At 59.1% G+C, this 48,413-nt stretch carries 45 protein-coding genes and 4 pseudogenes; 30 read left to right on the top strand and 19 right to left on the bottom strand.

Annotation, left to right across the window (positions count from 1 at the left end; genetic code table 11):
• Positions 1 to 25: 25 nt before the first annotated feature.
• The 8 genes and pseudogenes from KJP28_RS19215 to KJP28_RS19180 all read right to left on the bottom strand — a co-directional run.
• Positions 26 to 634, bottom strand: a pseudogene (locus tag KJP28_RS19215) (AbiJ-NTD4 domain-containing protein); the annotation flags it as partial.
• 24 nt (positions 635 to 658) lie between these two features.
• Positions 659 to 868: a hypothetical protein gene (locus KJP28_RS19210; RefSeq protein ID WP_218394084.1), complete on the bottom strand. Its 210-nt coding sequence runs from the start codon at positions 866 to 868 to the stop codon at positions 659 to 661.
• A 12-nt stretch (positions 869 to 880) separates the two neighbouring features.
• Positions 881 to 2,098: a type II toxin-antitoxin system HipA family toxin gene (locus KJP28_RS19205; RefSeq protein ID WP_027246249.1), complete on the bottom strand. Its 1,218-nt coding sequence runs from the start codon at positions 2,096 to 2,098 to the stop codon at positions 881 to 883.
• Positions 2,091 to 2,690 (bottom strand): helix-turn-helix domain-containing protein, encoded by a 600-nt coding sequence (locus tag KJP28_RS19200; protein WP_142494393.1) that lies wholly within the window; start codon positions 2,688 to 2,690, stop codon positions 2,091 to 2,093. Before KJP28_RS19200 ends, KJP28_RS19205 begins: the two co-directional genes overlap by 8 nt.
• A 244-nt stretch (positions 2,691 to 2,934) precedes the next feature.
• Positions 2,935 to 4,410 carry an argonaute/piwi family protein gene (locus KJP28_RS19195; protein WP_142494392.1) on the bottom strand — a complete coding sequence of 492 codons (1,476 nt, stop codon included), beginning with the start codon at positions 4,408 to 4,410 and terminating at the stop codon, positions 2,935 to 2,937.
• A complete protein-coding gene (locus KJP28_RS19190) occupies positions 4,407 to 5,741 on the bottom strand; it encodes a DUF4365 domain-containing protein (RefSeq protein ID WP_142494391.1) in 1,335 nt (444 codons plus the stop codon). The genes KJP28_RS19195 and KJP28_RS19190 overlap by 4 nt, the downstream gene beginning before the upstream one ends.
• A gap of 107 nt (positions 5,742 to 5,848) precedes the next feature.
• Complete coding sequence (gene scpB, locus KJP28_RS19185; protein ID WP_142494390.1) at positions 5,849 to 6,454, bottom strand: SMC-Scp complex subunit ScpB; 606 nt, start codon at positions 6,452 to 6,454, stop codon at positions 5,849 to 5,851.
• Positions 6,451 to 7,404 (bottom strand): DUF1403 family protein, encoded by a 954-nt coding sequence (locus KJP28_RS19180; RefSeq protein ID WP_142494389.1) that lies wholly within the window; start codon positions 7,402 to 7,404, stop codon positions 6,451 to 6,453. Before KJP28_RS19180 ends, scpB begins: the two co-directional genes overlap by 4 nt.
• A gap of 113 nt (positions 7,405 to 7,517) precedes the next feature.
• On the opposite strand from KJP28_RS19180, the gene KJP28_RS19175 reads away from it, so the two are divergent.
• The gene (locus tag KJP28_RS19175; RefSeq protein ID WP_255552487.1) at positions 7,518 to 8,645 is read left to right on the top strand and encodes a tyrosine-type recombinase/integrase; all 1,128 of its coding nucleotides are present in this window, start codon (positions 7,518 to 7,520) and stop codon (positions 8,643 to 8,645) included.
• A gap of 12 nt (positions 8,646 to 8,657) precedes the next feature.
• Here the strand turns inward: KJP28_RS19175 and repC are convergent, their stop codons facing one another.
• From repC to KJP28_RS19155, 4 genes are all read right to left on the bottom strand, one after another.
• Positions 8,658 to 9,938: a plasmid replication protein RepC gene (repC, locus tag KJP28_RS19170; protein WP_218394085.1), complete on the bottom strand. Its 1,281-nt coding sequence runs from the start codon at positions 9,936 to 9,938 to the stop codon at positions 8,658 to 8,660.
• 234 nt (positions 9,939 to 10,172) lie between these two features.
• The gene (locus KJP28_RS19165) at positions 10,173 to 11,216 is read right to left on the bottom strand and encodes a ParB N-terminal domain-containing protein (protein ID WP_218394083.1); all 1,044 of its coding nucleotides are present in this window, start codon (positions 11,214 to 11,216) and stop codon (positions 10,173 to 10,175) included.
• Positions 11,213 to 12,568, bottom strand: coding sequence for a ParA family protein (locus KJP28_RS19160; RefSeq protein ID WP_218394082.1), 1,356 nt, complete (start codon positions 12,566 to 12,568; stop codon positions 11,213 to 11,215). The genes KJP28_RS19165 and KJP28_RS19160 overlap by 4 nt, the downstream gene beginning before the upstream one ends.
• 228 nt (positions 12,569 to 12,796) lie before the next feature.
• Entirely contained in the window at positions 12,797 to 13,135 is a 339-nt protein-coding gene (locus KJP28_RS19155; protein ID WP_037207756.1) for a DUF736 domain-containing protein, read from the bottom strand.
• 594 nt (positions 13,136 to 13,729) lie between these two features.
• On the opposite strand from KJP28_RS19155, the gene KJP28_RS19150 reads away from it, so the two are divergent.
• Positions 13,730 to 14,065, top strand: coding sequence for a hypothetical protein (locus KJP28_RS19150; RefSeq protein ID WP_218394081.1), 336 nt, complete (start codon positions 13,730 to 13,732; stop codon positions 14,063 to 14,065).
• Positions 14,066 to 14,186: 121 nt separating this feature from the next.
• Here KJP28_RS19150 and KJP28_RS19145 read toward each other — a convergent pair whose 3' ends face one another.
• From KJP28_RS19145 to istA, 4 genes and pseudogenes are all read right to left on the bottom strand, one after another.
• Positions 14,187 to 14,957 carry a DUF2493 domain-containing protein gene (locus KJP28_RS19145; protein WP_255552486.1) on the bottom strand — a complete coding sequence of 257 codons (771 nt, stop codon included), beginning with the start codon at positions 14,955 to 14,957 and terminating at the stop codon, positions 14,187 to 14,189.
• A 13-nt stretch (positions 14,958 to 14,970) separates the two neighbouring features.
• Positions 14,971 to 15,528, bottom strand: a complete 558-nt coding sequence (locus KJP28_RS19140; RefSeq protein ID WP_255552485.1) for a DUF7146 domain-containing protein — start codon at positions 15,526 to 15,528, stop codon at positions 14,971 to 14,973.
• 587 nt (positions 15,529 to 16,115) lie between these two features.
• A pseudogene (locus KJP28_RS19130) lies at positions 16,116 to 16,265 on the bottom strand (ATPase); the annotation flags it as partial.
• Positions 16,195 to 17,763: an IS21 family transposase gene (gene istA, locus KJP28_RS19125; RefSeq protein WP_218394080.1), complete on the bottom strand. Its 1,569-nt coding sequence runs from the start codon at positions 17,761 to 17,763 to the stop codon at positions 16,195 to 16,197. The gene istA and the pseudogene KJP28_RS19130, both read right to left, overlap by 71 nt.
• Positions 17,764 to 17,876: 113 nt before the next feature.
• Between istA and KJP28_RS19120 the strand changes: the two are divergent.
• The 17 genes and pseudogenes from KJP28_RS19120 to KJP28_RS19040 form a co-directional block, all read left to right on the top strand.
• Positions 17,877 to 18,272, top strand: a pseudogene (locus KJP28_RS19120) (efflux RND transporter permease subunit); the annotation flags it as partial.
• Between the two features lie 202 nt (positions 18,273 to 18,474).
• Positions 18,475 to 18,897, top strand: a pseudogene (locus KJP28_RS20025) (IS66 family transposase); the annotation flags it as partial.
• A gap of 54 nt (positions 18,898 to 18,951) precedes the next feature.
• Positions 18,952 to 20,232 (top strand): CaiB/BaiF CoA transferase family protein, encoded by a 1,281-nt coding sequence (locus KJP28_RS19110; RefSeq protein WP_255552484.1) that lies wholly within the window; start codon positions 18,952 to 18,954, stop codon positions 20,230 to 20,232.
• Positions 20,229 to 21,395, top strand: coding sequence for an acyl-CoA dehydrogenase family protein (locus KJP28_RS19105; protein WP_185959053.1), 1,167 nt, complete (start codon positions 20,229 to 20,231; stop codon positions 21,393 to 21,395). Before KJP28_RS19110 ends, KJP28_RS19105 begins: the two co-directional genes overlap by 4 nt.
• Positions 21,396 to 21,499: 104 nt before the next feature.
• Positions 21,500 to 22,354: an SDR family oxidoreductase gene (locus KJP28_RS19100; RefSeq protein ID WP_028284935.1), complete on the top strand. Its 855-nt coding sequence runs from the start codon at positions 21,500 to 21,502 to the stop codon at positions 22,352 to 22,354.
• Positions 22,355 to 22,391: 37 nt separating this feature from the next.
• A complete protein-coding gene (locus KJP28_RS19095; protein WP_036538081.1) occupies positions 22,392 to 23,198 on the top strand; it encodes an ABC transporter ATP-binding protein in 807 nt (268 codons plus the stop codon).
• Complete coding sequence (locus tag KJP28_RS19090) at positions 23,191 to 25,110, top strand: AMP-dependent synthetase/ligase (RefSeq protein ID WP_218394079.1); 1,920 nt, start codon at positions 23,191 to 23,193, stop codon at positions 25,108 to 25,110. Before KJP28_RS19095 ends, KJP28_RS19090 begins: the two co-directional genes overlap by 8 nt.
• Complete coding sequence (locus tag KJP28_RS19085; protein ID WP_142494382.1) at positions 25,111 to 25,998, top strand: branched-chain amino acid ABC transporter permease; 888 nt, start codon at positions 25,111 to 25,113, stop codon at positions 25,996 to 25,998. It abuts the gene before it with no gap.
• A gap of 3 nt (positions 25,999 to 26,001) precedes the next feature.
• Positions 26,002 to 27,075 carry a branched-chain amino acid ABC transporter permease gene (locus tag KJP28_RS19080; protein WP_028095207.1) on the top strand — a complete coding sequence of 358 codons (1,074 nt, stop codon included), beginning with the start codon at positions 26,002 to 26,004 and terminating at the stop codon, positions 27,073 to 27,075.
• Positions 27,076 to 27,085: 10 nt separating this feature from the next.
• Positions 27,086 to 27,895 (top strand): ABC transporter ATP-binding protein, encoded by an 810-nt coding sequence (locus KJP28_RS19075; protein WP_043753147.1) that lies wholly within the window; start codon positions 27,086 to 27,088, stop codon positions 27,893 to 27,895.
• Between the two features lie 33 nt (positions 27,896 to 27,928).
• The gene (locus KJP28_RS19070; protein WP_407496257.1) at positions 27,929 to 29,167 is read left to right on the top strand and encodes an ABC transporter substrate-binding protein; all 1,239 of its coding nucleotides are present in this window, start codon (positions 27,929 to 27,931) and stop codon (positions 29,165 to 29,167) included.
• A gap of 97 nt (positions 29,168 to 29,264) precedes the next feature.
• The gene (locus KJP28_RS19065) at positions 29,265 to 30,515 is read left to right on the top strand and encodes an ABC transporter substrate-binding protein (protein ID WP_218394078.1); all 1,251 of its coding nucleotides are present in this window, start codon (positions 29,265 to 29,267) and stop codon (positions 30,513 to 30,515) included.
• A gap of 79 nt (positions 30,516 to 30,594) precedes the next feature.
• Positions 30,595 to 31,371 carry an enoyl-CoA hydratase/isomerase family protein gene (locus KJP28_RS19060; protein WP_028284927.1) on the top strand — a complete coding sequence of 259 codons (777 nt, stop codon included), beginning with the start codon at positions 30,595 to 30,597 and terminating at the stop codon, positions 31,369 to 31,371.
• A gap of 11 nt (positions 31,372 to 31,382) precedes the next feature.
• Complete coding sequence (locus KJP28_RS19055; RefSeq protein WP_142494381.1) at positions 31,383 to 32,165, top strand: enoyl-CoA hydratase/isomerase family protein; 783 nt, start codon at positions 31,383 to 31,385, stop codon at positions 32,163 to 32,165.
• Between the two features lie 42 nt (positions 32,166 to 32,207).
• On the top strand, positions 32,208 to 32,966 hold the full coding sequence (locus KJP28_RS19050; RefSeq protein WP_028284925.1) for an electron transfer flavoprotein subunit beta/FixA family protein: 759 nt from the start codon (positions 32,208 to 32,210) through the stop codon (positions 32,964 to 32,966).
• Positions 32,966 to 33,892, top strand: coding sequence for an electron transfer flavoprotein subunit alpha/FixB family protein (locus KJP28_RS19045; protein ID WP_142494380.1), 927 nt, complete (start codon positions 32,966 to 32,968; stop codon positions 33,890 to 33,892). Before KJP28_RS19050 ends, KJP28_RS19045 begins: the two co-directional genes overlap by 1 nt.
• Before the next feature lie 207 nt (positions 33,893 to 34,099).
• Complete coding sequence (locus KJP28_RS19040; protein ID WP_081979662.1) at positions 34,100 to 35,257, top strand: acyl-CoA dehydrogenase family protein; 1,158 nt, start codon at positions 34,100 to 34,102, stop codon at positions 35,255 to 35,257.
• A gap of 21 nt (positions 35,258 to 35,278) precedes the next feature.
• Here KJP28_RS19040 and KJP28_RS19035 read toward each other — a convergent pair whose 3' ends face one another.
• A complete protein-coding gene (locus KJP28_RS19035; RefSeq protein ID WP_142494379.1) occupies positions 35,279 to 36,445 on the bottom strand; it encodes a CaiB/BaiF CoA transferase family protein in 1,167 nt (388 codons plus the stop codon).
• A gap of 30 nt (positions 36,446 to 36,475) precedes the next feature.
• Positions 36,476 to 37,621: a CaiB/BaiF CoA transferase family protein gene (locus KJP28_RS19030; protein WP_142494378.1), complete on the bottom strand. Its 1,146-nt coding sequence runs from the start codon at positions 37,619 to 37,621 to the stop codon at positions 36,476 to 36,478.
• A 104-nt stretch (positions 37,622 to 37,725) separates the two neighbouring features.
• Between KJP28_RS19030 and KJP28_RS19025 the strand changes: the two genes are divergently transcribed.
• From KJP28_RS19025 to KJP28_RS18980, 10 genes are all read left to right on the top strand, one after another.
• Complete coding sequence (locus KJP28_RS19025) at positions 37,726 to 38,103, top strand: Zn-ribbon domain-containing OB-fold protein (protein ID WP_057796766.1); 378 nt, start codon at positions 37,726 to 37,728, stop codon at positions 38,101 to 38,103.
• 3 nt (positions 38,104 to 38,106) lie between these two features.
• Positions 38,107 to 39,258, top strand: a complete 1,152-nt coding sequence (locus KJP28_RS19020) for a thiolase (protein ID WP_142494377.1) — start codon at positions 38,107 to 38,109, stop codon at positions 39,256 to 39,258.
• A 23-nt stretch (positions 39,259 to 39,281) separates the two neighbouring features.
• A complete protein-coding gene (locus tag KJP28_RS19015; RefSeq protein ID WP_185959052.1) occupies positions 39,282 to 40,139 on the top strand; it encodes a MaoC/PaaZ C-terminal domain-containing protein in 858 nt (285 codons plus the stop codon).
• A 10-nt stretch (positions 40,140 to 40,149) separates the two neighbouring features.
• The gene (locus tag KJP28_RS19010; RefSeq protein ID WP_142494376.1) at positions 40,150 to 41,286 is read left to right on the top strand and encodes a CaiB/BaiF CoA transferase family protein; all 1,137 of its coding nucleotides are present in this window, start codon (positions 40,150 to 40,152) and stop codon (positions 41,284 to 41,286) included.
• A gap of 63 nt (positions 41,287 to 41,349) precedes the next feature.
• Positions 41,350 to 42,069: a transglutaminase-like domain-containing protein gene (locus KJP28_RS19005; RefSeq protein WP_028284916.1), complete on the top strand. Its 720-nt coding sequence runs from the start codon at positions 41,350 to 41,352 to the stop codon at positions 42,067 to 42,069.
• Entirely contained in the window at positions 42,066 to 42,515 is a 450-nt protein-coding gene (locus KJP28_RS19000; protein ID WP_027264320.1) for a MaoC family dehydratase, read from the top strand. The genes KJP28_RS19005 and KJP28_RS19000 overlap by 4 nt, the downstream gene beginning before the upstream one ends.
• Positions 42,502 to 43,626, top strand: a complete 1,125-nt coding sequence (locus tag KJP28_RS18995) for an acyl-CoA dehydrogenase family protein (RefSeq protein WP_142494375.1) — start codon at positions 42,502 to 42,504, stop codon at positions 43,624 to 43,626. Before KJP28_RS19000 ends, KJP28_RS18995 begins: the two co-directional genes overlap by 14 nt.
• On the top strand, positions 43,623 to 44,774 hold the full coding sequence (locus KJP28_RS18990; RefSeq protein WP_136340186.1) for an acyl-CoA dehydrogenase family protein: 1,152 nt from the start codon (positions 43,623 to 43,625) through the stop codon (positions 44,772 to 44,774). Before KJP28_RS18995 ends, KJP28_RS18990 begins: the two co-directional genes overlap by 4 nt.
• Positions 44,713 to 45,612 carry an enoyl-CoA hydratase/isomerase family protein gene (locus tag KJP28_RS18985; protein WP_336245365.1) on the top strand — a complete coding sequence of 300 codons (900 nt, stop codon included), beginning with the start codon at positions 44,713 to 44,715 and terminating at the stop codon, positions 45,610 to 45,612. Before KJP28_RS18990 ends, KJP28_RS18985 begins: the two co-directional genes overlap by 62 nt.
• Positions 45,613 to 45,639: 27 nt before the next feature.
• The gene (locus KJP28_RS18980) at positions 45,640 to 46,836 is read left to right on the top strand and encodes a phenylacetate--CoA ligase family protein (RefSeq protein ID WP_229669281.1); all 1,197 of its coding nucleotides are present in this window, start codon (positions 45,640 to 45,642) and stop codon (positions 46,834 to 46,836) included.
• Positions 46,837 to 47,061: 225 nt separating this feature from the next.
• On the opposite strand, the gene KJP28_RS18975 is transcribed toward KJP28_RS18980, so the two are convergent.
• Positions 47,062 to 48,039, bottom strand: a complete 978-nt coding sequence (locus KJP28_RS18975; protein WP_218394077.1) for an FAD-binding oxidoreductase — start codon at positions 48,037 to 48,039, stop codon at positions 47,062 to 47,064.
• Here KJP28_RS18975 and KJP28_RS20140 point away from each other — a divergent pair.
• Positions 47,990 to 48,301, top strand: a complete 312-nt coding sequence (locus KJP28_RS20140; RefSeq protein WP_185959051.1) for an SDR family NAD(P)-dependent oxidoreductase — start codon at positions 47,990 to 47,992, stop codon at positions 48,299 to 48,301. The two genes, KJP28_RS18975 and KJP28_RS20140, sit on opposite strands and share 50 nt — an antisense overlap.
• Positions 48,302 to 48,413: the final 112 nt, after the last annotated feature.

The raw sequence follows: 48,413 nt of genomic DNA, 5'->3' as shown, positions 1-48,413 counted from the left end.
GCTAATAAAGGGTACAGTATGGCAATTAACGGTACAATATGAAAATTAAGGGTACATCGTGCCGCTGAAAACAAACGATAATTTTAAAGGCAATTCTGATTAATGAGGGTACAGTGACAGCTACACTGACAACCAGCTCGGCCTCTGGCGTATCAACCTGCTGTCCTTCCAACCCGTGACGAGCATTATTGGACGCATAGCCCCACAGTTTCTCGGCTGCGGTATCAAGAGGTTTTGGAAGGTCCAATCGCTTTACAAGCTGGCCGAATGTTGCTTTGGAATCGCCGGCCAGATCCCGCGCGGTCGCTTCCATCGCGGCGCAGGCATGCTGGATTGCCCCGGTCACATCCGGTTCCGGCCGCCGAGAAATACGGCGCAGCGCTTCGTGGATCTCGCGTGCGGCGGCACTGCGCCCGGTTTGTTCGACGATTTCGACCGCCTCCTGTGTCGCGCCGGTAAATACTTCGGAACCGCGATAGACTATCTGGCCGTCGTACATATGCCAGCCGATGCCATTTTCGACAATGAACTGGTTCAGCCGGTCATCGAACCTGCTTGCATTGTCGTTGAACCCTTGCGCGAGTGCCTTATGGAACGCTTCAGCAATGTCATAGACCTTGTACCAAGGACAGTCGGCAACAAGCCCGACGACCTCTTCTTAGATGTTAGGGTGCTCCGACCAGTTGTTTCGGTCAGGCGGGACGAGCAACACCTGACAGATGATCCGGCGCATGGCGGACGGGCTCATGCCGATGTCCTGCCCAATCAGCGGGATCGCATAGCGCAGGTTTTCGGGCGCGTCCTCGTGAACGGTTATCTCCGCGGCTGCGCTGCGGTAGCCGTGCCGGTTCGAAAAACTCTCTGCCATTCTGCCAATCCCCTACGCTATCGGCACTGTGTGCAAATGGGCTTCAATCGCCTTGATCGCATCCGCGGTCAGCGGCAGGTTTCCCTTTTCGGCCTGCCAGTGCTCATGGAAGCGCGCGACAGTCTCGCGTGCGGTTCCCAGAACCAGCTTCTCGGATAGACCGGCGTTTGCAGCCAGGTGCGACAGCTCGTCCTTCGAGAACCCAGAGAACTTCTTGGTGCGGCTAAAGGTGAGCGCCGCCTTGTCGTCGTCTATGTAGGCAATGGTCGAAACAAAATCGTAACACGGCGCGAGCGCTGCCTGCCTACGATCCGGATAGATCAGCGACCAGTTCTTGAGGTGCATGTCGGCATTGCCGATCAGCACATTGAAAGTCAGCCGCCGGATAAACTCGGCGATGTCGGCCTCTCCGCATTCAGCGGCCAGTACCTGTGCGATGTTGCGCTGGCTTGCCTTCTCGTACTTGTCCTTGGGATAAACGCGAAAGACCTGCGCGAAGTCTTCAATGTGAACAGCGCTGCCATCACTCAGACGGTCAAATCTTTCGACCGCCAGCGCCTGACCGCTGACCTTATCCATGCCCTCGGGCAGGTTGCCGATGTCGGCAACATCGATCAGCCTTATCGGCGGAACATCCATGCCGCAGAGACGCGCGAGCGTCATCATCGAGAATTCATTCTCGGGGACAGCATCGAAGCCTTGCGCTGGCAACTTGACGATCCAGGAGCCGCCGACCCCCTTGGCCGGAATCGCAAGACCGCCTTGTTTGTCTCCCAAAGCCGAGAACTTCAACTGAACGCCTGCCAGCGAGAACCTCAGCGCCTGATCTCGATGATCATCGTGATGATCTTCACCATCATCAGCGTCGGGGGGCCACGCCTCACCATCGGCGGGCCGAACAGTGACCGCACCGGGAAGGTCCTCGCCGAGAACCCAGAGCAGGAAAAATTCACGGACGGGCTTCACGCCCGCGCGCTCGGCGAGATAGTCCCGCATGTGACCTTCGGGCAGAAGATTTGAGAAGAAGGGCAGCAGGTGCATGTTCTGCGTACCGAAATCAGTGGTCAGTTCCCCAAGCTCATTCTTGAAACCGAGGCTCAGAACCGGCCTGCCCGCATCGGCGACATAGCCTTCAGAGAAAGCAAAGAGCGAGGTATCACCGCTGACCCGCGTCAACGTACCTATCGGCTCTCCGTAGAGCAGGACTTCAAGGACACTGACATCAGCCACGATCGTCACCGTCCAGACGATAGGCCGGACGCGGCAAGGATGGTGCAGATACACCCGCGCCATGGGCGAGTGCGTTGCGCAACATGCGCAACTGGCTCTGCGCCTGCTCGACCGCTTCCAAGTTGCGCGGATCGCTCAGGAACTCCTGCATGGCAGCAGAGGCTTCTTGCAACTGAACAAGATCATCGGCTGAAAGCTTGAAGTGCATCAATTCGCGCGCCCGGCGCTGCAACTCCTGAACGACAATCTCAGAGAGCGTTTCACTGGGAAGCGCTGCTATCTGGTCATCAAGGCGCTGCAATAGGTTCGTTGCCTTACGCGCGCTCTGAACGTCACGGTGACCATCATCATCACCGCGAATGATCGCCCGAACGGCAGGCAGCTTCTTGCGCGGGACCAGAGTCAATTCCAGATCAAGTACACGTGCAAGCTCGACCAGGCTGGACAGACGCAGATCGACCGCCCCGTTCTCGATCTTGGAGATGTGGCTCTGTGGAACCCCCGCCTTCGCACTAAGCGCGCGCTGAGAGAGCCCCTTGCGTTCCCGCGCGGCTTTGAGCGACTCTGCAATGTGCTCCGTTGCGTAACCCATGATCTATCTTGCTGCTTCCTCTACCATTTATGATATGCATAAACATATCACTCACTGAAGGAGACTTCAAGATTGATGTGGAGTTCTACATCAAGGCATGCGCATGATGTGCTTTTATATATCAAACGCCAGAGAAGTCACTTGCCGAAAAAAGATCCGCTGGAAACTCGGGAGCTTCGAGGAACGACGATCAGATGCTCTTAACAGCATCCATGGAGCCGACGGCGTGCTCGGTGTGCAACTTCTAAATGTACTTCCGATAGTCACTGCTGACCTTTTGCCCCGAGGGAACGTATTTCAACACGTCACCGACCTTACGCGCTGCTCGGATCGGAATCGGCAAGCGTTGGTTCATCTGGGTCGAGTTCCAGTTCACCTTCGTGAGGCTGAAAACTTCCTTCGCAATCTGTTCGATCGTGCTCTCGCTTTGCGGGTGCGGACAGAGCAACAGGGGATTCGGGACATAGAGGCCAGGATAGGTCCCATAGTAGGGAATGCTGCCGTTGGTATAGAGCAGCCCATTGCCGTCCAGTTCAACGAAGGTGCCGCGGAGGACAGGGAAGTCGCCGTCGCGCAGCACCTTGACTGAATAGCTCTCATGAATCCAAACGAGATCGCGCAGTTCCACACCTGCCTCGTCGAGCGCCTTACCAACACCCTCGGCCTCGTCCTCGCGAAAGCGCGACGTCTTCATGACGATCACGCGTGCCGGCATCGTTCTATGGACCGACTTGTAGGCGGCCAAGGCACTCTCGGTGAGCTTGTGAGCCTCATCGATAGTGAGGAACGGGTGGCGACCCCGCGACTCTGACTGCGCAGGACCGCCTCTAAGAATGAACCCTCTGCCCCGCTCGTCGAACATTTGCGCAGCACTGGTCCATATCTCGTCGGTTTCGGCATCCTTGAAGAAGCTGATGCCAATGTAACAGGCGGTGAACTCGCCTTCTTCCGGCAATCTGCGCCAGGGCACCTTGCCGCTGCCCTTGTAGTAGAGCGTTGTCATAAGGTTCCATGCGAGATCAGCTCGATCTTGGGTTTGGCGGTCAGAGTTCTCCTTGATCTTGCGAGGGATCTTGGCATCGGGGTTGATGACATCCTCCCAGACAATCTGAATTGAGAATCTGAGATTCATCGCTCTGGCCTTGAGCAAACCGCGGAAGTTCGGAGAGGTTTCCTTACCAGCTTTCGCCTCGGCCGCTTTGTCCTCTACGACCTCGTCATCGCGCGCCTGCTCGTTTCTCCAGACTCGTTCGATCAGCTTGACAGGGAGCGAAACCATGACCACGTCTGGCCGTTCATGATGCGCCTCAAGCTTTTCCAGTTGCTCCATAACTGCATCGACCGCCATCTCCACAGCACGCGCATCGCTCGGTTCCTTGGCAATCTTCTCGATCTGACCTTTCGTCAGCAGACCGACGTCGGCAGCCACCATTTCGAACCGGCACCGATAGGGGTTCTGATTTCTCAACCCGGGAAAGTCCGGGTGCAGGTTCGGGTGCTTTTCGGTCTTCCCCTCGAACCCATCTTTGATCGCATCCAGAAATTCGCCTGATTTTTCGACGGTAAGAGCGCTGCCAACAACGCCGACTTTGATGGTGTCCCCCAGGTTCGTTTGCAGTGGGCCCGCCTGTAGCAACCCTAATCGCGGATCAGGATGATGGTGTTGGTCGCCAAACTCCAGTTCGGGCTCCGGGAAGATTTTGGTCTTGAAGTCGCTCATAGGTCGAAGCTGCCTTGTTCATCGGAGTGGGGTGGCTTCTTCGACTTCTGCGCCTTCGCGCCCCACACATCCTCGGGCACGCTCTTTGGCAGTTCGACGGAAGGCGGAAGACCGAACTTGATGATGCGATCCGTCTTGGTGTCGGGCGTCAGCAGTTCGCCGGCATCTTCAAAATCCATACCCGATAGCAATCGATGCCACATGATCACCTGGCCTCGAACTGTGCTGTTCGTGTCGAGGCGTTTCTTGCCGGACAACAAGGCATCCGGATAGTTGAGCGCGCGTTCTCCATCTGAAGTGAAGTAGTAGGATGGGTTGACGATCAGGTACCATTTATCCGCCAAGCGCTCGAACCGAGGGTGGAATGAATGGTGCCGTACATAGTCGACGGGCCCCTCCCCCTTTGACTTCTGATAGACGCTGACAACGTCGGCCTGCGTCTTCTGCTTCGCGCCAAGATAGCGGAACTTGCGCGCGACGCTTCCAGGTGTTGGCAAGAAGTAGAACTGTTTTTTCTTTCGGTCCCACCCAAGCAAGTCCCGAAAGTCATGCGCCAGAGTATGTCGCAACAGGCCCGCAAATTTGTGCTGCTGATCTACGGCGTCGTGTTGCGCCAGAAAGTCGGTTTCGATCCGTTCGACCTGATCCCGTTCGACCAAGTCGCGAACGGGTGTGGTTAGTGGGTCGCAGAATGTCCAAAGCGAGGTTTCATCGATCATCCAATCGTACCGCTGGTCTTCCCGGACCTTGTTCATCCGGGCGAGCGCCTTCTGGGTGGAGAGCTGAGTCTGTGCGACGAAGATTTCCTCAGGAAGCTGCAATGGCACCATGTTGATGATCGCTTCCTCCCCTCCCCCAAGTGGCGGGACATAGTAGCCGTGTCCTTGCTTGGCGACAGTCAGGGCAGCGAGGCGATCCTTCGCACGTCCGTCCAAGACGTCGCGCTCTTTGTCGAACTGCAATGTGCGTTCGGCCTCGCCAACGAGGTTTTCGAGCGACTTCCAAAAGAACGTGTCATCCGATTGCCTGTAGAGAACGAGAATTACGGGTAGGTTGGAGCCGCGCCAATAATCAAAGTCCGAAGCGCGGACACGATAGGAGAACCCGGCATCAGTCTCTCCAGAATAGCTGCCGCTCTCGGTAGCCTTAACCTGCACGGCAATCATCTTCGCTGTCGGTTGATCATCGTCCATCACCTCAGCGATGCCGTCGATACCCGCTTCCAGACGTGACCGCCCATCGAATTGGAACCCAATTCGCAAGAATTGAAGATTTGCCGCCTTCTCCCCGATTTCGCCAATTCGCTGACTGGCAGTAATCTTCTTGTTCACGCCAATGACCCGTACCTTCCATATGACAGAGATAGCACTTCAATCAGCGTTTCGTAAGGCGCAGACTACAACATGTAGGACATGGCAGTTTGCTTGAGCGAAGCCGATTAGGCTGGGTGTTGAACCAGCTCCAATTCCGGCAGATCCCGCAGGCTCTGCAGATCGAACGTCACCATAAACGTCTCGGTTGTGACAAAAGTATGCGGCGCCCCAGGACGCGGCGACCGCGGCCCGCTGGCGATTAGATCCTTGTACCGCAGCCGGGCCAGAAGATCGCGGCTGACCTCCTTGCCGAAAATGTCGGCCAAGCCGGCGCGGTCGATCGGCTGATGATAGGCGATGGCGCAGAGCACCCCCATCTCCATCTCGGTGAAGGCGAGCGTCTGGTCGCCAATATCGGCAGCCGCCTTGATGGCATCTGCAAACTGCGTCCTGGTGCGAAACATCCAGCCGCCGGCGACCTGAACCAGTTCGTAGGGACGGCCGGTCAACTCGGCCTGGATGTCTTCGATCAGCATCTCGACCGAGGCCCCCTGCCCCACCACGCGCGCGAGATCGTCGCGGCCAACCGGCGAGGCACTGGCGAACAGCACCGCTTCGACCCGCCCCATCCATTCGCGCCAGCGCAACTCTTGCGGCAGATCATCGAGCTCCCGGTCAAAGCCGGCGCCTCCCTCGTCCACCGGTTTCCGTTTCCGGGTCGCGGTCGTCATGGCGCGATCCCATAGAGCCGGAAGGTCGGCCGTCCGGTTAGCTCCCGTGCCACGCCCAGTTCGACCAATCGATCGCAGAACCGCCGCGCGGCGCGATCGGTCATGGGGATCGTTGTTCCGCGGATACGCGGCGACAGCATCCACGCAGGCAACACCGCATCCTCGGTCAGGAACAGCTCGACCGCGGCATCCGATCCCTTCGCCCGGAGCTTCGGCGCGACGGTGCGAAGTGCCTCGGCGCGGCGGGCGAGATCCCGCGCCAGCCGGATCACAGCCTCGATGGACTCGAGGATCCGCGCCTGGACTGCCAGCTCGGCCCTTTGCCCTTCTGCTGTCAGGTCGCGCAATGCGGCCTTCGTCAGCCGCTGCGCCGTAACCGGTAACACCACCTTCCAGTTCAGGGCCCGCGCCAGGACGACATCGGACAGCAAGCAAGCGACCCGCTCTCCTCGGTCATCGGTCTCCAAAACGGCACGCAGGACGGCCACGCATCCCGCCAGAGGCCCATGAGTCCGGGCCCGATCTTGCCCGGCGTCCAACCAACCGGCCACATCCTCCGCGCGGTCGGGCCCGATCAGGTCTGCGATCTCGCCGGGTCCATTCAGCCGAAGCCGCACCGCCTCGCGCCAGAAGGCCAGCAGATCGCCATCGGGACCGCGCGCCTCGCCCGGCGGCGTCAGATGGTAGGCATCGCGGATATCGACTTCCCGCACCAGCCGTCCTTCCAGTTTCGAGGTCGCCACTGCGGCACTCAGCGCCAGTCGGTTGGCCAGTAGTTTCAGCGGCACGCCATGCCTGGGATCGCTGATCAGTTGATCGAGCACCGTCAGCGCCGCCCCCGATCGAAAGGCCACAGTTTCAAGGGTTTCCGCACGTCCGGAGGTGACCCAGCCCGGCAGCTGCGGTAGGGTGCTCAGGTCGTTGGAGATCTTGGCGGGCTGGTATGTCATGCCACAAGACTATCCCGTGGCGGCGCTTTCGTCCACAATATGATGTGCAAACCGCCCCACCCTGCGGCTCCACGCTAAGTCCAATAAGTTTGCATTATCGGACGTAAAAGAATATGCTCGGCGACATGTCAGAAAACACCGAGAAACCGACCTCAGAGCCGCCAATCGGGTCTTCGCCCAACGAGGACAGCGAGAGAGATGGTCCTGACGGCGAGGCCTTGAGCCTGCCGTCCTTTGTGGCTGGCTCGGGCACGCTCGATCGCCTGGTCGATACGGCACGCGACTATGCGCGCGCGGCGGCATCTGACAACACGCTGAAGGCTTATGCAAAGGACTGGGCGCATTTCGCGCGCTGGTGCCGGATGAAGGGCGCGGAGCCGCTGCCCCCCTCACCGGAGATGATCGGCCTGTACCTCGCGGATCTTGCGTCCGGGTCGGGCACCTCCCCTTCGCAGTCGGCGTCCCGACCCCTGTCGGTCAGCACCATCGATCGCCGCCTGTCCGGTCTCGCCTGGAATTACGCGCAGCGCGGCTTCACCCTTGATCGCAAGAACCGCCACATCGCCACCGTGCTGGCCGGGATCAAGCGTAAGCATGCGCGACCGCCGGTCCAGAAGGCCGCTATCCTCGCCGAGGACATCCTCGCGATGATAGCCACCCTGCCCTACGATCTGCGCGGGCTGCGAGATCGGGCAATCTTGCTGCTGGGCTATGCCGGAGGCCTGCGCCGCTCGGAAATCGTGAGCCTCGATGTACATAAAGATGACACGCCAGATTCCGGCGGATGGATTGAGATCATGGAGAAAGGCGCCCTCCTGACTCTCAACGCCAAGACCGGTTGGCGTGAAGTCGAGATCGGCCGCGGCTCCAAGGATCAGACCTGCCCCGTGCATGCTATTGAGCAATGGCTGCATTTCGCGAAGATCAATTTCGGCCCGGTCTTCGTCGGTACGTCGAGGGACGGCAAACGCGCTTCCGAAAACAGGCTGAACGACAAGCATGTCGCGCGCCTGATCAAGCGTACGGTATTGGACGCCGGCATCCGATCCGAGCTGACCGAAAAAGAGCGCCTGGCGCTGTTCTCCGGTCACAGCCTTCGCGCCGGGCTCGCCAGTTCGGCCGAAGTTGACGAACGCTACGTCCAGAAGCAGCTGGGGCATGCCTCGGCAGAGATGACCCGTCGCTACCAGCGCCGCCGCGATCGGTTCCGGGTGAACCTGACAAAGGCCGCCGGTCTCTGATTTTCTGCCCCATCACGCCGCCTGCCCGCTGAGCCTGCCATAGAAGCTGCGCTCGAGATGCAGCTCCCCTGCCCCGGCCTTCTCGACCATGCCGCGCAGATAGCCGCCCGGCGACGAAACTTCGCCCGCGCAATGCTTCTCGAAGACAAGCGCCAACGCCGCTGTCGCCACCTGTTTGCCCAGCCGGTCTTGCGCAACGTTCCAGGCATGCTCGGACACCCCGATCATCGGCCTGAGCTGCCCGGCAACCCTGTGCAGATCGCCCCAATCCTTTAGGAACCCGCCCATATTGCGCGCCCAGGATGCGAATTCGGGACAGGCTTGCATAACAGTAGGCAGATCCAGCGCCGCCCGCTTCTTACGCACCTCAGCAACCCATTCTTCCAGCTCCCTATCAACCTGATCTTCGGGTCGAGCATTGGGCACCACGGCCGCGACTTCCTCATTTTCTGAGGAATTACGAGTTACAGGATTAAGTTGGTTTGTAATTAGTATATGAGGGTCAGAAATGACCTCCCTGGGGTTCATTTCTTGAGTCTTCTCAGAAGCTTGTTCCTTGGTTTCAGGTGTGTTTTCCACAAGTTGGACGACATCGGTTGCTTTGAGATAGGCAGCTTCAACGCGTTCCTGAAGCTCCTTGAACCAGCCCAGCAGCCGTGCAAGCTGCTCTGAGGCTTCGTGACGGCGCGGAAGCCGGTCCAGAAGTTCCTCGAAAAGGCCTGTGAATTGCGTCCAGGGCCCGCGCAGCGCGCTGCTGACGGCCGCCTCGATCCGAGTGCGGATCATACGGCGTGCAACCGTGATCTGGCGCTTCAGGCGCTGACAGAGCTCGCGCTCGGCCTGCAAATCGGCATGGAGCTCCTCGAACTCCTCGACACGCGCCGACAGCGGCGACAAATCAAAGCCATAGGCTTCGATGATGCGCCCCTCGGCGTCCCTGCGGCCCCACCGCTTGCCGTTCGGGCTGTCCTGGAAGGAAATCACGCCGATTTCGGCCAGCCGCCGCGCATGCCGCTTGAGTGCGGAGAGCGAGAAGCCCGTCTGCTCCATCAGATAGGCGTTCGACGCCCAGACGATCGGGCGCTGCCCCTCGTCCCAGTCCTGGGCCTGCGTAAAGGCCCCGAGCGTGTCGAGGAGCATCATGTCTCCGGCCTTGAGGCCAATGTAGGCCCCCACCCGCTTCACGGCCACGAAGGCCCGCGTTTTGGGTACAGCCACCTGTTCACCGGCTTTGGCAAGCTGCTCTGCAATGCCAAGACCCGGTGTCGGCTTGCGCCAACCTGTATGTTTCATGGATAGTTCTCGCCTCCTCTGCTTGATGGAGGGCAAAAGAATCCCGTTCGCTCAGGAGCGATGCTGTTGACAGTGATTCGCCGGAGAACTATCGTGATAGCGACCAAACTAATATTGATAAGCTCTCAGGCCCTCAGCTTGGGGGCTTTTCTTTTGCCTTTATCTCAAAGCATATCCGCTCCTGTTTCTTACCTCGTTTGGATCGAAGACCACCGTCTCCGCGGCTCCTGCCTCTTACTTCGATCCGTGTTTCTCCAAATACTCAGCGATGACATCACTCAAACCTCTGAGAATGTCCTCGTCCAATGTTAACCCCGTGGCAGCGACCGAGAGCTTCCCGCCCTGCCCTGTGACACTCAATTTCCGCGAACCGATCTTTCGCTGTACCGTGAGTTTCTTTGGGCTTTGTGATTTCTTTTTTACAGGCTTGGACTGCTTCTCAGTCAGGTCACCAAGAACCTTTTCGAGGTCACGGTGGCTGAGATCGTAGACATCTTTGCACGCGTGCAAAATCTCAGCTCTAGCGGCATAGACAGCGCGACCACGTGATACCGCGCTGTTATGGACACCCACACGCTTGGCGAACTCGGTTGCGGTTATCTTCTCGTTCGGTTTGGCATCTTGTAGCCGCTCAAACATCTCGCCTATCGAAACCAGGCGCTCGAAAGCGCTGAGGTTTTCACGTTCCTCATTCTCCCGGAAGCGCATGAATAGCATCTCGAACTGCTCTTCACGGGAACCCCGAAGGGATTGTGGAACCAGAATGGCGCGGACAGGCAATCCCAAAGCTTCAAGGATCGCATGGCGTCGCCGACCCACGATCAACTGGAATGTCACGCCTTCTACGTTCTCGGGCTCACGTTCATCCGGTCGCCAATCAGGATCCGCTGGCCGAACATGAATGGGCGTATCTTGACCATTCTTCTCGATACTCTCTTTGAGCTTCTCAAATGCCTCTTGGTCGCGCCAATCTTCACGCCGGTCCGATCCAATCACGTCCACGATCTGAGACGGATCAATCTGTAACTCATGTCGACCCGCGAGAATGCGCTCCACGACCTGTGCGCGCTCAACGTGAAGCATCTGGCTGGCGTCTGAAAGCGCTCCGGCCTTCCAAGCACTGCCAGAGCCGCCCAGTCTTGGCTTAACCCCACCAACCAGTTTCGCTTCGTCTTCGTGAATCTGATCGCTTGCACCAGATCCAGGAGCCGCAGACACATCCTCATCTGGGCGCGTGGGCTTTTTCTTGAGGACCGAGCTGCTCAGTGTTCGCTTCATTCGGCTTCCTCCTCGAAATTGTAGAAGTTCTGCATCCAATCCTCGGCATAGCCACGCTCAAGACCAGGCCAGAGGCGTGAGACGATGGCGTCATTCACAGCGTCAGCATTCTCGATGAACCTGTTGATGCCTTTTCGCTTGCCTGGCGTATCTGGGTCGTACTCGTAGACGGATTGATAAACGTCCGACGCGTTCGAAATAGCATCAGAGCGAAGATAGAATACCGGCAGCACCTCATCTGGACAGTTTTCGAGCAGGTTGCCGACCTGTGTGAGATCTTGCTCATTTGTTCTCTGCACGATCGTGGGCAACAGCATATGTGCCGCACCGCCCATATCGATCCGATCCGTCGCGAAAATGTGGCGCAGCATAGTGAGGAGACCAGTCACAAAGGTGGACAAGGTCGCAATGTCGAACCCCTTCATCGTCTGCGGGATAATCAACGAAGTAGACGCCATCACATTGTTCAGCTGGAACAGTGTCAGCGCAGGCTGATAGTCGATAATGATGCAGTCCAAGGTCTCGTTGAGGGCACTTTCAAGCTTCGTTTGGTCGACCCTACCGTTGCTCACCAGTTCATTCGGACGGGTGACCGGTGGATTCCCCTCTTTCCAACGATCTATGGAGTCTCTTAGGAACCTGTAGAACCGCTTTTCCGGGGTGCCCGCTCGCAACAACCTCGCGATCTGAATTTCACCTTCTGAGGTTTCGCCATGCGCAGGTACTAGCCGCACGCCCGGCCAGGACGTTTTCTTGAAAAACCCGTCAAGCGTCTCCGCATCATAGTCAGTGTAGGGGATGGATTCGTCGGTCTGAAACAGCCCCGCGAAGTCAACCATCGTCGGAGTTTCGTCATCTGGCAAAGTTGGCATTTCTTCGCCGCCGACAAAATAGAGCGTGATCGTGCTCTGGGGGTCAGCGTCCATGACGCCGACTCGCATGCCGTAGTGCAGACTCAGGTACTGAGCGAAGTGCGCAGCACTAAGCGACTTCGCCGTTCCACCTTTCTGACTTGCAAACGAAATAACGGGCAAAGGATCGTCGGGTTTGCGCCAAGCAAGAAAATGCTCAGGCCGCTTTGCTGAGGCAGCCATCAAAGCCCGGATGTGCATCAGCTCCGTCAGGGTGAAAACACGCTCGCGCCCTACATGCTTGCCGGCAGGAAAATCCTCATTGTCCTTAGCGAACTTCGTCAGATGCTGATGGCTAATGTTCAGGAAGCGAGCACATTGGCGCATCGACCAAGAGCGCTTGATGCGCTCGCGCATCGTCAACTCCTTGTTGACCGAGACCATGGTCCGGCCAAGGCCCCGCTCGAGCTCTTGAAGGAACTGTTCTATACTGCCGCCCATTACACCGCTCTCATTTCGACTCTCTCACGGAATCGCTCCGAGTTGTAAATAGCACGGTTTTTGAGGAAATGTACAGATATTGTACGCCTACAGGATTTCCGGCGCACAATATGGGCTACACCGATTGAAAATACGGACAGCAACCTGAACCGCCGAGGTGATTTTGCACGCGTGCAAAAACCTCGGAGCCTGGTGCAGCCAGACCGCCGAAGCGGTCTGGCCCTTGGCTCAGGCGGCGTCTTTCGGGCCCCAGGGGATGACGGCCTGCAGGGACAGATCGTCCTGGTTCGCGGCCTTGCCGAGGTTGGCGTTGAAGCCGTGGTCACGGATGGTCAGCGTGTAGTAGTCGGCGCCGGTCTCCTTGTTCTGCTTCTTCCAGATGCCGCCGCACTCGACCAGCTTGCCGCGCGGGGAGCGGCCGAGGACGCGGTGCGTGGGGGCCATCGGGTTCGTACTCGCGACGGGTTCGACCGTGATGTCGAGGTCGAAGGTCAGGGTCGAGATGGAGCCTGTGCCCTTGGCGGTTTCGATGTCGGCGCTGGTGAATTTGATGCAGTTCGTGGTCATTGCTCTTCTCCTTGTTTGCGTTGCAATGATGGTCACCTTGCAGCTGGCCAAGGCCTGGCCACACCGAAGGCGAAGCGCAGCGGAGAGGGGCAGGCGCAGGTTTTTTTGGTGCGCGCGGAATGGCCCGCAGGGACAGGGGAAAAAGATCGGCGACAACCCTTGTGGGCGGGACGACAGCTGCGACCAGCATGTCATGCAACTCAGACATCGGGAGAAGTGCGGGGGGCCACGAAGGGAGATCAGACAACAGCCAACGCCAAGAACGCCGAAGGGGCCTCGCCAGACATGGCTGATCGTTCGATACAGACTACGATCCGTCGCAACGCAACACCGGCCCGCGTTCAGTTCCTCGGTCGAACAACCAGGGACCTCAAGCAGAAAGTGATCTGACAGGCTGGAGAAGTTGAAATGCCAGGGCGAGGACATGCGCATCTCTTCCCGACGGCTTCAATCCTGGCCGCGTTGCGAATTTCGAGGATGTCCCGTACGGCATCGCGAAACTGAGCAACGACGCATGCGACTCGGAAGATCAGGTAGAAGCTCCGGCCCGCTCCAATCCCGATACGTGTCGGCATAAGTGAAGAAGATAAGCAGTTGGACGGCGCAACACCGAACGTGGTCATCGAGGATGGCCTGCGCGATCTGCTCTCAGATGGCTATCTCATCGAGGTGATCTGCAACCAGACCGCCGAGAAACGCCATAACAGCTGGTATGGCTCCTGGGTCGTGCACATGGTGACGAAGGATGGTCAGGATGCGAAGATGCTTGTGACAAGCCGCAGCGTCTTCAAATTTCGCAAGTTCAAGACGAGCGTCGGATTGGTCAGTTTCCTGGCCGACATGGGTTGCCTCTCGGCGAATATCCCACTGACGGCCGGACGACGCGAGCGTCACGAGGCATCAGGAAGGCCCGCTACGGCGACCAGCTAGAAATCTCATCCGCACTCTCAGCAGTCTGACAGACCAAATCCCGCAGAACTGCGCACCTCTGCGAACTCATAGAGCGAACCGCACAAGGCGCTCCGACTGATGTCATGGGATAAACGGGGCCTCAGGCCCCGATCCTCTTGATACGGATCCCGAGCTTGCGGGCTTTGTCGACGATGTTCTCGGTGATGCCCGAACCGGGGGTGGCGATCAGACCCTGCGGCATGGTCTCGAGCATCTTGTCGTTGCGCTTGAAAGGGGCGGCCTTGCCGTGGCTTTTCCAGTCGGGCTTGAAGACCACCTGGGTGACACCGCGGGTATCTGCCCACCGAGCGGCGATCATCTCGGCGCCCTTGGGTGTGCCGCCGTGCAGGAGCACCATGTCGGGGTATTTGGCGTGGGTGGCGTCGAGGACGGACCAGATCAGATCGTAGGCTTGATAGTCCCCGCCCGAGAAAGCGATCCGCGTGCCTTCGGGGCAATGCACCTCGGTCTCTTTGCGGCGCTTGGCCGAGAGATAGGCCCGGCTGTCCACCACGGCGGAGGTCAGGCCGCGATGCGAGACCTTGGACCCGGTGCGGGGCAGCCAGGGCGAGCCGGTGGCGGCCGAGAAGTGGTCCACGGCCAGATCGCGCATCTGCTCGAAAGCGTCGCGATGGTCCCAGAGCTTGAGGCCGATCATCTGGAGGCGCTCGAGCTCGACCGAGGCGACCTCGGAGCCGTCCTGGATGGCTAGGCTTTCCCGGACCTCGAATTCGTTGTCCTCGAGAAGCTTCTGGATATGGGTCAGCCGGCGATGGAAAATCGAGGTCAGGGACCAGAGCATCTCTTCGAGATTGTCTTCCAACTGGCTGCCGGTGAGGAGGCCGATGGTGGTATCAAAGAGGGTCGCCATGGCGAGTTCGACCTCATCTGGCTGGGGCAGGGGACCTTGTTGCCAGATCAGGATCGTCCTCGCCCTGACGTAGGAAGACCCGCGGATGATAGCGGAGCGCGGGACCGAGGCGCGTGATGCCGCACCCTTGCAGATAGGTGGCGGCCAAGGTGCCAAGAACTGGCTTGCCAGCCGCAAAGAGCTTGCGCGCCCGCGCAATGCGTTTGCTGGAGGCAGTATCGTGGCGCTCAGCCCTTTGGGTTTCACGAGTTACGGCAGGGCAGGGGGCCTCGCCGAGAAAGGACCGGGCCTCCCTTAGCGTTTCCTTGAGTGTCACCGAACCAAGCCGTTCTTGCAGCAGGTCGATCAAGTCGCCAAATTCACCCGTCGCGAAATCTTGCCAGGACCCGGCCTTGCGCCCGCTTTCCGCCTGCAGTCGGATCGCGAGACTCTGTCCCTTTGCTCCCGATGTGTCACCGACCTGCCAATAATTGCCCTGCTTGCGTCCCTCGGGGAAATACTGGCGGCAGAAACTCTCGGCCTGGTCTGCAAGATCGGCCGAGAGGTCTGCGATGCTGCGCCGCGGGTTCATGCGGCAGCATCTGCGACGCTTGCGCCAACTGGATGCTCGGCGAGCACCCGCGCCAGCACGTCAGTACCGTCCACCGGGATGAACACCCGCGTCTTCCACTGGATAACCTCGGTGAAGCAGCCCATGGCTTTCAGTGCGGGCAGGGCCGCACCGGACGCGCCGATCAGCTCACACCTCGGCTGCCCCATGACGAGCGACCTGCGCAGCTGGTAACCGCCGAGGAGGTTCAGGGTCGTCCTGGCGTCCATCACGGCCGCGAGCTCCTCCTGCGGCGACATCTCGATCTGGCAGTCGAGCCCAAGGCGCGCGTAGACGTTCGAGCGCTGTTCCTGGCTGACCAGACGGCCGATGGCGCGTTCCCCGTCTTCGGTTTGCAGGCGATAGATGCGTATGTTGTCGGCAGGTAGCCGGTCCCAGATCGGCAGGAGAAGCCCGCAGATCAGCGTGATCTTCGAGGTGGTGAACTCCGGCACAGCGTCGACCTCGGTCTGCCAAAGGTGCTCGAACATCGCGTCATCGATCTCTTCCCAGTACGAGGTCAAAAACTCGCTGAGCGCGAGGATTTCGGTGGCCAGCCAGGACGTCACCTGGTCGATCTCGGCATTCAGCAGGTCGCCGACGATCTGTTGCGGCTCGTGCTGACGCTTCACCGCCGTGGTGATGATCTCATCGTAGGCGGCCTTCATGCCGTAGAGCTTCAGCTGGCTCATCGCGTCCAGCACCTGTGATCTTTCCATGGTTGGGTCTCCTGAGGCTGTCGTAGCGTTTGCAATCGGCCACGGGCTCGCAGGTCAGTCGCAACGCCTCCGGTGTATCGATGGTCAGCGGCGGTGGCGGCTCCCGATGCCGGGCCAGGATGTTGAGGACGACTGAGGCCGCGGGAACCCCTTCGTTCAGGGCTTCGGCACAGGCAGCGTCCACTGCATCCAGCCCATCGATCGGGATCATGCTGAGGATCTGGACCATCTGCCGGTCGCCGTTCGGCACCTTGCCAAGCTTGCGCTGCACGCGCCTGATCGCCGCCGGCAGGTCCCAGTCCTTGAAGGGGGCACCGTTCCGGAGGGCCCCAGGCTTGCGAGCCAGAACCGGAATGTAGTGCAGCGGGTCGTAGATGGCCTTGTCGCGCCCAAAGGCTCGGGCGTGCTGCCCCACGATCTTGCCGTCCTGCCAGAGCTCGACCCGCTCGGCATAGGCGCGGATCTCGACAGGACGACCAACCGCCCGGCCATCGACGGAGTAGCGGTTCTTGTCGAACCGGACGAGGCAGGTCTTCGAGACCGACGCCGGCACGGCATGGAAGCCGTCGAACGGACCCACGTAGGGCACGAGACTCGCGCGCTCGTCCTGGAACACATCCCAGATCGTTCGATCCCGAAGCTCCTGGTGCGGATTGGCTTTGGCCCAGGCAACGCAGCGATCCTCGAGCCAGGCGTTGAGCTCGGCGTGGCTCTTGAACCGCGGCCGGGGCACGAAGAACCGTCGCCGCACCACACCGACCTGGTTCTCGACCTGGCCCTTCTCCCAGCCCGAGGCCGGGGTGCATGCCACCGGATCGACCAGATAGTGCCCGCACATCTGCTGGAACCGGCGATTGTAGGCGCGGTCTCGGCCGACGAAGATCGTATCCACCGCCGTCTTCATGTTGTCGTAGATGCCCCGCGCGCAGGCTCCACCGAAGAAGGCAAAGGCCTTGTCGTGCGCGTCAAACACCATCTCCTGCGTCTCGCGCGGGTAGGCCCGCACGAACAGAATCCGGCTGTGGCAGAGGCGAACGTGGGCGACCTTCACGGTGATTGTCACGCCGTCGATCACCACGATCTCGTGGCTCCAGTCAAACTGGTAGGCTTCCCCCGGATCGAAGCTTAGCGGCACATAGGCCGCGGCAGATGCCACCTCTTCCTCCTTGGACCAGGAGGCCGCGTATCGCCGGACGGCATCATAGCCGCCATCATAACCTCGGGCCCGAAGTTCTTCCAAGATCCGAATGCGGGTCAGTCGCTCGCGCTTGGGCTTCCGCGCATTCACCGCCAGCATCTCGTCCAGCATGTCTTTCCAGGGCCCGATCTTCGGCTGCGGCTGAATGGTTCGCTCATAGGTGAGCTCCGTCGCACCCGACCGGATCACCTTGCGCACCGTGTTCCGAGATACCCGCAGCTCACGGCAGATCTGCTTGATCGACTTCTTGTCCTGAAAATACGCCCGCCGGATCTTCGCTATCGTCTCCACGACCAACATCCCACACTGCGCTCCCCGATGACCTCGGGGGCATCATCCACATCATTGTAAGGGGGTCATTTTTGGACGCCGATCACCCCTCTACAGGGTCAATTTTGCATGCCGGTTCACAGATGGTTCTCGGTCTGCTGTTCACTGGGCTACCGTTCACGTTCACGGCGCTTCTCGGCTTCTTGTCCCTTTCCGGGATGCTGATGAAGAATGCCATTGTGCTGGTGGAAGAAATCGATCAGCAACGCGCCGAAGGTGTCGAGGACTATCAGGCGGTGATCGATGGCTCGGTCAGCCGTTTGAGGCCCGTCGTGCTGGCTGCGGGCACAACGATTTTCGGTATGATTCCGCTCTTACCAGACGCCTTCTTCGCATCGATGGCCGCGACGATCATGGGTGGCCTCGCGTTCGCCTCGATCCTGACGCTGGTCGCGGTTCCGGTATTTTATGCACTGTTCTTCCGGATCAAGCCGCCCAAAAAAGAAAACGCTACTTCAGGTTCCCCAGCGACAGCCTGAACGCAGATGCAGTTATAAGCGCTTCTCTGAGCGCCCTCGACCCATCTTAAGGACGGTGTAGGCATATTCCGCCGCCTCAAGCGCGCCTTCGAGAAAACCGCCGAATGTCGGAGCCACTTCGGTGCCGCCAAAGACGAGCGCTTCGTCCCGCAGGCCTGAAAGAACGCACGGCTGGCCATAATTCGTGAGGGCACGAAATACAGCGGAACTGCGGCTGGCAGCAGGCCAGGCGCACTCCCGCTCCATGGTCTAGGCCTTCAAGGCATGGACCGAGGCCCAACTGCTACGCATTCCCGGCAAGGGCGATCTCGCGAAGGCCTTCCGCTATGGTCTCAGCTGCTGGCCGTCATTCGAGCTCTTCCTTGGAGATGGCCGCGTCGGCATCGACGACAACACCGCCGAGTGCGTCATGCGCCCGATCAGCATCGGGCGAAAAAACTGGCTTTTTGCAGGCTCCGACAGCGGTGGCGAAACGCTGTCCCGGGCGATGTCTCTTGTCGAGACAGCCAAGATGAACGGCCTCGATCGGCAAGCCTGGCTGGCCGAAATCCTCGACCGCATCCACAATCACATGACCAACCCGCTCAACGAACCGCTTCCATGGAACTGGACGCCAATGAACTGATCCATGGTAACAACCGGGCGGTTACGTTTTCGGGGAGGTGATTACCTTTGAATCTTGAGATCCGACTTCGCCTTTGCTAGGAATCGAACAACCATTAGAAAATTAGCAAAGTCGAAAGTGCAGATGTCTGGACCCCTTGATCAACTGAAGATTATAGAACTTGGTCACGTAATTGCCGGACCACTTGCGGCAGCTTTACTCTCGGATTTTGGTGCAGATGTCATCAAGATCGAAGCCCCCAACCGGACGGATATGATGCGCGACCTTGGACCCAAGGCAGAGGATGGGGTGGGCGTCTGGTGGAAGACTTTGGGCCGTAACAAGAAAACACTAGGTCTGGACTGGAAGTCCGACGAGGGCCGGGACATCCTGCGAAAGTTGGTCGAAGATGCCGACGTGCTGATCGAGAATTTCCGACCGGGTGTGCTGGAACGTGCCGGTGTTGGGCCAGACGTCTTGCACGATTGGAACCCGGACTTGGTTGTCTTGCGGGTTTCAGGTTACGGACAGGACGGTCCGATGCGCGACCTGCCAGCGTTTGGGCGTGCTGCGGAGGCCATGAGTGGATTAGCGCATCTGACCGGTTTTCCCGACGGGCCGCCGATGCACCCCGGCTTTCCGGCGGCTGACAGCACGACAGGGCTAATGGGCGCTTTGGGAATCATGATCGCGCTATTTGCTCGCGAAAAGGGGATAGCACGCGGTCAGGTCGTCGATATTGCAGTATTCGAGGCCCTGCTTCGGTTGATGGATTATCCTGTTCCCGCATTGACTGGCGCGAACCTCTCGCCGCGACGCAATGGGCTGCGCCAGCCGATGGACTTTGCTCCGGGGGGGATGTTCCGAACGTCCGATGGGGTGTGGCTGAGCGTTTCGGCAGGGAGCGCGGAAACCGCGCAGCGCCTGTTGCGGGCGGTCGGAGGCGATGCCCTCGCCGATGACCCGCGGTTCGCGACATTGGGCGAGATGTCGCGGCACATGACGGTGGTCTTTGACGCGATCAATGATTTCGTCACGCAGCACACGGCTAAGGAAGTGGAAGCGGTATTCGCCCGCCATGATGCGGTTGCCTCGCGTGTGTTGAGCGTCGAAGAGATCATGACGAACGAGCAGATACGCCATCGTGGGGACATCGTGTCGGTCGACGGCGAACAGACCCAGGTCATTGGTCCGGTCCCTCATCTCAGCGCGACGCCCGGTCAGCTTCGTTGGCTGGGACGACCGCCTAGCGCAGACAGCCAAAGCATTCTGCGTGATCTTGGTTTTAACGATGAGCGGATCGCTGCCCTATGTGAGGCTGGGCTCGTAAGATTGGAGGGAGGGCGCGCGCTATGACATTTCGATTGACCGCCGACCAACAAGAGATTCGCGACCAGATTCTGCGGATTTGCGCAGGGTTCGACGACGACTATTGGCTGGATCGGGATCGCAACGGTGGTTTTCCCCATGATCTGCACAGGGCAATGGCCGATGGCGGCTGGCTAGGTATCGCCATGCCAGAAGCTGTCGGCGGCGCGGGTCTGGGGATCACCGAGGCGACCATAATGATGCAGGCAATTGCCGAGTCGGGGGCCGGCGCAAGCGGAGCCTCGGCCATCCACATGAACATTTTCGGGCTCAACCCGGTGGTGAAGTTTGGGACCGATGAGCAGCGCGCGCGTATGCTTGGCCCTCTAATAGCAGGCGATGAAAAGGCCTGTTTCGCCGTAACCGAACCGACGACCGGGTTAGACACCACAAAGCTGAAGACCATGGCGGTGCGGCAGGGGGACAGATATGTCGTGCACGGACAAAAAGTCTGGATTTCTACCGCGCAGGTGGCGGACAAGATGTTGCTTCTGGCCAGAACAACGCGGCTAGAGGATGTGAGCAGCCCGACCGAAGGGCTGAGCCTGTTCTATACAGATCTCGACCGAAATTTCGTTGACGTGCGAGAGATCGAAAAGATGGGTCGAAAGGCTGTCGATTCGAACGAAGTCTTCATCGATGGATTGCCGATTCCGGCTGAGGACCTGATCGGGGAGGAGGGCAAAGGCTTTAGGCAAATTTTGCACGGGTTGAATCCCGAACGCATCCTGGTGGCCGGTGAATGCATCGGTATTGCGCGCAACGCACTGGCGCGAGCGGCGCATTATGCAAACGAACGTGTGATTTTTGACCGCCCGATCGGCCAAAATCAGGGTGTTCAGCATCCACTCGCCAAAGCCTGGGCGCGAGTGGAATCTGCCAATCTCATGGTGATGCACGCTGCAGCCCTCTACGATGCGGGAGAACCCTGCGGCGTCGAGGCGAACGCCGCCAAGCTTTTGGCCGCCGACGCCGCGGTCGAGGCGACCGAAGCCGCGCAAATTACGTTTGGCGGATTCGGATATGCTAAGGAATATCACGTGGAGCGACTGGTACGTGAAGCTCTGCTGTTCCGCATCGTACCGGTGACACCGCAGATGCTTCTGTCGTTCATAGCAGAAAAAGCCCTTGGACTTCCAAAGTCTTACTGATCGGAGATAACGGGCGGGGCTGGTGGGAAAAGTTGTCTTGACCAATTTTCTAACACCCGTTAGATTACTGGCAGCTGCCCCTAATGGGAATGGGAGGAGGCGTCATGAATAAGACGCAGTTTGGGTCTTCGAGGGAGGACCTATCAAAACGTGCAACCGTTTACGCAAGCGGTTTATTCACCGGCAAAGTCGTTGTGGTGACCGGGGCCGGAGGCGGATTGGGGCTGGCAATTGCGACCTTGTTCGCAAGGCTCGGGGCCAATCTGGCGATCAATGGACGCAACGAAGAGAAACTGGCTTTGGCCAAGGAGTTCCTTGAAAGTTTCGGGGGCGAAGTTTTCGCTGTGCCTATGACCATCCGGGAGCCTGAGCAGGTCGAGGATTTTGTCGCCAAGACGAACCAGGAGTTCGGGGCGATTGACGTATTGGTGAACAATGCTGGGGGTCAGTTTCCGCAAGCAGCGTTGGAGTTTAGTCCAAAGGGCTGGAATGCGGTCATAGACACCAACCTGAACGGCACGTGGTGGATGATGCAATCCACGGCGCGCCACTGGGTTGCCAACAAGCAATCGGGCTCCATCGTCAACATCGTGGCCGATATCTGGCGCGGCATGCCCGGCATCGCGCATACCTGTGCGGCCCGGGCAGGGGTAGTTTACCTGTCCAAGTCGGTTGCGGTGGAGTGGGCCCCGCACGGTATCCGAGTGAACTGCGTGGCGCCGGGTTGCTGCGAAAGCAACGGTTTCGGGAACTACCCTCCGGAGGGTTCTGCGACCTTTCAGGACTCCAACCCGATGCGGCACGCCGGGGACGAATGGGATGTCGCTGAAGGGGTTGTCTATATGGCGGCGAATTCAGGGAAATTCGTAACCGGAGAAGTTCTGAACATCGACGGTGGGCAGCAATTGTGGGGGGATCCATGGCCAACGGGGCGGCCGGACTACTTCCGGATTACCTGATGTTGGCCGTGAACCTTAGGGGGACAATGATATCTAGATGACGACTAAGATTAAAACAGCAATCGGAGCCGATGATGGGGCGATACTGGAGTGCAGCGGGGTCGAGCGACGGTTCGGCGGCATCGTCGCTGTCACCGGTGTGGACCTCGTCATTCGGCAGGGGGAAATCTTTGGACTTGTCGGCCCGAACGGCAGCGGCAAGACAACACTGACGAACGCAATTACCGGGTTCTACCCACCGAATGTGGGGACTGTCCGGTTGGCAGGAAAGGAAATCACGGGTACGGCACCTCACAAGGTTGCCAAGCTCGGCGTCGCCCGGACGTTCCAGAATCTTGCCTTGTTCAACGGGATGAGCGTTCTGGACAACATCCTGCTGGGGCGGCACATCCACATGAAACCGGGCGTTCTGCGCACCGCGCTTTACTGGTGGGCAGCACAGCGTGAAGAAATCGAAAACCGCAAGATCGTCGAAGAGGTGATCGAGTTTCTACAACTCGAGAGCATCCGGCATGAGTTGGTCGATGGCCTTCCGATCGGGTTGAAAAAACGGGTCGAGCTGGCGCGGGCATTGGTGGCCGAGCCACAGATGCTGATTCTCGATGAACCGATGGCCGGCATGAACCAGGAAGAGAAAGGGTATATGTCCCGTTTCATTCTGGATGCCCGTGCCGAACGCGGCGTCAGCGTTCTGCTGATCGAACACCATATGGATGTCATCACCGGCATTTGTGATCGGATGCTGGCCCTGAATTATGGTGAAATGATCGCCAGTGGCATCCCCAAGGAGGTTGTGAAGGACCCGCGGGTCATCGAGGCATATATCGGAGGGTCGCATGACTGATTTGACGAAGAAACAGTCTTCGGGCGGCGACACGATCGGCGCAATTCTGGCGCGGAACGCCTCGAAACACGGTTCGGAAATCGCGCTTCGCGAAAAAGAGCGTGGGATCTGGAAGGAAACCACATGGGCGGAATACGCCGAAGAGGTGCTGGCCTGCGCGGCCGGGCTTGAGAAAATCGGCGTAACACCGGGCAAGGCGGTGCTTATCCTGGGCGACAACCGGGCGCGGCTGTATGGCGGAATGCTGGCTATTTCGTTGCTGGGTGCCTATGCAATGCCTGCCTATCCCGGCGCGACGCTCGAAGAACTCCGGCACTTTCTTGGCGAAGTCGAAATCGTCCCGGCCATCGCCGAAGATCAGGAACAGGTTGACAAGATCCTGGAACTGAAGGACGCGGGCGCCGAGGGCATCGACCACATCATTTATGATGAAGCGCGCGGTCTTGGCTTCTACGAGGTTGAAGGACTGTTGTCCTGGGATCACCTGATCGAAGTTGGTCAGCACGATCTGAACGAAACCCCGGGCCTGCGTGAGGAACTGCTTAGTCGTGCGAAGCCGGAAGATCCGGCCATTTTTCTGCACTCCTCCGGAACGACGGGCGCGCCGAAGGGCATCGTACTGAGTCAGAAGAACGTTCTTGCTGCTGCTCGGAATGGACATGCGGCGGGTGCCTTCGACGAAAATGAGGAGATCCTCGCGTACTTGCCGATGGCCTGGGTGGGAGACTACGCCATAACCGTTGCCGCGGCACTCCTTTGGCGTTTCACCGTGAATGTGCCTGAGCGCCAGGAAACGGTCGTGCGCGACATGCGCGAGATCGCTCCGACATTCTATCTGGCGGCGCCAAGAAGCTGGGACCAGATGCTGACGACAATCCAGGTTGGTATCGAAAATTCGACCCCTTTAAAGAAGTGGCTGTACCATTTTTTCATGGATCGGGCCATCGCGGCGGAAACGCGCAAGCTGAATGGCAAAAGCGGCGGTGTTCTTGAGCCATTGGGCCGGCTTCTGGGCGAGGCGATTGTTTTCGGTCCGATCAAGGACCAGTTCGGGATGAGCCGCCTCAAGAATGCGTTCACCGGCGGTGAAGCGATCGGGGAAGACACCTTTGTGTTCTACCGCGCCCTGGGGATCAAGTTGCGTCAGCTCTACGGCCAGACCGAGAACAGCGCGATCAACGCGATTCAGGCTCCGGGCGAGGTCCGTCTTCATACGGTTGGCAAACCCGCGCCTGGCGTCGAGGTCAGCATTGCCGAAGACGGTGAGATCCTGGTGCGCTCGGACAGCGTGTTTAAAGGGTACTTCAACAAACCCGAAGCGACCGCCGAAGCCCTTGACGGCGGGTGGCTGCATACAGGTGATGCCGGCTATCTGGAGGACGACGGACACCTGGTTGTTCTGGGGCGTGTATCCGAGGTCATGCACACCGCCGACGGTGAACGTTACGTTCCAAACTACATCGAGAACCGGTTGAAATTCAGCCCGTATATCAAGGATGCGGCCGTGATTGGCGCCGGGCTGAAGGAACTGACGGCGATGGTCTGCGTGGATTTCGAGGCCGTGGGGCACTGGGCCGAAGTGAACGGCGTACCTTACGTGTCATATGCCGATCTTTCTCAGCGTGAAGAGGTCGCGACGTTGCTTCGCGAGGCCTTCCAACGGGTCAACAAGGCCGTCACCGAACCATTGCGCCTGCAACGCTTTGTCAGTCTGCCGAAAGAATTCGACCCGGACGATGGTGAAATCACGCGAACCCGAAAACTGCGGAGGAAGGTCGTTCAGGAACGCTATGCTGACGTGATCGCGGCGCTCTACGACGGTTCAAAAGAGGTCCATGTAAGCGCGCAGGTGACTTACGAGACCGGGGAAGTAGGGAAGGTCGAAAGAAGCCTTCCCATCAGGGAGGTATAAATGGACTGGGTCTTTCTATCAGAGCTTGCGATCAACGGAGCCTTGACGGGTCTGCTGTACTCGCTATTCGCCATCGGCCTCGTGCTGATTTACAAGGCATCTTCGGTGCCCAATCTGGCGCAGGGCGGGTTGACCATGGTCGGGGCCTATGTGGTCCTGGCGCTGGCACGCGACGTGGGTTTACCCTTGTGGCTGGCCATCCCTCTGGCTGCGGTTGTAATGTTAGGCCTTGGGTTCGGCATTGAGCGTGTTGCCCTGCGCCGTCTCGCAGGTCGGCCGGTTGTCATGATCTTGATGCTGACACTCGGCCTCGACATTTTCCTGCGGGGTACAACGCTTGCGATCTGGGGCGGGACGTCGCGTTCGATGGAACTGGGCGTCAGCTATGATCCGCTGTTCCTGGGCGACATCTTCATCAGCCGCATCCATCTGGTTGGTGCCGGTGTTGCGCTCGCCTTGTTTGTCGCATTCATGCTGTTTTTCCGAACCCGGACCGGGATCAAGTTGCGGGCGATCGCGGATGATTACATGGCTTCGTGGTCGGTCGGTATCGCGGTTGAGCGCGGCGTTGGGTTGTCCTGGGCATTGGCATCCGTTGTTGCCGTCGCCGCTGGCGTTATCTGGGGCGAGATTCAGGGTGTCGATCAGGCGCTGTCGCTGTTGCTTCTCAAAGGTCTGACGGTTGCCGTTCTCGGTGGTCTCGACAGTATCCTTGGCGCCGTGATCGCAGGCATCATCCTGGGCGTCGTCGAAAACGTTGGCGCTGATTTCCTCGATCCGCTTGTCGGAGGCGGAAGCCGTGAGCTTATCGTCGCTGCCGTGCTCATTCTTACCGTCATGATCCGTCCGCACGGGCTGTTCGGTCGTCACGACATCGAAAGGGTGTAAGGCATGTTTTACAGACTTTCTGGCGTCCATCACGCCAACTACGTTTCGGACAGCCGAATCTTCAAGGTGCCTGCTGACCGGAATCTGACAGCATTCATCTTCTTGATTGGCCTTGCCGCGCCATTCATCATCCCGTCGCTTTATCTGAACAGCTACATGCTTCCTTGGCTGATCTGGACGGCCGCCGCGCTTGGATTGAATCTGGTGACAGGTTGGGCAGGCCAACTTCACTTGGGTTATGCTGCAGTCATGGCCGTTGGAGCGTATTCGTCGATCCATGCCGCGCGTTTCGGGGTGCCGTGGGAATTCGCCCTTATCATCGGCGGATTGACGTCATCCGTGATCGGCAGCCTGTTCGCTTTTGCCGCTTTGCGGGTCAAGGGCCTCTATCTCGCTCTCACTACTCTCGCTATGCAATTCGTGATGGACTGGGTTCTGACCCACTCTCCGGCGATCTCGGGGGGCTCACACGCGTCGCTCCAGTCACCGACATTGGCGCTGCTCGGGCAAGAGATTACCACTGATACTGGCTTCTACTATGTCGCCTTCGGCTGGTGTGTGTTGGTGACGATCTTCATGCTTAATCTCAAGCGGACTGGACTCGGTCGCGCCTTGGTCGCTGTCCGGGAAAAAGACTTTGCGGCCGCGATCCTGGGTGTGAACAGTTTCTACTACAAAATCCTCGCATTCGCGACTTCTTCGTTCATCGCAGGCGTCAGCGGTGCGTTGCTTGTTGCCACCTTTTTCTTTCTCGCCGCACCCGAGCAATTCTCGGTTGCCGTTTCGATCCAGGTTCTTGCGATGGTGATTGTTGGCGGCCTTGGCAGCATTATCGGTTCCTATTTCGGTGTTGCCCTGATCCTTCTTGTTCCGGGTATCGTGAACGGTCTCGTCGTCACGTTGAGTGACGGGCTTGGCATGCAGATCGATGTTGAAACACTCGCTCACATCCCGAACGCAGTCTATGGCGCACTGATCGTCATTATCCTTCTGATCGAACCACTCGGTTTGGGAAAACTCTACGGCAACATCAGAGACTATCTGATGGTCTGGCCCTTCGATCAGTTCAAGAAATAGGGGAATGCCGATGCAAGAAAAAGTTGAAGCCCAGAACATTCTGTCCATGAACAGTGTCGAGGTGCTGTACGACAATGTAATGCTGGCGATCAAAGGTGTTTCGGTTCAGGTTCCAAAGGGCGAGATGATCGCACTTTTGGGTTCTAACGGAGCGGGAAAAAGCACCACGTTGAAAGCGATCAGCGGTCTTTTGAAAGCCGAGCGCGGACGCATCAGCCGAGGTGAGATAACGTTCCAGGGAACGGACATTACCGAAGCGCTCGCGCAAAAACGCGTCGAGATGGGCATCTGTCATGTCATCGAAGGGCGGCGGGTCTTCGAACACCTGACCCCCGACGAGAACCTGACCGCCGCCGCGCCACGCGGAATGTCCCGATCAACGCTGAATGCGGAAAAGGAAAAGATCTACGGATATTTTCCGCGGCTTGCCGAACGCAAAAATTCGCAAGCAGGCTATTTGTCGGGTGGTGAGCAACAGATGCTTGCCATTGGGCGGGCCCTCGTGACCCAGCCGAAGCTGTTGATGCTTGATGAACCAAGTCTCGGGCTTGCTCCGTTCCTGGTCGAGGAAATCTTCGGCATCCTGCAAAAGATCAATAAGGATGAGGGCCTGTCCGTCCTGCTGGTGGAACAGAACGCCTTGGCGGCTCTGGAAATCGTTTCGCAAGGGTACCTTATCGAAAACGGCCGCGTTGTTATGCACGGCACCGCCGAGGCGCTCAAATCTAACTCCGACATTCAGGAGTTCTATCTAGGCGGCGGAGAGACCGATTTTCACAACGTCAAGCACTACAGCCGACGCAAACGTTGGTTGAGTTGAGGTACTAATCAGAAGCTGTTCAGGGAGGAACAAATGAAGAAACTTACCAAAGCGTTGGCCGTATTATCAATGTTCGGCGGAGCAATGTTTGGCACCCAGGCGCTGGCCGAGCCATTCAAGATCGGCATCTGCTACGATCTCAGCAAAGCCTATACCTTTGCCACGCCGCAGGTTTCGCAGGCCGCGATGGACCTTGCCAAGCTCATCAACATGAAGGGCGGCATCGGTGGGGAACCGGTCGAAGTCATCGTGCGTGACCACGGGAACGAACCGCAGCGCGGAATCGAGTGCTACTCGAAACTCAGCCGCGAGGGCGTCTTTGTTTTCGATACCCTGTCCACTCCGGTGTCTCTGGCTATCCTGCCGCGGGCCATGGAAGACGGGCGTATCCTGATGCAGTCTCTTGTCGGGCGCGGCGATGCCGTTGATGGCACCGTCTTCGATTGGGTCTATCCGATCGGGCCGACCTATTGGGGACAGGCCGCCAACGATGTCGCCTACATCAAGCAATTGCATGACGGCGATCTGTCAGATGTGAAGGTCGGGTTTGTTTACTTCGATTATCCCTTCGGGCAGGAGCCGATCGAGATCCTGGAAACCCTGTCCGAGAAAGAGGGTTTCGAGCTTGAACTGTACCCCGTGCCACTGCCTGGCAGCGACCAGGCCGGCGTGTGGTCCAAGGTGCGCCGCGACAAGCCCGATCATGTGATCGTCTGGATGCTGGGCGGTGCCCATGTGGTTGCCTCGAAAGAGATGAAGCGCAATCGCATTCCGATGGACAAATACATCTCGGTCAACTGGCTGAACGAAGTCGATATCGCCAACATCGGTAAAGAGGCCGCCAAAGGTATCAAGCGCGGGACCAATGTCGTGGGCGGTCAGGATATTGCCCTGTATCAGGAAATCATGGCCGAGCTTTATGACAAGGGCGAGGGATCCGGCCCGATCGAGAAGACGCAGGACGTTTTCTACAACACCGGGCTGGCCATGTATTCGATCATGTTCGAAGCCGCGCGCAAGGCGGCGGAAGCCGAGGGGCTGCCGATCACTCCGACATCCTACAAGGCCGGACTGGAGTCGCTTGAGGGCTATGACGCGAACGGGCTGATGGCCCCCATTACGGTGACGGCCGAAGATCATGGCGGCGGGGGCAAGACCCGTATCGAAATGTGGGACGGAGAGACTTGGGTGCCGCAAACCGACTGGATCTCTGAGTACACGGACGTTGTGTGGGGTGTGGTTAAAGAGAGTTCCGCGAAATACGAGCAGTGAATGACTGATTGCAGGAAGTGTGACGCTACGCGGGGCGGCAGTGGCGCTTACGGAACGGTATCACCGCCCTACACTAAACCAACGGGAGATAGATAACATGAAAGTCAAACAGCACATTAAGGCAGTGGCCGTTGCTACTGCACTGGCAGCAAGCGCGACTGTTGCCTCAGCGCAGGACAAGGAGCCTATCCGCTTCGGACTCTGCTTCGACCTTAGTAAATCCTACACGTTCATTTCACCGCAGGTGGCCCAGGCCGCGCAGGACCTGGCGATGTACACCAACGAAAATGGCGGTATCGAAGGTCATCCGGTTGAAGTCATCATTCGCGATCACGGCAACGAACCGCAGCGCGGTGTGGAATGCTACGAGCAGCTCAAGCGCGAAGGCGTGTTCCTGTTCAACTTTCTGTCCACGCCGGTCACGAACGCGGTTTTGCCGCGTGCCATGAAGGACGGTAACGTACTGATGCAGTCTTTCGTTGGCCGCGGTGACGCGGTGGACGGCGAAGTGTTCGAATGGGTTTTCCCGGTCGGTCCGACGTACTGGCAGCAGGCGGCAAATGACGTTGCCTTCATCAAGGGTCAGATGGGCGGTGACTTGAGCAAGGCGAAGATCGGGTTCATCTATCTGGATTATCCCTTTGGCCAGGAACCGATCGAGATCCTGAAAACGCTTTCCGAAAAGGAAGGGTTCGAGTTGGAGCTGTATCCCGTACCCCTTCCCGGGTCGGATCAGGCCGGCGCATGGAGCAAAATCCGCCGCGACAAGCCTGACTACGTGATCAGCTGGCTGCTGGCGGGCGGGCATGTGGTCGCCTCGAAGGAAATGCGCCGCAACCGTTTCCCGATCGACCACTATCTGTCGGTGAACTGGCTGAACGAAGTCGATATCGCCAATATCGGCGCACAAGAGGCGAAAGGCATCCTGCGCGGGACCAACGTGGCCGGTGGCCAGGAAGTTCCGATCGTCAAGACGATGCTGGACACCTACTATGCCAATGGCAAGGGCAGCGGTCCCGAGAGCCTGGTGCGCGACGTGTACTACAACACGGGCATGGCGATCTACTCGGCCGGTTTCGAAGCCGCGCGGATCGCAATTACTGAAAACGGTTGGCCGATCACACCGGAAAGCATGAAGAATGCCTATGAATCGATCGAGAACTTCGATGGAAACGGCATCATGGCCCCGGTTACAGTGACCGACAAAGACCACGGTGGTGGCGGCAAGACCCGGGTCGAGCAGTGGAATGGCGAAACCTGGGTTCCGCTGACCGACTGGAGCGCCGACTATCTTGACGTTGTTTGGGATGTCATCAAGCACAGCTCCGCGACGTTCACCGTCGAATAAGACAGAGCTTCCCCGCGGCAGACATGTCGCGGGGAAGCTTTCCGCAGTTAGATTGTCCCGAGAAAGCGAAGCAGGTATCATGAGCCCCATTGACGTGAAGATCGAAGACGGAATTGCGACCGTCTGTATCAACCGGCCCGAACGTAAAAACGCGCTTTCCGTGGCGGCGACGAACGGGCTGACCGACGCTTGGGAGAAGATCGAGGCGGATGACAGCGTTCGTGTGGCCATTCTGACTTCTGCCGATTGCGGCGTTTTCAGCGCCGGACTGGATCTGAAGGAAGCCACACAAATCGCACGCGACGAGGGTGTCGATATTCTGACCAAGATGCGCGACCCGTTTCACGAGACCATGCGCGCCTGCAAGAAACCGATCATCGCGGCGATGACAGGGTCGCTGATGGCGGGCGGCATGATGCTGACCTTGAATTGCGATCTGCGGGTCGGTCTCAAGGGGACCAAGGTCGGTATCACCGAAGTAAAGATCGGTCGTGGATCGCCCTGGGCATCGCCGGCACTGTCCATGCTACCGCAGCCCATCCTTATGGAAATCGTTCTGACCGGCGACTTGATGCCGATCGAGCGCCTGCACGAATACGGGTTCACCAACTATATCGAAGACACTCCCGATGCTGTCCGCGCAAGGGCATTTGACCTTGCCAAACGCATTGCCAGCGCGGCCCCGCTGTCGGTTGTTGCCGCGAAAGGCGGCGTTCGCGCGACCATGGACCTGGGCTGTGCGGGTGGCCTGAAAGAGGGCAAGCGCCTTCACGAGGTGGTTTACGCCAGCAACGACGCGATTGAAGGCCCAAAGGCCTTTGCTGAAAAGCGAGCACCCGTCTGGACCGGGACCTGATGGAGACTTGAATGACTGAGCTTATTCGCCTGGACAGGGAAGGCCCTGTCGGAATCCTGCGTTTTCTTCAGCCGACAAAACGCAACCCTTACAGCATCGGGTTCGTCGAAGAACTGGTGGCGCTTCTGCGCGAAGCCGAACGGGACGCTACGATCCGTGTCGTTGTTATGACCGGTGGCAATCATTTCAGCAGCGGCGGCGATCTTGTCGGGTTTCAGTCCGAGATCGCCAAAGGCGCGCGGGCGACGTCGGAAATGGTGGACCTGGTTCACGATGGCGGACGCGCGGCCTATCTGTTTCGCAAACCTCTGATTTCCGCGGTATGCGGCGTGGCTTTTGGCGCGGGCCTCAGCCTGGCCTTGTCGGCGGACATTGTCGTTGCCGCCGAAGATGCCCGGCTGTGCGAAGTATTTGCACGCGTCGGCGGTTGTCCCGACACGGGATCAAGCTGGCTGCTTCACCAGCGCGCCGGTGCGGGCGTTGCCCGGATGCTTGTGCTCACGGGCCGTGAAATCGACGGGCGCACCGCCAGGGACCTGCGCGTTGTCGAAGAATGCGTGCCGGCCAACCAGGTCGAGGTACGGGCGCTGGAAATTGCCCGCGAGATTGCAACGCACCCGATGTTTGGCGTTCAGACCGCCAAGCGTGTGATGCGCGCCGCAGCCGAGTGCAGCTATCTCGAGGCGCTGGATATCGAGCGCGATGCCCAAAGCGTTTTGCTGTGCGCGCATGACTTTCCCGAGGCCATGAAAGCGTTTTCGGAAAAAAGAACTCCAGAATTCAAAGACCGTTAGCTCGGTTGAAACCTTATCGCAAAACTCAAGGAGACCACGCCAATGAAGGTACTCGTGCCTGTGAAACGCGTGATCGACTACAACGTGAAGGTTCGTGTCAAAGCGGACGGAAGCGGTGTCGATCTGGCCAACGTTAAGATGTCGATGAACCCTTTCGACGAAATCGCCGTCGAAGAGGCGATACGCCTGAAAGAGGCCGGCAAGGCCGAAGAGGTGGTCGCGGTATCCATCGGCGTCAAACAGGCGCAGGAAACCCTGCGCACCGCACTGGCCATGGGTGCCGACCGCGCCATCCTGGTCGTTGCAGCGGATGACGTGCACCATGATATCGAGCCGCTGGCAGTGGCCAAAATCCTTGCCAAGGTCGTGGAAGAGGAACAGCCTGGTCTGATTCTCTGCGGCAAGCAGGCGATCGACAACGACATGAATGCCACCGGCCAGATGCTGTCAGCCCTGCTGGGCTGGTCGCAGGGTACCTTTGCCTCGGAACTGGACATCGACGGTGACAGTGCCGTCGTGACCCGCGAAGTTGACGGCGGCCTGCAGACCATCAAGGTCAAGATGCCCGCGATCGTCACCGTGGACCTGCGCCTGAACGAGCCGCGCTATGCGTCGCTGCCCAACATTATGAAGGCCAAGAAAAAGCCGCTGGATGAGAAGACCGCCGATGATTACGGCGTTGATGTCACGCCGCGTCTGGAAATCGTCAAAACCTCCGAGCCCGTGGCACGCGCGGCCGGTATCATGGTCGGCTCGGTGGACGAGCTGGTCGCAAAACTCAAAGAAGCGGGGGCTGTATAATGGCTGTTCTTCTTCTCGCAGAAGTGACCGATGGTGAACTGGCAATCGACGCAACCGCCAAGGCCGTGACCGCGGCCAAGGCCCTAGGCGATGTGACCGTTCTGTGCGCGGGCGCCTCTGCTGCTGCCGCAGGCGACGCCGCCGCCAAGATCGACGGTGTGACCAAGGTTCTGGTCGCCGAAGACGCATCGCTGGGTCACCGCCTGGCCGAACCGACCGCCGCGCTGATCGCATCGCTGGCCGGTGATTATGAACATATCGTCGCCCCGGCCACCACGGACGCCAAGAACGTCATGCCGCGCGTTGCCGCGCTGCTGGACGTGATGGTCCTGTCGGACGTGTCCGGCGTTGTCGATGGCAAAACGTTCGAGCGCCCGATCTATGCCGGGAACGCGATTCAAACCGTCAAATCGTCGGATGCGAAAAAGGTCATCACCTTCCGCACCTCGACCTTTGATGCCGCTGGCGAAGGCGGGTCTGCCTCGGTCGAAAGCATCGGTGCCGGGGACAACCCCGGCCTGTCGGAATGGGTCGAAGACAAGGTCGCCGCATCGGATCGTCCCGAACTGACCTCGGCCGGTGTGGTCGTGTCCGGTGGGCGCGGCGTCGGCTCCGAAGAGAACTTTGCCCTGATCGAGAAACTGGCCGACAAGCTGGGCGCCGCCGTTGGCGCATCCCGCGCCGCCGTCGACTCGGGCTTTGCACCGAACGACTGGCAGGTTGGCCAGACCGGCAAGGTGGTCGCGCCTGACCTGTATATCGCTGTTGGCATCTCGGGTGCGATCCAACACCTGGCCGGCATGAAGGACAGCAAGATCATCGTTGCGATCAACAAGGACGAAGAAGCCCCGATCTTCCAGGTTGCCGATTACGGTCTGGTTGCCGACCTGTTCGACGCCGTGCCCGAACTGACCGACAGGCTGTAAGTCATTGCGAAAAAATTACAAAAAGGCCCGCCTGTTTTGGCGGGCCTTTTTTGTACGAGCCGAATGGGCGGCGCGTGATTAGATAAATCCGGATGCGCACGGTCCGAAGCCTTGTGACGCCCCGTCAGAACGCCTCGGGTTCATTGCCAGGAAATAAAACACTTGTTAGATTTCTTCAATGCAAGCATGAACCGATAGGAATAAAACATGTCTCTGATCAAGAACTCCCCGAGTTGGGCAGTGGATGAACACAAGATGTTCGCCGATAGTACACGCAGGCTTTTCGATGCAGAGATGGCTCCGAAGATTGAAAAATGGGCGGAGCAGGGAATTGTTGACCGCGACTTCTGGAAAACAGTCGGTCAGCAGGGTGTCATGGGTGGCTCGATTGCCGAAGAATATGGTGGGTTCGGTGGCGGCATCGGGTTCGACGCGATTACCGTCTACGAGCAGGGGCGCACCGGTGATACGGGTTGGGGCTATGGGATTCAGTCCATCGTAATCCATTATCTCAACGCATATGGCAGTGAGGAACAGAAGAAAAAGTGGTTGCCGAAACTGGTCAGCGGCGACAGCGTTGCGGCGATTGCCATGACCGAGCCTGGAACGGGCTCTGACCTCCAGAACGTACAAACCTATGCGGAAAAGGATGGCAACCACTACAAGATCAACGGTTCGAAGATCTTTATCACAAACGGGCACACGGCGGATCTCGTTGTTATCGTGGCAAAGACCGATCGCAACGCCGGCGCCAAGGGCGTTTCGTTGATCGTTCTGGAAACCGAGGGCGCCGAGGGCTTTCGCCGGGGACGGAACCTGAAGAAACTGGGTATGAAAGGTTCGGATACTGCTGAGCTGTTCTTCGAGGATGTGCGCGTGCCCACGGCGAACCTGCTTGGTCCGGAAGAGGGGCAGGGGTTCTACCAGCTGATGAAGCAGCTGCCTTGGGAGCGGCTGATGATCGGCATTACCGCGCTCGGTTTTATTGATTTTGCGATCGATGAAACGGTGAAATATGTTCAGGACCGCAAGGCATTTGGAAGCCGGATCATGGACTTCCAGAATACACGCTTCAAACTGGCGGAATGCAAAACCAAGGCCGAATTGCTACGCTCCTTCGTAAATGACGGGCTCGCGCGTCTTGAAGCGGGCGAACTTGATGCGGCCACGGCTTCGATGGCGAAATGGTGGGGCAGCCAGACGCAGAACGAGGTCATGCATGAATGCCTGCAACTGCACGGCGGTTACGGTTTCATGATGGAATACCCCATCGCGCGACTTTATGCCGACAGCAGGGTCCAGATGATCTATGGCGGCACCAACGAGATCATGAAGGAACTGATCGCACGCTCGATGGATGTTTGATCCGTCCGGTGCCGGGTGGGGCTACTCCCTGCCCGGCCCCAGAATTTCGTCGCTGTGTTCCCCAAGTCGCGGGGCCGGGCGATGATCATGTCGCGCAGGGGTCGCCGAAAAGCGAACCGGCGGGCGTGTCGTCCAGATCGCACCTTCGGTCGGGTGATCAATCCGTTGAAAGAACCCGGTTGCGGCAAGATGGGGATCGTTCGGTAAATCTGACAGGTTGCGCACTGGCATGGCGGGTATGTCGGCCTGCTCCATGAGGTCAAGCCACTCATCTGTGGTCCGGGTCAGCGCAATGTGCGCCACCATATCGTATACTGCGCCGATGTTGCGGCTACGGGCGTCCATGTCCGTGACCCAGACATGGTCGATCATGTCATTGCGCCCAACCGTCTTGAAAAACCGCGCCCATTGTACGTTGGTGTAAGGCAGAATTGTGATGTAGCCATCTGCGGTCTGAACCGGACGCCGGTGCGGAACCAGCATGCGGGCATAGCCGAAATCCTGCGGAGCCTCCTCGAAGGTGGCGCCATCCATATGTTCGGCCAGCAGGAAGGCGGCCAGCGTCTCAAACATCGGAACTTCGACATGCTGGGCCTGTCCCGTACGCTCGCGGTGGAACAGGGCGCCCATCACGGCATAGGCGGCGGTGACCCCGCCAAGCTTGTCGGCCAGAATTGTCGGGGCATAAGCGGGCGGTGCCTCGGGGTCGCGCAAGGTTGCCAGGCTGGCCAATCCCGACACCGACTGGACGGAATCGTCGAATGCTGGCTTGGCGGCATAGGGCCCGTCCTGTCCGAAACCGGTGGCGGATACCGTGATCAGGTTCGGGTTTTCCTGGCGCAGGGTTTCGGGTTCCAAAGACAATCTGGCAAGCGCCGCAGGCCGGATGCTCGAAATCATCACATCGGCATCGATGAGCAGTTTGCGCAACTGATCGAGACCGGTTTGTGTTTTGAGGTCGAGTACGACACTGCGCTTGTTACGGTTGGCCCCCAGAAAAGCGGCACCCATCAGCTTGTTGCGCGATGGCTGGACCTGGCGAAGAAGATCGCCCTCGGGGCCTTCCACCTTGATCACATCGGCCCCCAGATCGCCCAGCATCTGCGTCGCCAAAGGTCCGAAAACTACAGAAGTCAGATCGACGATCTTCACGTCTTGAAGGATCGCCGGATTGTTCTCATCGGTCATTTGATTGTCCACTTAGTTGCCTACCGTTTTTTATGAACGACGGCCGAACTCGGCGCGAAGGGCCTTGCCTTGCGCATCGAAGGCCGGGCAGGGGCCCAGTGCCGTTTCGCCGAGGCTGCGCCGGATCGGGGGGGTCGGGACGTTGATTTCACCGGAAGGCGTGCGAATTACGGACCGGTCGAGCTGGGGGTGACCGGACAGGGTCGCCACGTCGTTCACCGCGCCCGAGGCAATGCCCGCAGCGTCAAGCCGCTTCAGCATCTCGGCGCGGTCATGCGAGGCGAACACGGCCTTGATGAGAACTTCGAGCGCGGGTTTGTTTTCAATTCGCGACGTGTTGTCATGGAACCGGGGGTCGGTTGCCAAAGCCGCATCGCCCAGTATGTGTTCACAGAACCGTTGCCATTCGCCGTTGTGTTGCACGGTAATGACGACAAGCTGACCGTCCTTGCATTCATAGGCCCCGTACGGGCAAATGACCGTGTGGTTCAGTCCGACACGAGGTGTCGGCTTGCCAAGGTAATCGTGATACAGCAGTGGAACCGACATCCAGTCGGCCATCACATCAAACATTGCCACGGAAACGCCGCTGCCCTTGCCGGTGCGATCACGCCCGACAAGTGCTTCGCAGATTCCAGCATGGGCTGTCATACCGGTGGCGATATCGCAGACCGACACGCCCACCCGTCCTGGTCCGTCGGGTGTACCGGTCACTGATGCCAGACCGCTCTCGCATTGCACCAGAAGGTCATAGGCCTTGGCGTTGCGCATCGGGCCGTCTTCGCCATATCCGGTGATGTCGCAGGTCACTAGACGCGGGAAGCTCTCTCGCAGACTCGCGGAATCGAGCCCCAGCTTGGCCAGCGCGCCCGGCAGCAGGTTCTGAATAAACACATCTGCGTTTTCCAGCATCCTGAGCAGGATTTCACGGTCTTCGTCGGCTTTAATGTCCAAGGCGACCGATTCTTTGCCTCGGTTCAGCCATGTGAAATAGGCGCTTTCACCGTTGGCGGCGGTATCGTAGGCGCGGGCGAAATCGCCTGCGCCCTTGCGTTCGATCTTGATCACGCGCGCGCCGGCGTCGGCCAGCCGCGAGGAGCAAAAAGGCGCGGCGACTGCCTGTTCCAACGCAACGACGAGTTTGCCGGAAAGGGGGGCTAAGTCTGAACCTGACATGAGTTTCTCTCAATTGATCCTGAAAGGTTGACTAAATCTAACAATTGTTAGAAAGATTATCAATACGCTTAAACAAAGACTGGGTCGCTTGAAGGAGAACGCCAATGCAGGATGCCAAAGGACCAGACCAGCTTTTCCAACGCGCGCTGGCAGAGGGAGAGATCCTGCTGCCCAAGTGCGACGACTGCGGGGCCTATCACTTTTTCCCGCGAGTCCTGTGTCCACATTGTCATGGCACCGCGATTTCGTGGAAGCAGGCCGGCGGCAAGGGACGGGTCCACACCACAACAGTCGTGCGCCGAAAGCCCGAACGGGGCGGCGACTACAACGTATGCGTCGTCGAGCTGGACGAGGGTGTCCGGATGATGAGCCGGGTCGAGGGCATTGCCCCGGGTGAGGTCGTCATCGACATGCCTGTAACCGCATTCGTGGGCGAGGCCGAGGGTGTTCCGGCCGTGCTTTTCAAACCGTCGGAGGGATAGGCCATGACCACTGAACTTCGGGGGAAATCCGCCATCGTGGGAACCGGTCATGCCGGTCTCGGAGAAGCCCATGGCCTGACGGCCTATGATGTCATGGCGCAATCTGCGCTTGCGGCGCTTGGCGATGCCGGGCTGAAACTGTCCGACGTCGACGGGCTGTTTTGCACCATGATGGAAGACAGCATGCCGGCGCTTATGGCGGCGGAGTATCTGGGCATCCAGCCCCGTTTCATTGATGGCACGATGTCGGGCGGTTCGTCCTTCGTAAACTACCTGACGTCCGCGACCATGGCGCTGGACGCCGGTCTGTGTGATGTCGCGCTGATTGTTTATGGCTCCAACCAGCGCACCGCGTCGGGCAGACTGGTGACCGCTTCACGTCCGCCGGCCTACGAGGCGCCGTATAATCCGCGCTATCCGATCTCGGCCTATGCGATGGCGGCGGCGCGGCACATGCATGAATATGGTACCACCCGCGAACAGCTGGCCGACGTGGCCGTTGCCGCGCGGGCCTGGGCGCAGCGCAACCCCGAAGCGTTCGAGCGCGGCCCGCTGACCCGCGAGGACGTGTTGGGTTCGCGCATGGTGGGCGATCCATTGACCGTGCGCGACTGTTGTCTTGTCACCGACGGTGGCGGCGCGATCGTAATGGTCCGCGCGGACCGCGCCCGGGATTTCCCGAAGGCACCTGCCTATGTGCTGGGCAGTGCTGCGGCAAGCTCGCACCGGCAGATTTCCCAGATGAAGGATTTCACCGTGACCGCGGCCCGCGACTCGGGCGCGCGCGCCTTTGCGGCGGCCGGAGTGACCCCTGCGGATATCCAGGCGGTCGAGCTCTATGATGCCTTCACCATCAACACGATTTTGTTTCTCGAAGATCTTGGGTTCTGCGCGAAGGGCGAGGGAGGGGCCTTTGTCGAGGGCGGACGCATCGCGCCTGGCGGCGTGTTGCCGGTGAACACGAATGGCGGCGGCCTGTCCTGCGTGCACCCCGGGATGTACGGCATCTTCACAGTGATCGAGGCTGCCCGTCAGATCCGTGGCGACGCGCCGGGCATTCAGTTGAAGGATATTGATCTGGCGCTGGCGCATGGCAATGGCGGTGTGCTGTCCAGCCAGGTCACGGCAATACTGGGGTCACGAAACACGCTCTGACGGCGATCAAGGGAGGAAAGATCATGCCACTGGATTTCGAAGCACTTTCGAATTGGGATTTCGAAGAGATCAAGCAGACTCTGACCGAGCGGGATACCATCCTTTACGCACTCGGGCTGGGGTTCGGCGAAGATCCGACAGACAAGAAAGAACTGGCCTTTGTCTATGAGGACGGTCTGAAGGCGGTTCCCTCTATGGCCGTTACCCTGGGGTATCCGGGCTTCTGGCTGCGCAATCCGAAAACCGGCGTGAACTGGCAGAAAGTGCTGCACGGAGAACAGTGGCTCGACATCTACAAGCCGCTGCCGACACATGGCCGAATTGTCGGCCGCAGCAAGATCGACTTTATCGCCGACAAGGGCGAGGGCAAGGGAGCCGTCATTTACCAAAGCCGCGATATTATCGACGCGGACAGCGGCGAAAAACTGGCGCGCGTGGCGATGTCGGCTTTCTGTCGCGGTGATGGGGGGTTCGGCGGTGAAAACCAGGCGGGTCCGGCACCCGCAGTGCTGCCTGATCGGGCGCCTGATCATGTATGTGATATCAATACCCTGCCGCGCCAAGCCCTTATTTATCGTCTCAGCGGTGATTTCAATCCGCTTCATGCTGACCCGGATGTTGCCCGTTCTGTCGGGTTCGACCGCCCGATCCTGCATGGTCTGGCGACCTATGGGCTGGCGGCCCGGGCGATTCTCAAGACGTTGCTGGACTATGATTCTGCCCGGCTTGTCGGTCTGGATGTTCGGTTCTCGGCGCCGGTCTATCCCGGCGAAACCGTGCGGTTCGAAATCTGGGAAGAGGACGGCGAGGCCCGGTTTCGAGCATCTATTCCGGCACGCGACGTGGTTGTTCTGAACAACGGCGCGGCGCGCTTCGCCTGAGGCAGTGAAGATGGCTCAACCGCTCAAGGATATCCTGGTGCTGGATTTCAGCACACTTCTTCCCGGTCCGATGGCGACGCTCATGTTGTCCGAGGTCGGCGCCGAAGTGATCAAGTTCGAGCGTCCCGGAGTCGGCGAGGACGCGCGCCAAACCGAGCCCAAGATCGACGGAGAGAGCATCGGATTTGCCGTGTTGAACCACGGCAAGCGATCGGTGGCCATCGACCTCAAGTCAAGGGGCGCAGTGGAACGTCTGCGCCCCTTGATCGAGAGGGCCGATGTTCTGGTCGAGCAGTTCCGTCCCGGCGTGATGGACCGGTTGGGGCTTGGTTATGAAGCGGTGCGCAAGATCAATCCCGGTCTCATCTATTGTTCGATCACCGGCTATGGCCAGACCGGACCAAAGGCCAGCGCCGCCGGCCACGACCTCAACTACGTCGGTGATGCGGGTATCCTGTCGCTCAGTCGTGGACCGGATGACCAGCCAACGGCCCCGTTCGGGCTGGTCGCCGATATCGGAGGCGGAACCTATCCTGCGGTGATGAATATCCTGCTGGCCCTGATTGCGCGGCAGGCAAGCGGGCAGGGAACGCATCTGGATATCGCAATGGCCGAGGGGGCGTTCGCCTTTGCCTATTGGGCCCATGCCGAAGGTGTGATTGCCGGGCAGAACATCGAAAGCGGTGGCAGCCGTCTGACGGGTGGCCTGGCCCGATATCGGCTTTATTCGGCTGCGGACGGGCGTCAGATCGCCGTCGGCGCGTTGGAAGAAAAGTTCTGGCAGTCGTTCTGCGATGTTATTGGTTTGCCGGTGGCCCTTCGCGATGACTGGTCCGATCCCAATGCCTGCGCCGCAGAGGTTGCACGTCGTCTGAGGGAACACCCCTCGACCCATTGGGAGCCTTTGCTGGCAGCGGCAGATTGCTGCTGTTCGGTCGTGAAAACGCCCGCCGAGGCGGCGCGCGACCCGCATTTCAAAGCGCGTGACGTGTTCGGGCGGACAGTAAAAATCTCCGGCCGGGACGCGCCTGCTTTGCCGCTGCCAATTGCGCCGGAGTTCCGTTCTTCCGGAAATTCGGTCGGAGTTGCAGCCACTCTGGGCGAAGACAATACGCGTTATGGCTTGGACCAACCAAAGACAGAGTAAATCCCGTTGACGGGCAGGTTTTGAATCGGTAATCTAACATTTGTTAGAAAAAAGGAGGGGCCAATGGACAAGTCTGACGATGACCTGCCGACTGAAGCTGAGCGTTATGTCATGCCATCGCGCTTTGTGGAAAGCGATAGCTTGGAAGTGCAGGGTTTCGTGACATCGGCTTTGCGTGATCTCCCTGTGGGCGCAACCAATCGCGACAAGGCGATCCGCCTGTTCGAAGCGGTGCGCGACGATATTCGCTATGATCCCTATTGTTTTGCGCTGGATGAGGACTCTTACCGTGCCAGCCGTATCGCTGGGGCGGAAGCGGCGTTTTGCGTTCCCAAGGCAATTCTTCTGGCGGCTTGTTTGCGTGCTGTGGGTATCCCCGCCGCTCTGGGGTTCGCGGATGTGCGCAACCACCTGAATACACCCAAGTTGCAGGAGTTGATGGGGACCGATCTCTTTATCTACCACGGCTATGTTCAGCTGTGGTTGGGGAATGAGGCCTACAAGGTGACACCTGCATTCAACATGGAACTGTGTGAAAGATTCGGGGTCAAACCCCTGGTCTTCGACGGCTATCACGACGCGCTCTTTCATGAGTTCGACGAACAGAATCACCGGCACATGGAATATGTGAACGACCGTGGTCTCTATTTCGACGCGCCGATGGGTGAGTTCCTGGTGGCGTTCAAGGAAACCTATCCGAAGCTGGAAGAATTCAACCGCATCCGGATATCCAAGGATGCGAGCGGATACGATGACGGTTTCGCAAAGGAGGGTGCCTCTTGAGGTATCTGGAAGACTTCTCGCCGGGCCAAGTCTATCGCTTTCGCAGCGCTCCGATGAGCGCGGATTCAATAAAGGCCTTTGCCAAGGAATGGGATCCGCAGCGGCTGCACACCGATGAAGACTATGCAACCGCCATACATGGCAGCCTGATCGCCTCGGGCTTTCAGACCATGCTTGAGGTGTTCAAGCCGGTCATGACCGAGATGATGGTCGATGTTGCCAATATCGGCGGCATGGGCTTTGACAATTTGCGCTGGCTGCGGCCTGTGCACCCGAACGAACCCCTTGATGTCGAACTGACGGTCAACTCGGTCACACCGTCAAAAAGCAAGCCCGACAGAGGTGTTTTGCACTATACGCTCAGCGCCAAAAACCCCGAGGGCGAGGTCGTTTTTTCGACCGACACCCCCGTGATGATCCAGCGAAAACAAAATGACACAAACTGATATCCTTTCCAGCGAACAAGAAGACCTTCGCCTGTTGCGCGAGAGCGTGCGCACGTTGTTTGAACGGGCGGGCGGAAGTGACAGAGCCCGACAACTCCGTGATGCCGGGGGCGGTTTCGATCCGGAGATGGTCCGGGAACTGGCCGAGGCCGGTGTTTTCGGCGTGGCGGTGCCCGAAGATCAGGGCGGGCTTGGCATGGGCCTAGCCGCCGGGGGTGTCATCGCCGAGGAAGTCGGCCGTGTGATTGCCCCGGAACCGGTCGTGTCGACGATCGGTCTGAGCCTCGGCCTTCTGCGCCGCCTTTGTCCGGATCATCCGAAGATGGCACAGCTCATCGGCGGCGAAATTTCATTGGCGGTTGCCTGGCAGGAACGCGGCCCCGACGGGGCGCCTGCCGATGCGACCTGCCGATACGCGGACGGAAAGCTGACCGGTGGCAAGGCCTGGGTCGTCGGTGCGATCGGTTCGCACGGGTTCCTTGTCGTGGCCGAACAGGATGATGGTCCGGTTCTGGTTCTGGCTGAGGCAGACGCGCAGGGGCTTGTCATCGACAAGCGGACGCAGGCGGATGGCAGCTCTCTGGGCGAGCTTTCGTTTTCGGGAACTCCGGCCGCGGAATTGGCCAGCAGCGGTGCGGTTCTCACTGCACTGGCCGAAGCTGTCGCCGATGCAACGGCGCTTGCCGCGGCCGAGCTTGTCGGCCTGAGCGAGCGCGCCTTCGAGATCACGCTCGACTACATCAAGACGCGGGAGCAGTTCGACAAGCCGATCGGATCATTCCAGGTCATCCAGCACCGTGCCGTCGACCTCAACGTGATGTGCGAGGTCGCGCAGGCCGGAGTGCGGGAGGCGCTTGCGCAGATGGACAGCGAAACCGATCCGAAGGTTCGGGCCCCGATTGCCAGCCGCGCCAAAGCGCGCGCCGTCACGGCCGCCAAGAAAATCACCCGCGACGCCATCCAGCTGCACGGGGCCGTCGGGTACACGGATGAGTTCGATATCGGGCTCTACCTGAACCGGGCGCTGGTGCTGTCGGCCTGGTTGGGCGACGATGCCTATCACAGGCGGATATGGTTCGAGGCACGCGAAGCAGAGGGGGCAGCACAATGACCGACTGGAACGCTATGACCGATGCAGAGTTCCGCAAAGAAGTGCGCCAGTTCTTCGAGGCGGAATATCCCGAGGAGCTGCGTCACCTGCCGCACCGACCGAAGTTCGCCGAGATCGAACATTGGCACCGCAAGCTTCACGCCAAGGGCTGGGTCGCGCCAGCCTGGCCCGCTGAATTCGGCGGTATGGGGCTGAACGCCGCCAAGTTGCTGATCTTTTACGAAGAGCAGCAGCGCTGGGGCGTCAATCGCGGCCGCGACATGGGCGTGCAGATGGTCGGGCCGCTGATCATCAAATTCGGCACCCAGGAACAAAAAGATTACTGGCTGCCGCGTATCCTGAGTTGCGAAGATATCTGGTGTCAGGGCTATTCGGAACCCGGCGCCGGGTCCGATCTGGCGAACCTGCGCACACGCGCAGAGATTGACGGCGACGACTTTGTCATCAACGGACAGAAGATCTGGACCACGATGGCGCATGACGCCACGCATATTTTCATGCTGGTGCGCACCGATCCCGATGCGCCGAAGAAACAGCAGGGCATCAGTTTCCTGCTCGCTCCGATGGATCAACCCGGAGTCGAGGTGCGCACCATCACGACCCTGTCGGGCGAGACCGAGTTTTGCGAGGTCTTCTTTGACAATGCACGGACGCCCCGCGAGAACCTCGTGGGCGAGCTGAACAAGGGTTGGACGATGGCCAAGGCTCTCTTGAGCTTCGAACGCATTTTCATCGGTTCGCCAAGTCTGGCCCAGAACGCTCTGGGACAGCTTGAAAGTTTTGCCCGTGGCCGTGGCGCGTTTGACGATCCGGTGTTCCGTGACCGCTTTGCCCAGGCGGCACTGGATGTGGAAGATCATGCCGCGCTTTATGCCCGTTTTGCAGATCAGCTCAAACGTGGCGAGACGCTCGGTGCGGATGTGTCCATGCTGAAGATTTGGGTGACTGAATGCTTCCAGCGCATCACCGAGCTGATGATCGAAGCAGCCGGTCCCGATGGCGGCTCCATCGGGCCGCTTCAGGTCGGCAACGTAAGTGTCGATGTTCTGGCGAGTTTCTACAAGGCCAGACCTACCACGATCTACGGTGGATCGAACGAAATCCAAAGAAACATCCTGTCCAAGGCCGTCCTGGGACTGCCTGGCTGAATCAATACCCCACGGAGGAAATAGAACCATGTCGGATCGTTATGCAAAATACGATAAACTGAAATTTGACTACCCGGCGGATCGCGTCCTGCGCATCACGTTCGACCGGCCCGAGACATTCAACTCGGTCGATGCCGAAACCCACACCCAGATGACGGACATGTGGATCGATATCGACCGTGACCCAGACATCAATTCGGTCATCGTGACCGGTGCGGGCAAGGCATTTTCCGCCGGGGGTGATTTCAGCCTGATCGAAAACATGATTGGCAATTCGCACGAGATCATGAAGACGTGGAAAGAAGCCAAGGATCTCGTCTATAACATCATCAACTGCAACAAGCCGATCATTTCCGCGATCAATGGCCCTGCGGCCGGCGCAGGCCTTGTGGTTGCCATCCTGGCCGACATCTCGATCGCCGGAAAGAAGGCCAAGATTGTCGATGGTCATCCCCGCCTTGGTGTTGCCGCCGGTGACGTCGCGGCGATTATCTGGCCGCTGCTGACCTCGATGGCCAAGGCGAAATACTATCTGATGACCTGCAAGCCGGTGTCGGGCGAAGAGGCCGAGCGTATCGGTCTGGTATCAATGTGCGTCGAGGATGACGAGCTGCAGCAGATCGCGCTGGATACAGCCGTCGAACTGGCCAACGGCTCGCAAAGCGCGATTCGCTGGACCAAGTATTCGCTGAACAACTGGCTGCGCCAGGCCGGGCCGATCTTTGATGCGTCGACCGCGCTGGAGATGCTTGGCTTCATGAGCGAGGACGTCAAGGAAGGTGTGTTGTCGCACCGCGAGAAGCGCGCGCCGAACTTCCGTAAGGACTGCCCGCTTTAACACCAGATTGGACGAGGAGGCATGGAAATGTCTGATGATATCTACAAAGATATAGCTCAAGCCTATGCCGCTGCGGCCGAAAAAGCTCCTGGCCTGAAATCGCGATTTACGGCTGCCGGATTCGATCCGGCAGCTGTCACATCGGTGGCGGACCTCTCGCGTCTTCCAGTGATGAAAAAAGAAGAGCTTCTGAAGATCCAGCGCGAGAACCCGCCCTTTGGCGGGTTCCTGGCCTCGGATCTGAAGGATGTCGGGCGGATCTACGTGTCCCCCGGCCCGATTTTCGAACCGGCCCTTTCGGACGGTGGCGGCCACGGCCTTGACCGGCTGTTCAAGGCGGCAGGCGTGGGGCCGGGGGATATCATCCTGAACACCTGGATGTATCATCTGGTGCCCGCGGGGCTTTTGTTCGACGAAGCGGCACAGGCCGCAGGCGCCACGGTGATCCCCGGAGGCGTCGGCAATACGGAGCTTCAGGCACAGATCATCGCCGAAACCGGCGTGACTTCGATCTGCGCTTCGACCGCGTTTTTCCTGACGCTGGCGGACAAGGTGATCGAAACCTATGGCCGCGACGCATGGAAGGTGAAGACAGCCTTCCTCGGCGGTGAGATGGGCGACTGGATGGCCAAGCGCCGCCGGATCGAGGCCGAATACGGCGTGTCCACCTGGGCCGCCTATGCCACCGCCGATCTGGGCCTTGTCGCCTATGAGGATGGCGGCGAAGGCTACCTGGTTCATCCCGACCGCGTGGTGCAGATCTGCGATCCGGTCAGCGGCGAACAGGTCGCTCATGGCGATCCTGGCGAGGTTGTCGTGACCGCGCGCGATTCCACCTGGCCGATGATCCGGTTCGGCACCGGCGACAGCGCCTTTGCCCTGGAAAGCAACGCGGATGGCACCGTCAGCCGGATTTCAGCATTGCAGGGACGGGTCGGGGCAGCGGTCAAAGTGCGCGAGATTTTCGTTTATCCGCGCGTGGTTGAAGAAGTTGTCATCGGCACGCCGGGCGCAAAGGCCGCGCAGGCCGTGGTAACGCGCGAGAACGATCGCGACATGATCCGCCTCTCGCTTGTGCTGGAAGACGGTGCCGACGCTTCCGCCGCAGAAGCAGCCGCCGCTGATACCTTCAAACTGCATGCACGAATTCGTGCTGACGAGGTGAACATTGTTTCGGAACTACCCGAAAATGCAGAACTGATCGTCAACCAAAAAGACCGCTGAGATCGGGTTCTGTGCGCTTTGCCTGAATCCGACCTTTTAGCCGACACTGGCACGCGGGTTTTCGTGGACCCAAGACTTTCAACTTGGCGAAGGTCTTGGGGATCCCGGCCCCGCGCGCCCGTGGGGTGTCGCGGAAAGCGGCACAGGTCAAACGTGGTCGAAATCGACTGTCAGTTTTTTGGTTTTCGGACGGGCCTGGCAGGTCAGGACAAAGTTCTCCTTCAACTACCGAGGCTCCAAAGCATAGTTCAGCGTCATCTCTGCCTCGCCTTCGATAACTTTGGCGCGGCAGGTGGAACACATTGCGCCCTTGCAGCAATAGGGTAGTTCGATACCTGCTGCGGCGGCGGAGACCACGCTTTCCTGATCAGGTGTCATCACAAAGCTGCGGGCGGTGCCATCAAGGATCGCCGTGACCTGAACTCCTTCTCCAGTGGCGGCTTCCGCCGTAAGCGGCGCAAGCGTGACGGTGGCGGTATTGTCAGCATCGGCGGGAGCGAACAGCTCGTCATGAAAACGGTTCTCTTCAACGCCGAGGTCGCGGAGCGCGGTCTTGAGTTCCTGAATCATCTCGGCGGGGCCGCAAAGAAAAGCATCTTCTATTTCTGCCGGAGCGAACAGGGCACCGGAGAACTTGCGCAGCTTTTCCGCATCAAGCCGGCCCGAGAATAGTGGGGAATCGGTGCCTTCGCGCGTCAGTGTATGAAAAAGAGAGAACCGTCCGGGATAGGTATCCTTGAGATCGTTCAATTCGTCGCGGAAGATGATGGAACTTAGCGTTCGACTGCCGTAAAAAAGGATGAAGTTGGCCCCGGCCTCGGTGGCAAGCACCGAGCGGATGATCGAAATGATTTGAGTAGTTCCACTGCCCGGGGCCAGGGCGAGATAGGTGCGTGGTCCGCCTTGTCGTATCTTTGATCCGAATGTGCCTTCGGGCGTCATGACATCAAGTTCGGTGCCCGGTGGCAGTTCGCTATGAACGAAAGAGGAAAACGCTCCGCCTTCCAGCAGCTTGACCAGAACGCGCAACTCGCCATCGTCTCGGCCGGAGCTGACCGAATAGCATCGCCGCACACCATCGATATCACCGGCACGGCGCAGCGTGACGTACTGGCCCGGGATGAATTGATAGTCGTCCGCCAGATCTTCGGGATTGGGCGAGCATTTCGCCGAACTGCTGGCGGGGCAGGATGTCGACGTCACATTGGCCGCCCGCCGCGTCGCCCGCTTGTCTGAGCTTTCCGCAAAGATAGCGGCGGAAGGGGGGCAGGCCGATGTGATAGAGATGGACGTGGCGGACCCGGAGTCGGTGGAAGCCGCGCTGAAGGGACGGGTCTTTGACACTGTCATCAACAATGCCGGAACGACGGCATCTCTTCCCGCATTGGAACACGGGCCGGCCGAAATCGACGCGATCATAGACACAAATCTCAAGGGCGCATTTCATGTCGCACCGTATCGGTAGTGCCCCGTGGGGTGGTGTAAGAGGCCGCGCGCGAAGCCCTTGGCGTAGCGCAGCGCGCGGCCGGGCTGGCGGCCATCGCGCTTCTTCGTAGTCTGAGGTTGTTCGAAGACCG

It is taken from the genome of Maritimibacter dapengensis, from assembly GCF_019218265.1.
Classification (GTDB): Bacteria; Pseudomonadota; Alphaproteobacteria; order Rhodobacterales; family Rhodobacteraceae; genus Maritimibacter; species Maritimibacter dapengensis.
The sequence above is the reverse complement of the archived record's forward strand: the minus strand, read 5'-3'. Positions and strand labels throughout refer to the sequence as shown.

What these genes read in the sequence shown, in the direction of transcription:
- KJP28_RS19210 (WP_218394084.1), bottom strand. Translation starts at nt 868, where the DNA reads ATGGCAGAGAGTTTTTCGAACCGGCACGGCTACCGCAGCGCAGCCGCG.
- KJP28_RS19200 (WP_142494393.1), bottom strand. Translation starts at nt 2,690, where the DNA reads ATGGGTTACGCAACGGAGCACATTGCAGAGTCGCTCAAAGCCGCGCGG.
- KJP28_RS19195 (WP_142494392.1), bottom strand. Translation starts at nt 4,410, where the DNA reads ATGAGCGACTTCAAGACCAAAATCTTCCCGGAGCCCGAACTGGAGTTT.
- scpB (WP_142494390.1), bottom strand. Translation starts at nt 6,454, where the DNA reads ATGACGACCGCGACCCGGAAACGGAAACCGGTGGACGAGGGAGGCGCC.
- KJP28_RS19180 (WP_142494389.1), bottom strand. Translation starts at nt 7,404, where the DNA reads ATGACATACCAGCCCGCCAAGATCTCCAACGACCTGAGCACCCTACCG.
- KJP28_RS19175 (WP_255552487.1), top strand. Translation starts at nt 7,518, where the DNA reads ATGCTCGGCGACATGTCAGAAAACACCGAGAAACCGACCTCAGAGCCG.
- repC (WP_218394085.1), bottom strand. Translation starts at nt 9,938, where the DNA reads ATGAAACATACAGGTTGGCGCAAGCCGACACCGGGTCTTGGCATTGCA.
- KJP28_RS19165 (WP_218394083.1), bottom strand. Translation starts at nt 11,216, where the DNA reads ATGAAGCGAACACTGAGCAGCTCGGTCCTCAAGAAAAAGCCCACGCGC.
- KJP28_RS19160 (WP_218394082.1), bottom strand. Translation starts at nt 12,568, where the DNA reads ATGGGCGGCAGTATAGAACAGTTCCTTCAAGAGCTCGAGCGGGGCCTT.
- KJP28_RS19155 (WP_037207756.1), bottom strand. Translation starts at nt 13,135, where the DNA reads ATGACCACGAACTGCATCAAATTCACCAGCGCCGACATCGAAACCGCC.
- KJP28_RS19145 (WP_255552486.1), bottom strand. Translation starts at nt 14,957, where the DNA reads ATGGCGACCCTCTTTGATACCACCATCGGCCTCCTCACCGGCAGCCAG.
- KJP28_RS19140 (WP_255552485.1), bottom strand. Translation starts at nt 15,528, where the DNA reads ATGAACCCGCGGCGCAGCATCGCAGACCTCTCGGCCGATCTTGCAGAC.
- istA (WP_218394080.1), bottom strand. Translation starts at nt 17,763, where the DNA reads ATGTTGGTCGTGGAGACGATAGCGAAGATCCGGCGGGCGTATTTTCAG.
- KJP28_RS19105 (WP_185959053.1), top strand. Translation starts at nt 20,229, where the DNA reads ATGACATTTCGATTGACCGCCGACCAACAAGAGATTCGCGACCAGATT.
- KJP28_RS19100 (WP_028284935.1), top strand. Translation starts at nt 21,500, where the DNA reads ATGAATAAGACGCAGTTTGGGTCTTCGAGGGAGGACCTATCAAAACGT.
- KJP28_RS19095 (WP_036538081.1), top strand. Translation starts at nt 22,392, where the DNA reads ATGACGACTAAGATTAAAACAGCAATCGGAGCCGATGATGGGGCGATA.
- KJP28_RS19090 (WP_218394079.1), top strand. Translation starts at nt 23,191, where the DNA reads ATGACTGATTTGACGAAGAAACAGTCTTCGGGCGGCGACACGATCGGC.
- KJP28_RS19085 (WP_142494382.1), top strand. Translation starts at nt 25,111, where the DNA reads ATGGACTGGGTCTTTCTATCAGAGCTTGCGATCAACGGAGCCTTGACG.
- KJP28_RS19080 (WP_028095207.1), top strand. Translation starts at nt 26,002, where the DNA reads ATGTTTTACAGACTTTCTGGCGTCCATCACGCCAACTACGTTTCGGAC.
- KJP28_RS19075 (WP_043753147.1), top strand. Translation starts at nt 27,086, where the DNA reads ATGCAAGAAAAAGTTGAAGCCCAGAACATTCTGTCCATGAACAGTGTC.
- KJP28_RS19070 (WP_407496257.1), top strand. Translation starts at nt 27,929, where the DNA reads ATGAAGAAACTTACCAAAGCGTTGGCCGTATTATCAATGTTCGGCGGA.
- KJP28_RS19065 (WP_218394078.1), top strand. Translation starts at nt 29,265, where the DNA reads ATGAAAGTCAAACAGCACATTAAGGCAGTGGCCGTTGCTACTGCACTG.
- KJP28_RS19060 (WP_028284927.1), top strand. Translation starts at nt 30,595, where the DNA reads ATGAGCCCCATTGACGTGAAGATCGAAGACGGAATTGCGACCGTCTGT.
- KJP28_RS19055 (WP_142494381.1), top strand. Translation starts at nt 31,383, where the DNA reads ATGACTGAGCTTATTCGCCTGGACAGGGAAGGCCCTGTCGGAATCCTG.
- KJP28_RS19050 (WP_028284925.1), top strand. Translation starts at nt 32,208, where the DNA reads ATGAAGGTACTCGTGCCTGTGAAACGCGTGATCGACTACAACGTGAAG.
- KJP28_RS19045 (WP_142494380.1), top strand. Translation starts at nt 32,966, where the DNA reads ATGGCTGTTCTTCTTCTCGCAGAAGTGACCGATGGTGAACTGGCAATC.
- KJP28_RS19040 (WP_081979662.1), top strand. Translation starts at nt 34,100, where the DNA reads ATGTCTCTGATCAAGAACTCCCCGAGTTGGGCAGTGGATGAACACAAG.
- KJP28_RS19035 (WP_142494379.1), bottom strand. Translation starts at nt 36,445, where the DNA reads ATGACCGATGAGAACAATCCGGCGATCCTTCAAGACGTGAAGATCGTC.
- KJP28_RS19030 (WP_142494378.1), bottom strand. Translation starts at nt 37,621, where the DNA reads ATGTCAGGTTCAGACTTAGCCCCCCTTTCCGGCAAACTCGTCGTTGCG.
- KJP28_RS19025 (WP_057796766.1), top strand. Translation starts at nt 37,726, where the DNA reads ATGCAGGATGCCAAAGGACCAGACCAGCTTTTCCAACGCGCGCTGGCA.
- KJP28_RS19020 (WP_142494377.1), top strand. Translation starts at nt 38,107, where the DNA reads ATGACCACTGAACTTCGGGGGAAATCCGCCATCGTGGGAACCGGTCAT.
- KJP28_RS19015 (WP_185959052.1), top strand. Translation starts at nt 39,282, where the DNA reads ATGCCACTGGATTTCGAAGCACTTTCGAATTGGGATTTCGAAGAGATC.
- KJP28_RS19010 (WP_142494376.1), top strand. Translation starts at nt 40,150, where the DNA reads ATGGCTCAACCGCTCAAGGATATCCTGGTGCTGGATTTCAGCACACTT.
- KJP28_RS19005 (WP_028284916.1), top strand. Translation starts at nt 41,350, where the DNA reads ATGGACAAGTCTGACGATGACCTGCCGACTGAAGCTGAGCGTTATGTC.
- KJP28_RS18995 (WP_142494375.1), top strand. Translation starts at nt 42,502, where the DNA reads ATGACACAAACTGATATCCTTTCCAGCGAACAAGAAGACCTTCGCCTG.
- KJP28_RS18990 (WP_136340186.1), top strand. Translation starts at nt 43,623, where the DNA reads ATGACCGACTGGAACGCTATGACCGATGCAGAGTTCCGCAAAGAAGTG.
- KJP28_RS18980 (WP_229669281.1), top strand. Translation starts at nt 45,640, where the DNA reads ATGTCTGATGATATCTACAAAGATATAGCTCAAGCCTATGCCGCTGCG.